We start from the raw sequence: 56954 nt of genomic DNA, 5'->3' as shown, positions 1-56954 counted from the left end.
CCCAGCACCTGCGCCAGCTCGCCGACCGACAGTTCCATCGAGCGCAGTAATTGCAGGATGCGCAAGCGAGTCGCGTCGGCCAGCGCGCGAAAGATGTCGAGAGGCAACGTCATCGCCGAAGACATATAAAGATATCTTTATATCTGGTCAATCGCGGCCTCGGGAGCCGAATTGCGGGTTGGACGTTCGTGGCGGTCGATGCCATGACGGCCGTCGCAATTGTTCCAGGGAGCCTATTTCATGAAGATCGTCCTCTTGCCCGCCATCGCCGCCGCCGCACTCGCGCTCGCCGGTTGCTCGCAGAACGCGCGGAACCAGTCGGCCGAGGCGGGCAACGCCATCGCCGCGGATACCAGCGCGACCACCGAGAACGCCGTGGACGACGTCGATGCGGCGACCGATCGCTCGCTCGACCGCGCAGGCGCCGCGATGGACAATGCGGGCGACCGCGCCGCCACCGGCGCGGATCGCGCAGGCGATTCGATCGGCAACGGCGCCGACCGCGCGGGCGCGGCGATCAGCAACGGGGCCGATCGCGCCGCCGACGCAACCGGCAAGGCGCTGCAGAACGCCGGCAACGCAATCCGCGACTGATGGGCGTGAGGAGCGCCGCATCCCTGTGGGCCGCGGCGCTCCTGCTTGCCGGCTGCTCGGCCGAACCCGAGCCGGCAGGCGGGGTCACCGCCGATGAGGCGCGTCAGTTGAACGAGGCCGCCGCGATGCTCGATGCCAACAGCATGGATGCGAACGCGTTGGCCGCCAATGCGAGCGACACCCGATGACCACCACGACCGGACGCCGCTTGGGTTCGACCGACCTCCACATCGCGCCGCTGGTACTCGGCGGCAACGTGTTCGGCTGGACCGCGGACCGCGCGGCGAGCTTTGCGGTGCTCGACGCGTTCGTGGCGGGCGCAAGCACGCGCGGCGGCGCGATGATCGATACCGCCGATGTCTATTCGGCCTGGGTGCCCGGCCACACCGGCGGCGAGTCGGAGACGACCATCGGCGAATGGCTGCGCACCTCGGGCAAGCGCGATCAGGTGTTGATCGCCACCAAGGTCGGCATGCTGCCGGGAGAAGGCGGCGAGAAGCTGGCGCCCGCGCGCATCGCCGCGGCGTGCGAAGCGTCGCTCAAGCGCCTCGGCACCGACCGGATCGACCTCTATTTCGCGCACCAGGACGACGAAGCGTCGCCGCAGGAGGCCGCGCTCGAAGCGTTCGGCCGCTTGGTCGACGCCGGCAAGATCCGCGTCGTCGGCGCCTCCAACTTCCACGCCGCGCGCCTCAAATCCGCCAACGACGCGGCCAAGGGGGCGGGCCTGCCGCGCTACCACGTCCTCCAGCCCGAATATAATCTCGTCAGCCGCCACCAGTTCGAAGGCGAGCTCCAGGATTATTGCGTCGCCGAGAACATCGGCGTCGTCCCCTATTACGGCCTCGCCTCGGGCTTTCTCACCGGCAAGTACCGCACGCGCGACGACCTGGGCAAAAGCGTCCGCGGCGGCCGCATGGGCGATCTGCTGGAGGGCCGCGGCAAGGCCGTGCTCGACGCGATGGACGCGGTCGCCGCAGACACCGGCGCCACCCTTGCGCAGATCGCGCTGGCCTGGCTCATCGCCCAAGCCGGCGTGTCCGCCCCGATCGCCAGCGCGACGAGCGCCGCCCAGGTCGAGGACCTGCTGCCCGCGCTGGAGCTGGAGCTGACGCGAGACCAACGCGAGCGGCTGGACGCGGCGGGGGCTTAGGTTGTCCAACTAAAGATCCTCCCTCGGAGGGGGAAGGGGACCAGCCGCAGGCTGGTGGAGGGGGCTTTCCGCGAGCGATGCGCCGGTGGCGATCCCCCTCCACCACCGCTTTGCGGCGGTCCCCCTCCCCCTGCGGGGTAGGAATGAGGTCAGTCGGCTCCATCGTCGGAGGCAAATAGCTAACACCGCCACCCTTCGTCCCAACCTGGCACGTGGCACATCCGCCACTGGCGCATCGCCACGACCCGGTGCAACCCGTTGCGCATGGCCCGCCCAAAGACAATTCTGGCCACCCTCGGCCTGCTCCTACCCGCCGCTCTGGCAGGTGCGATCGCGCTGGCCGCCCACCGCGAACCAGCGACGTCGCCGCAAGCCAAGCTCGTCCGCCAAGTCCCGCTGCCGCGCCCGCGCCTCGCTCCGGCTCCCGCTCCGAAGGCGTCCCCCGCTCCCGCCTACGTCGTCCGCCGCGTCCTCGACGTGCCCGGCGTGATGAAGATCGGCGATACCTATTGGGACGAGGCCGGCGTGCCCGCTGGCGCGGTCGTCATCACCGTCGACCTCGAAGCCAAGGTCCTGTCGATCTTCCGCGGCGGTTACGAGATCGGCACCGCCGCGGTCCTTTACGGAGGCGACGACAAGCCGACCCCGCTCGGCATCTTTCCCGTGACGCAGAAGGACGCCCGCCACGTCTCCAACCTCTATCACGCGCCGATGCCGTACATGATGCGCCTCACCAACGACGGCGTATCGATCCACGGCAGCCCGAAGATGGAAGCCGGGCTGATGACCCACGGCTGCGTCGGCGTGCCCGTCGCGTTCGCCGCGAAGCTCTTTCGCGCGACCAAACTCGGCGACAAGGTGATCGTCACCCGCGGCGAACGCCTCGACATCGGCAAGCCGATCACCGCCGCCTGAGGGCTGTCCTACACGGCTTGGGCGTGCTTGATACGCTGTCATGCCGCAAAGCCCCCGCCCCGCCGAACACCGCGCGCACGTCTCGACCTGCATGGAAGATGCAGCCGTTGACGGCGGCGTTCACGTGACAACCAGTGACAACGTCGCTGCGGTTTGCCGCCACGCGCAGGCGTCAACCGGTGACAACGTCATGGCCGTTGAAGGGCGTGCGTACGCGTCAACGAGTGACAACGTTGCGCCCGTTGACGGCCGCGCGCACGTGTCAACCAGTGTCAACGTCGCAGTCCCAGTCGCCGCCCGCGCGCGGTTGATCCCCGCGCCGGCTTCGCGCAGGGACTGCGGCGAACGGGAGACGTAGATGCCTTCAGGACTGGTCGCGCTGCTCGACGACGTGGCGGGCATCGCCAAGCTCGCGGCGGCCTCGCTCGACGACATCGGCGCGGCCGCGGGCAAGGCGGGCAGCAAGGCGGTCGGCGTGGTGATCGACGATACCGCGGTCACCCCGCGCTACGTCGTCGGCCTCAGCCCGCAGCGCGAACTGCCGATCATCGCCAAGATCGCGCTCGGCTCGCTGCGCAACAAGGTGCTGATCCTGCTTCCTGCCGGGCTGGCGATGAGCGCGTTCGCGCCCTGGCTACTGACTCCGCTGCTGATGGCGGGTGGCACCTATCTGTGCTTCGAGGGGGCCGAGAAGGTGATCGAGGCTTTCTCGGGCGGGCACGAAGCCGCAGCGGAGAATGCTGCGCCGGCCGATGCCGCCCAGTTGGAGAAGGAAAAGGTCGCCGGCGCGATCCGCACCGACTTCATCCTGTCGGCCGAGATCATGGCGATTGCGCTCGCCGACGTGGCCGGGCAGCCCTTGCTCAACCAGGCGATCGTGCTGGCCATCGTCGCGCTCGGCATCACCGCGGGAGTTTACGGCGTCGTCGCATTGATCGTGAAGGTCGACGACATCGGCCTCCACCTCGCGCAGCGCGCGTCGGCGGCGGTACGCGCGCTCGGCCGCGGGATGGTCAAGGCGATGCCGCCGGTCCTGCGTACGCTGACCGTCGTCGGCACCGCCGCGATGATCTGGGTCGGCGGCGGCATACTGCTCCACGGCCTGGAGCATTACGGCGTTGCGGCACCCCAGCACGCGCTGAACGACGCCGGTCACGTCGCAGCGCAGGCCCTGCCCGCGATCGGCAGCTTTGTCGCATGGCTCGTCGGCGCCGCGGGTGCCGGCGTCTTCGGTCTCGCGGTCGGCGCCGCAGTCGCCGGGCTGCTCCACCTGCTTCCGCGAAAGGCGCACTGACATGGCCCATTACGGCGATTACCAGAACGCGATCTATGGCGCAGGCCTGAGCGGCGTCATTCCCAAGTTGCCCGTCGATTTCGCCACGCTCGAAGCTCGCGCCACGGCCGCGATGCCGCCATCTGTGCTCGGCTACGTCCAGGGCGGCTGCGGCGACGAGTTCACCCAGCGCGAAAACGCCGACGCTTTCCGGCGTTGGGGCATGGTGCCGAGGATGATGGTCGATTGCACGACCCGCGACCTGGGAATCGAGCTGTTCGGCCAGCGCTACCCGACGCCGCTTTTCATGGCGCCGATCGGCGTCACGGGCATGTGCACGCAGGATGCCCACGGCGACCTCGCCGCCGCGCGTGCCGCTGCGGAAACCGGCGTACCGCTGGTCGCCTCCACCTTGTCGAACGACCCGCTCGAGCAGGTCGCGGGCGAAATGGGCAGAACCCCCGGTTTCTTCCAGCTCTACACGCCGCGCGACCGCGATCTCGCCGCAAGCCTGGTCTCGCGCGCCGAGGCCGCGGGCTATCGGGCGATCGTCGTCACCCTCGACACCTGGGTGACCGGCTGGCGCCCGCGCGACCTGAACGTGTCGAACTTCCCGCAGCTGCGCGGTCATGTGCTGGCCAATTATTTCGCCGATCCCGTGTTTCAGCGTATGCTCGCCAAACCCGTCGCCGAAGACCCCGCCGCTGCGGTCCGGCAATGGGCGGCGACCTTCGGCAAGGTGCTGACCTGGGACGATTTGCCCTGGCTGAAATCGCTGACCAAGCTGCCGATCGTTCTAAAGGGCATCTGCCACCCCGACGACGCACGCCGCGCGATAGACGGCGGCGCGGACGCGATCTATTGCTCCAACCACGGTGGGCGTCAGGCCAACGGCGGCATCGCCGCGATCGACATGCTCCCGGCGGTCGTCGCTGCGGCGGGGGACGTGCCGGTGCTGTTCGACTCGGGCATCCGTTCGGGCACCGACGTGGTCAAGGCGCTGGCGATCGGCGCACGCGCGGTGGGGATCGGCCGCCCCTACGTCTACGGTCTGGCGCTGGACGGAGCCGCGGGCTGCGCGCACGTACTCCGCTGTATCCTGGCGGAGGCCGACCTGATGATGGCGGTCAACGGCTATCCCACGATCGCTGCCGTCCGCGCCGCGGGTGCAGTCCGTCGCTAAGCGCCCGTGCCCGCACGGTAACTCGCCAGCTCGGGGCTGACGAAGGCCAGGTTGCGCTCGCGCAGCTTGGCCCCGTCCTCGTCATAGAAAAACGGCAGAAAGGCATAGCGCTTGCCCCGCGTCACCCGAGTCGCCTCGTGGAGCAGCGAGCACGAGAAGATTACCGCACCCCCGGTCGGCGCGCGATAGGTGCGCGCGCCGAATTCGGGAAAGCGCAGGTCGCCGCCGTCGTAGTCGCCCGCGTTCAGGTTGATCGTGCAAGCGAACTTGCGGTGCGCGGTGCCCTTGGTCGTATTGTCGCGGTGCGCGCGGAAATGCCCGCCACCGCCGGCGTCTTCGCCGTCGTAGCAGGCGACCAACCAGCGCTCGACCCGAGTCGCGTCGAACTGGAACGCGCGCTTGATCTGGGGCTTGAGGAAACGCGTGAGCCGGGCGCGGATGTCGTCCAGCAACGTCTTGTCCTCGACGATGCAATCCGCCCGCCGCTTGTGGTCGTGATCGGTTTTCAGAACGGTGACGCCGTTCTCCTCGCGCATGAACCCCGATTCGACGCCGCCACGCTCCTCGTAATAAGCGATCAGGCGGTCGCACAGCGCCGGCTCGAAGATACGCGGGACGACCAGCACCGGTGCGGCGGGCGGCTCCCCGGGATCGGCGGCCAGCGCTGCCAGCGCGGCAATCGCGGCCTCGCCATCTGCCAGCGGGTGAGTCGACACGACTCGCAGCATCGGATCGAGCACCACCCAATGCGGATGGTACTGGCGGCGCCCCTGCACATCGTCGCTCATCGCGCCGTACAGCGTCGAAACGGCACGGTCGCTATCGACGAACCAGCGAATGCCCGGCAGATCCTGGGCGATTCGCGCCTCGGCCACGTCGGCGGGATCGATGCTGACCCCGAACATGTTTGCAGTCAGGTCGTCGAACAGCGCGCGGTGCCGCGCCACCGTCGCCAGCGCCACGCCGGCCTGCGCCCATGCCGCGCTGCCCAGAAACAGCATCAGGACGGCCCGTCCCGCCGCAATATCAAACGCATACCGCGGATTGCCGCCGAGCGCCTCGGCATGGAAATACGGCGCCGGATCGCCGGGCATCAGCATTTTGGTCATCGTTCGGCTCCTGCACGTTTCCGAAAAACCCGAATCGGACGTTGCAATCAAGTCCATTTCGGACATGATCGAATAGGCGGCGCAACCCGCGGGAACCGTTCGCTCACTCGTACATTCTAGGTTAACTGAGGACAGAAGGCTCGATAGCAGCCTGTATCGGGAGAGTTCGATGGCGAAGGGCGCAAGGTTCATGCGTGGCATCCTCGTCGCCGCCCCGATTTCCGTCGCTTGCTGGGCGACGATCATCATCCCGATCATTGCCGTAAGTTGATCGCAGCAGTGCTTGATGAGCACTAAGTGAATAGTCTGACGGTATTTGGAAGTTTCGGGTTTATCCGGATTGCCATAATCGTCGTGTGAACTTTTAAGCGTGACATCGGACAGTCCACGACTGTGGACTGTCTTTTCGTATATGCGGAGCATGGCGCATGGTTTTCACCTGTCCATTGGCATTTGATCGCGCAAGGCGTGACGAACCGCGCTGTACTGCAGAACGCGAATAAGCTGTACCTTGGACACGAAGCCGAGACATCCTCTCGTTGCTTGCGGGCACTCGTGTTTTCACTTTCACGATTTCAAGTCTTATTGCTTAGTAGGCAAGTTGAGCACCGCTAATGGGCAGGAAGATAGCGCTCGGAGTACTGTCCCGCTCTGGGACGTAAACCGGCGGGGATAGTCCGGTGCCGTTACGGCAACCTGCGTTTGACTGGTAAATGAAGGTGTCGGACAATCGACGAGAAACAGGGTTGACCGCCACGTCGCTCCGACCAAGTCCCGTCTGCCGCGGCACGCTCTTCGCGCCTTGAACCATCACTTTTCGCGTCGGCATACGTTTGCCGTGGTCTTGCGGATGCATCGCCAGGGTCCGTTGTAAAGAATTGAACGGACACGCTTACCATGAACTTCTCTTGACTTCGCGAGTGGTTAGCCGTTGGTGAAGGGATTGGCGTCGCCAGGCAGGCCGTTGAAAGGGGTAGCGGAGAAATCGAGCTTGTCGCCCCCTGCGCCGGTGGCGAAATCCGTGACGACGTCGGCCTCCGCACCCGCAGCGTAGCCCGACCCAGGATAATAAAAGCGATAGGTGTCGCTTCCTGCGCCGCCGGTGATCGTTGCGACGCCGGGGCCGTAGCCTGCGCCGGTGATCAGGTCGTCGCCATCGCCGCCGTAGACCGCGTCGGTATCGCTGTCGCCATAGCCGTTACTAACGTCGACCGTGTCGGCGCCGTCGCCGCCGTAGATGATGTCATTGCCGTCGCCGCCCGGATTGTAATAGCCGCCGCGCAGGTAATCGTCGCCATCGCCGCCGTAGATTGTGTCGTTGCCGCCGATCCCACCGTAATAGCCATCGGCGTAGACGGTATCGTTGCCGCTGCCGCCATAGATCGTGTCGTTGCCCGCTACGCCGCCATAGGCGTTGTCGCCGAGCAGCGTATCGTCGTCGGCGCCGCCCTCGATCGTGTCGTCGCCGCTGCCGCCTTCGACATAGTCGCTGCCCGCGCCCGCGTCGATCGTATCCGCTGCGCCGCCACCATAGATGTTGTCGCCGCCACCGTTGCCGGTGATCGTGTCGCCGTCGGGCGTGCCGGTCAGCGTTTGGCCGGTGTCGTCGTCAACGATCGTCACCCCGATGCCGTCCGGCGAATAGCCCTGGGCGATATTGTCGCGGGTGATCTGCGTGGCGGTGACGTTCTGCAATCGCACGACCGTGGTGAAGTCGTAACCGGCCGCGCCCGCGTCGCGATCGTATTGCACAAGGGTGTCGGCGCCGTCCTGGACCAGGCGCAGGTAGCCGCCGACGAAGGGGTTGCCGTCGCTCGGCAGACCGTCGAACGCTACCGCGGCGAAATCGAGCACGTCGCCGCCCGCGCCCACCACGAAGTCGGTGATGACATCGGTCGAATGTCCGGCATCGAGACCCGACCCGATCCGATAGGTGTCGCTGCCCCCGCCGCCGGTGATCGTCGCGATCCCCTCGCCTTGCCCGACATTGTAGAACAGGTCGTTGCCGGCACCGCCCGCGATGCTGTCGGTGCCGGAATCATAGAGGTAGTTGGTGTAGATCGTGTCGTCGCCGTCGCCGCCGTCGATCGTGTCGTCGCCGTCGCTCGGGTAGCTGTAATAACCGCCGCCGAAGATCGTGTCGTTGCCGTCTCCGCCGAAGATCGCGTCGTTGCCACCGGTGCCACCATAAGCGTCGTCGCCAAAGATCGTGTCGGCGCCATCGCCGGCGTCGATCCGGTCGTCGCCACCGCCGCCATACAACGTCTCGCCGGCGCCGCCGCCGGTCAGCACGTCCGCGCCTGCGCCGCCGTCGAAGTAGCCGCCATCGCCGCCCGTGTCGCTCAGCGTGTCGTCGCCCTCGCCGCCGTAAAGGTAATTGTAGCCCGCGCCGCCATCCAGCCGGTCGGCGCCCGCGTCGCCGAACAGCGTATCGACACCCTCGCCGCCCGTCAGAATGTCCGTACCGGTGCCGCCATAGATCTGGTCGTCGTCGGCGCCCCCGTCGATCGTGTCGGCGCCCGCCGCGCCGTACAACGTGTCGTTGCCGCCGAGACCGGTGATCGTGTCGTCGCCGGCCCCGCCGTACAGTGTCTCGGGGGCGTCGGTGCCGGTGACGATCTGGTTCTCGATCGGAACCGGCGCGAAGCCGCCGAAGTTCGTCGCGGTGAACGCCGTCGCGCTTGTGTTCAGGAATCGCACCACCGTGGTGGCCGCGGCGGCGCCGTCGACGCCGTCATAGTCGCCGACGAGCAGCGTGTCCGCGCCGTCCTGCACCAATCGCAGATGCCCGGAGGCGAACGGATTTTCGTTGCCATTGCGATTCGCCAGCGCGCCGATGTTGGCCAGCCCGAACACGTCGCCCGCGTCGCCGGTCGCGAAGTCGGTGACCGTCACCAGCACCGGCACGGCGCTGTATTGATAGCCGCGATAATCGTAGGTGTCGCGCCCCACGCCGCCGGTATAGGTGTCGGCGCCGTCGCCATAGCCGACATAGAGGAATCGGTCGGCGCCTTCCCCGCCGTCGAACGTATCGGCGCCCTGGCGATCGTCGAACTGGTCGTCGCCGGTGCCACCGTAGAGCCCGTCGTTCCCCGCGCCGCCGTCGATCGTGTCGTTGCCGTCGCCGTGATCGCTGTCGGCGATGATCTGGCCGCCGCGGATCTGGATCGCCCAGACGCCAGGCACGCCGAGATCGCCGACGGTGTTCGCCGGGTCCTGACCCGAGGCGACCGGCAACGCGTAGGTGTTGCCCGCGTAGCTGACCGAAGCGTTGCCGGGAAAGGCGTAGCCGATCGATTCGTAGCGGAACACGACGTCGAAATCGCCGCCGCCCACCGCCCTGATCTGCACCTGGAATGCCGACGGCGACGTGCCATAGGAATATTGACCGACATCGTCGTAGGTCAGCGTGATCGTGTTCGAGGCGGAATCGAAGTCGTACCACAGCAGGTTGCTGCCGGTGCTGTTGCCGCCCGCACTGGGCGTCACCGCACCTGCGCGGGTGTCCAGATCGCGGGGAAAGATGTTGAATTGGAGCCCGCCGAGCGCGCCAAAGCCGTTGTTGCTGACGCCGATGCTGCCGACCGGCTGGCCATCGACCGTCCACGCGTCGCCGCCGAACCCGGCCGGAAAGGTCAGGTTGAAATAGCCGTCGTCGTTGCGGCCGACCGATTCCTCGCCGAACCCGGCGCTGCCGCCCAGGCCGTTGGCCAGAGCAGCATCGAGCGCGCCGAAATAGGCGGGCAGGCCGTTGTCGCTCACCGGCACGTAGACGCCCGCATCGCCGCCGTAGATCGTATCGTCGCCGTCGCCGCCATCGAGCCGGTCGTCACCTACCCCGCCCTCGATGACGTCGCCGCCGGCGCCGCCATAGATCGTATCCCCGCCGGTGCCGCCGTACAGGGCATCCGCCCCGCCCTGCCCGTCCAGCGTATCGCCGCCATCGAAGCCGGAGATCGTGTCGTCGGCGGCCGTCCCGGTCAACGCATCCGGCCCGTCGGTGCCCTCGATCGTTTCGCCGATGCCGGTGGGACTGACGCCGTCGAAATTGGCCGCGGTGAGCGTGGAAACCTCCACGCCGACCAGCCGCACCAGGCTGACGCCGCCAAGCTGCACCAGCGTGTCGCCGCCGTCCTGCACCAGTTGCATGGCGCCGGTGAGAAACGGGCTCTGGTCGCCCGAGAAATAGCCGGCGTTGCGGATGTTGCCGAGGGTGATCACGTCCTCGGCGACATCGAAATCGGCGATCACGTCGACGATCTCGCCGAACTGGCCGGGAGGCGCGAGGTGGTAGACGTCGGCACCGGCGCCGCCATAGATGGTATCGACATCGCCGTCCGCGAAATCGCCGTGCAGGTAGGAGTTGCGGTAGTCCGCCAGCGACACGCCCGTGTCCACCTGCGCGTCGGTGGACGGCGGTCCGGCCGCAAGCGTCGCGCGGGTGTTGGTGCCGTCGCCGTCCGCCGGCTCGTCACCGAAGATGTCGCTCCCCTCGCCGCCGTACAATGTGTCCGCACCGTCGCTGCCGTCGATCCGGTCGGTGCCGTCGCCGCCGTAGACGGTGTCGTTGCCGAACTGCGCGATGACGATGTCGTCACCGCCCGCCACGGTGATCGTGTCGTCCTGCGCGCTGCCGTACACGACGTCGTCGCCGTCGCCGGTGTCGATGCTGGTGGTGATGAAGACATCGTTGCGCGCGAAGTCGGGGAAGAGATTGGACGTCGCGATCGCGTCGATCGACACGCCTTGCAGCCGGACGACGTCCGACCAGTCGCCCGATCCGTCCACGCGCACCTGCAGCGACACGTCGCCGCCGTCCGCCACGAATTGTAGGTGCCCGTCGTGGAACGGATTGTCGCCATACCGGTAGTTCGTGAACTCCTCGAGCATGTCGTGGATGTCGAGGATATCGCCGCCGTCGCCGCTTGCGAAGTCGGTGATCGTGTCGGCGACCATCCCCTCTTGGACATAGGACAGCTCATAGGTATCCCGACCTTCGCCGCCGGTCAGCGTGTCCGCGAAGCCGTCTCCCAATACGTCTTCGAAGCTGTCGTCGCCGCTGCCGCCATCCGCGACGATCGCCGCATCGTCCTTGTCGATGATATCGTCGCCTGCGCCCGCATCGACCGTCGCCGCCGTGCCGTAGACCTGGATGTAATCGTCGCCGTCGCCGCCATAGAAGAAATCGTGGTCGGACGAGGATTGATCCTCCTCGCCGCTCTCCAGATAGTCGTTGCCTGCGCCGCCATAGAGATCGTCCGATCCCGCGCCGCCGTAGACTTCGTCCGCACCGTCGCCCGCCTCGACCAAGTCATCGCCGCCGCCCGCATAGATGCGATCGTCGTTCTCGGTGCCGGTGATGCTCTCGCCGCCGTCGGTGCCGTTCAAGTCCATGTTCTCACCCCCGCCAGGGACGCGCCGCGACGCGCCCGACCTCGAAAGGCAAGTGATGCTGCTCTACGTGCCCGAACAGGCTACCGACCGGTCTTCGCCGGCGCTTACTCGATAGTGCGACCCCACCCGTTCGATCGGGTCCACGTATCGCAGCAACCCCGCCGAATGAACAAAGCGTTACTGGAAGCTGAACGACGTTTCAACGTGAGGTACATTTTAAACGCCCCTGCGAAACGGCTATTCTAAAAAGCGAAGAAATACAGGATCGCCACGTTGACGCCCAGCAATGGCAGGGCGGTCGCTACTTGCGCACGGATGACGGCATTGCGATCGTCGAGTTCCAGCAGCACCGCGGGCACGATGTTGAAGTTCGCCGCCATCGGCGTCATCAACGTGCCGCAAAAGCCGCTGAGCATCCCCAGTGCCGCCACTGCCGCTGGATCGCCGCCGTACCGCCCGATCAGCAGCGGCAGGCCGACCGCTGCCAGCATCACCGGGAACGCCGCGAAGGCATTGCCCATCACGGTCGTGAACAGCGCCATGCCCACCGCATAGACGGCAACCGCGCCGAACACGCTGCCCGCCGGGATCGCGTGGTCGACCAGGCCGCCCACCACCTGCCCGACCCCGGCAAGCGCGAAGATCGCGCCGAGGCTCGCCAGCATCTGCGGCAGGATCGCCGCCCAGCCGATCGAATCGATCAGCCGCAGCCCCTCGCGCACCGGAGTCGCGACCTGCGGACGCAACCACGCGCCCGCGACCGCCAGCGCGATCAGCGTCCCCGCGACGAGCGACACGAGCGTTGCGTTCTTCGGGTCGACCAGCAGGTTGGGTGTGCGAAACGCCAGCGCCCCTGCCAGCGCGATCACCGGCACGATCAGCATGGGCAGGAAGATCGCCTGCCCGCACGCGCGCTCCTCCCCGATCGCGCGCGCGCCGCGCATCCGCCCCGACGCGGCGATCGCCACCAGCGCCAGCACCAGCACGCCGTTGCCGATGTCGCCGATCCGGTCGCCGCCGAGAAAGCTCAGTGCCAGCAATCCCCAGAAGGCGCCGTTCGCCCCGCGCCGATCGTACAGGCTGACCAGCGCGTACGACGCGAACAGCAGCCCCGCGACGGTGTAGACGAAGCCGAGCCCGATCATCGCCGCGACAGCGCCCGGTCGAGCCGCCACAGCCGTGCGCCGTGGATCAGGAACGCCGCGATCGCGGTCGGGATCGCCCAGAGTGAGAATCGCAGCGGCTCGAGCACGATGCCGGCCTGGTCGAGCAATCCCTTCATCAGCAGGATAGACCCGATCGCGAGAAAGATGTCCTCGCCGAAGAACAGCCCGACGTTGTCGGTCGCCGCGGCCAGCGCACGGATGCGCTGGCGCGCCGCGTCGTTGAGCGTGCCTGCCTGGCGCTCGGCGGCGGCCTCCGCCATCGGCGCGAGCAGCGGTCGCACGGTCTGCGGGTGCCCGGCGATCGAGGTGAGCCCGAGCGCCGCGGTCAGCTGGCGGAACAGCAGGTACCCCGCGAGCAGCCGCGCCGCAGTGACGCGCCCGCCGCTCGCGATCAGGCCCTGCGCACGCTCGCGCAGCCCGAAGCGTTCGAGCAGGCCGATCAGCGGCAACACGACCCAAACGACCGAGACGTAGCGCGCGTCGTTGAACGCCTTGCCGAATGCCGCCAGCACGGTCAGCGGCGCGATTCCCGCTGCCAGCCCGGTCACCGCCGCCGACACCGCGATCACCAGCATCGGATTGAACCGCAGCAGAAACCCCGCGACGATCACGACAACGCCGGCCAGAACGATCATGAATGGCGCAGCGGATCGTCGATCATGCGCGGACTATGCGCGAACCGCTGCCTTGGCGCCATCCCGCCGCACCCCGGCGGCATAGATCATCGCATCCTTGCCGACGGCGCAGGCGCTGTTCTTGGCAGGGCTCGCGCAACGTATGTGCCTCGCGCCTCTCGACGATTTCGGGCTGCTGAATCATCCCCTCGGGGGATAACGCAGACAGGTCATGGCGTGCCTAAGCTGGCCGGAGCGAACGCGAACAATTCGGTCTGGATCGACGGCGGCGCGCCCGGTGTGAACCACTGCGTGTCCTGAATGTGGCTCGCGGTCACGTACATCCGCCCGTCGGGCCCTTCGGCGAACGTATCGGGCCAGCGCAGCCGCTTGTCGGTCAGCACCGTCTCGACCGCCGACCCGTTCAGCCGCTTGATCGAATAGTCGGTCGGCGAGGTGAGATAAAGGACGCCCGCCTTGCTCATCCACAGCCCGTCGGCGACGTGGGTGGTCGCGGCCGTCTTCACCGCCGCACCCCGCTCGGCTTCGCTCACGCCGTCGCGCAGCTTGGCGGTATCGATCGAGTACAACGTCTTGCCGGTCAGCGCCTGGTAATAGAGCGTGGCACCGTCGTTGCTGATCGCGATGCCATCTGCGGCAAAGGCGGGCTGGCGGCCGTCGGGGCGGACCAGCGGCTTGCCGTCGATCGTCACCTTCACGCTCTTGTCGACCTGGGTCGAGGCATGCCCGTCGAGCGCGCGCCAGCCGCGCCCGCTCTCCAGGTCGACGACGATGATCGCGCCGCGGGTGCCGCTGTCCGTGATATACCCGGTCTTGCCGTCGGGCGAGAAGCGAATGTCGTTCAGGTACGTGCCCTGCAACGCGACGTCGCCGGGCACATGGATGACCTTGGTCACCTTGTCGGTCGCCAGGTCGATGCGGACGATCTTGGGCGCCCCTTCCAGGATCTTCTCGTTGCCCGGCGCGCCGGGATCGAGCACCCAGAGATGCCCGTGGCCGTCGGGCACGATCGACTGGACGCAGACGAAATAATCGCCGACCGGCATTTCGTTCGCGCGTGCGTTGCGCCAGCTGTTCCACTTGGCGTCGGGATAAGGTTTGAGCGATCCGTCCTTCGCCACCTCGGCGACCGAGATCGGCGCATCGTCGGTCCAGCGCGGAAAGTTGACGAAGCGCCGTCCGTCGCTGGCCACCGCCACCCCGGTGACCTGATGATCGAACCGCGCGACTTGCGTGAGCACGCCGCCGCGCGCCTGCGCGTAGGCCGCCGAGCCTGCCACCGCGAGCGCGCCGGCGACGATCAGCCCCGCGACTATTTGGTCCTTCTTCATGCCTGTCTTCTCCTGAGTGACCGGCGTCCCGCCAAGGAACGCCACGAGCTTGCTTGCAACCACCGCATCCGCCTCGCGCCGCGGGAAATGGCCGACGCCGGGCAGCAGCACGAAGTCGAACGGTCCACCGAAATTGGCCCCCACCTGCTTCGACGCGTTCGGCTGCGCGGATCGGGCGCGGCCTCGTGCCAGCGCGCGCGGCAGCTGTGGAGGGTAACGTCGGGCCGGTCGGGGTTGTCGAAGGATGCCGCCACCTTGCGGAACGTCGCCTCGTCGAACCAGCCCGGCGGCGACCAGTTCACCCAATGGATGTGTGCAAAACCGTGGGGGTCGTCGCGCACCGCCCGCGCCTCGCGCGCCGTCGCCATGAACCCGTGATACCATTGCCGCTGCGCCTGCTCGAACGGCGGCGTCGGCATCCCGCCAAGCCGCGGCGGCAGCCCGGCGTCGGCCAGCACCGGCGCTACCGCGCCCCACGTCGATGCGTCGTCGGGCCAGCCGTGAAGCAGCAGCACGGGCGACGCATCCGCTTCGCCGTGTTCGGCATAGGCAACGGAAAGGTCCCGCGCGACGATGTGCGGCATGAATGTCTCCGTTGGCGCGCTTGCATGATCGAACCCGGCGAGCCTCGATCCGTTCCGCGGGCGGCTGGCTCAGCCGATGGAGATCAAGCGATTATCCGCTCACCCAATCCCGGCGCGCGATCCCTTGCGCGTAGAGCAGCACCGACAGGTCGCCGTGATCGACCCGCGCGGCCGCCGCCGCGGCGACGATCGGCTTGGCGTGGTATGCAACCCCCAGGCCCGCGGCGCGGATCATCGCGAGGTCGTTGGCGCCGTCGCCCACCGCCAGCGTCTGCTCGGGCGCGAGCCCCAGCGCGATCATTGCCTCACGCAACGTCCGCTCCTTGGTGTCCGATCCGACGATGGGCTTGGCCACCTTGCCGGTCAGCCGCCCGTCCGCGATCTCCAGCACGTTGGCGATGGCGCGATCGAAGCCGATCTCGCGCGCGACCGGTTCGGCGAAGCGGGTGAAGCCGCCGGATACCAGGATGGCGGTCGCGCCGCGCGCGCGCATCGTCGCGACGAGCGCCTTCGCGCCCGGCATGATCCGCACCCGCTCGGCCAGGCACCGCTCGATCACCGCCTCGTCCAGCCCGGCAAGCAGCGCCACCCGCGCATCGAGCGCGCCCTCGAAATCGAGCTCGCCGCGCATCGCCGCCTCGGTGATCGCCGCGATCTGCGGCTTGATCCCGGCATAGTCGGCGAGCTCGTCGATGCACTCCACCGTAATCATCGTCGAATCCATGTCAGCGACGAGCAAGCGTTTCTCGCGTGTCGCCTGGCGCTGCACCACGACGTCGGCACCAGAGAATGCGCCCTCCAGCACCCCGCGTGCCGCGTCGGGCGCCATCGCGAAGTGGAGGTCGGCGGCGACCCCTTCCTCGATCCACCCTTGCGCCGCAAGCGCACATCCCGCCTCAGCCAGCCGGTCGGCCGCCGCCGAAAGGTCGCCTGCGGTCAGCGCCGGTGATACGAGCGTCGCGGTGAACACGTCTTCCCCCCTGCCAAGGCTCGCGCTCATCGCAGGGCCGACCGCCAGCGGCAAGTCCGCGCTCGCGCTCGACCTTGCGGAACGCCACAACGGCACGATCGTCAACGCCGACAGCGCGCAGGTCTACCGCGACCTGCGCATCGTCACCGCCCGCCCCTCGCCTGAGGACGAAGCGCGGGTGCCGCACAAACTGTTCGGCCACATCGACGCCGCCGACACCGCCCACAACGTCGCCCGCTGGGCCGCCGACGCGCGCGCCGCGATCGACGAGACGCTGGCGGAGGGCCGCCTGCCGATCCTCGTCGGCGGCACCGGGCTGTATCTTCGCACCCTGCTCGACGGCATCGCCCCCGTCCCCGCGATCGAGCCCGCGATCCGCGACGGCGCGCGCGCGCTCCCGGTCGCCGAAGCCCACCGGGCGCTCGCCGAAGTCGACCCGCAAGCCGCCGCGCGCCTGTCCCCCGCCGACACCACGCGGGTCGCCCGCGCGCTCGAGGTTGTTCGCTCCACTGGTCGCACGCTGGCGGACTGGCAGCAGACCCGCACCGGCGGCATTGCGGACAGGTTCGACCTGCGCGCCGCGGTCCTGCTCCCCGACCGCGACTGGCTCGACGCCCGGATCGACGCGCGTTTCTCCTCCATCGTCGCGCATGGCGAGGGTGAAGTCGCAGCCCTCCTCGCTCGCACCGACGTCCCCGCCGATGCCCCGATCCGCCGGGCGATCGGCGTTCCCGAACTCGCCGCTTTCGTCCGCGGCGAGACCGATCGCGAAACCGCCGCCGCCGCCGGCGCGCTCGCCACGCGGCGCTATGCCAAACGCCAATATACCTGGTTCCGTCACCAGCCGCCTCGGGCTTGGCTGCTCTTATCGGGTAATGACAGCATAGCACGGGTCAATGTAATGGATAGATTATTGCGATGATAACGGTTGACACGCATTTTTCTTATCATTAGCGGCATCACGCCTGACACGCTATGCTGCGCCGCGGCAAAGGAGCACGGACATGCCCGAATTGAGTGGAGCCGATATCCTGATCGAGGCGCTGTGCGATCTCGGCGTGGAGATCGTCTTCGGCTATCCCGGCGGGGCGGTGTTGCCGATCTACGATGCGATGTTCAAGTCGAAGCGGATCAAGCACATCCTGGTCCGCCACGAACAGGCTGCGACCCACGCCGCCGAAGGCTACGCCCGCTCGACCGGCAAGCCCGGCGTCGTCCTCGTCACCAGCGGCCCCGGCGCGACCAATGCCGTGACGGGCATCACCGACGCGCTGATGGACTCGATCCCGATGGTGGTCATCACCGGCCAGGTGCCGACCTCGCTGATCGGCACCGACGCTTTCCAGGAAGCGGATACCGTCGGCATCACCCGCCATTGCTCCAAGCACAATTACCTGGTGAAGGACCCCGCCCGCCTGGGTGAGGTGATCCACGAGGCGTTCTACATCGCCACCAACGGCCGCCCCGGCCCGGTCGTCGTCGACATCCCCAAGGACGTCCAGGTCGCCACCGCGCGCTATGCCAAGCCCGGCCCGATCCGCCACAAGACCTACCGTCCGCAGGTGAAGGCGGACCCGAGCGCGATCGAGCAGGTCGTCGACATGCTCGCCGCCGCCGAACGCCCGGTCCTCTATACCGGCGGCGGCATCATCAATTCGGGCCCCGGCGCAAGCCAGTTGCTCCGCGAGCTGGCGAAGATCACCGGCGCGCCCGTCACCTCGACGCTGATGGGCCTCGGCGCCTTCCCCGCCTCCAACCCGCAGTTTCTCGGCATGCTCGGCATGCACGGGACTTACGAGGCGAATCACGCGATGAACCAAGCCGATTTGGTGGTCGCGCTCGGCTCGCGCTTCGACGACCGCGTCACTGGGCGTCTCGACGCGTTCAGCCCCAACAGCCGCAAGGTCCATGTCGACATCGATCGGTCGAGTATCAACAAGACGGTGCGCGTCGACCTCTCGATCGTCGCCGACGTCGGCCGCGCGATGGAGGACATGGTCCGCATCTGGAAAAGCCGCCAGCACCCCAAGCCCGACATGACCGACTGGTATGCGCGGATCGAGGGATGGCGCGCGAAGAAGTGCCTCGACTTCCCCGAGGACGGTCCGGACCACGACAAGGGCGTCATCATGCCACAGCGCGCGATCCGCGCGTTGTGGGAGGCGACGCATCGCCGCGAGCCGATCATCACCACCGAAGTCGGTCAGCACCAGATGTGGGCCGCGCAGCATTTCGGTTTCGAAAAGCCCAACAAGTGGCTGACCAGCGGCGGGCTCGGTACAATGGGCTACGGCCTGCCCGCCGCAATCGGCGCGCAGCTCGGCAACCCCAATGCGTTGGTCATCGACATCGCGGGCGAAGCCTCGATCCAGATGAACATTCAGGAGTTGGCGACCGCGACCCAATACCGGCTGCCGGTCAAGATCTTCATCCTCAACAACGAATATATGGGCATGGTCCGCCAGTGGCAGGAACTGACCTATTCCAGCCGCTATTCCGAGAGCTACTCGGACTCGCTCCCAGACTTTGTGAAGCTCGGCGAGGCCTACGGTTGGATGGGCATCCGCATATCACAGCGCGACCAGCTGGAGGACGGCATCCGGGCCATGCTCGCCCATGACGGCCCGGTGATCGTCGACTGCCGCGTCGCGCAACTCGCGAACTGCTTCCCGATGATCCCGAGCGGGGCTGCGCACACCGAGATGATCCTCTGGGCCAACGAGGTGTCCGGCGAGATGGACGACGAGGCCAAGGCTTTGGTCTAGTCTCCCCTCCCTGAAAGGGAGGGGCCGGGGGTGGGTATCGGCGCGCCAGCGCCGACGTCAACGCCTGGATCGCTCGCTACGCTCGCGCCCACCCCCAACCCCTCCCATCCAGGGAGGGGAGCCGAGGGTAGAATGCACATCACACCCGAACACGCCGAACGCCACACGCTGGCGGTCATCGTCGACAACGAACCCGGCATCCTCGCACGGATCGCCGGCCTGTTCACCGCGCGCGGCTACAATATCCAGAGCCTGACGGTCAGCGAGATCACCGCCGACAAGACGGTCAGCCGGATCACCATCGTCACCAGCGCCTCGCCGCCGGTGATGGAGCAGATCATCGCCCAGCTCGACCGGCTGGTCCCCGTCCACAAGGTCACCGACCTGACCGTTCAGGGCGCACACGTCGAACGCGAGCTGGCGCTGGTCAAGGTGGCGGGCACCGGCGACCACCGGATCGAGGCGCTCCGCCTCGCCGACGTCTACCGCGCCCGCGTGGTCGACGCGACGACGACCAGCTTCGTGTTCGAGGTGACGGGGGGCATCGAGAAGATCGACACCTTCGTGTCGCTGATGGCCGAAGTCGGCCTGATCGAAGTCGCCCGCACCGGCATCGTCGCCATCGCACGAGGGCGCGAAGCGGCGTAACAATCCCTCTCCCTCCGGGAGAGGGAGGGAGCGGCGCAGCCGCGGAAGGGTGAGGGTGACCACATCCACCCGATCGCCCTCACCAACTCCGACTAGCCAGCAAGCTGGCAAGTCTCCGTATCCTCTCCCGGCGGGAGAGGGAAAAGAAGGAAGCTCCAATGCGTGTCTATTACGATCGCGACGCCGACCTGAACCTGATCTCGGACAAGAATATCGCCATCGTTGGCTACGGGTCGCAGGGCCATGCTCACGCCCAGAACCTGCGCGACTCCGGCGTCAAGAACGTCGCGGTTGCGCTCCGCGAGGATTCGGCCACCCGCACCAAGGCGACCGACGCAGGGTTCCAGGTGATGACCAATCGCGAAGCCGCCGCCTGGGCCGACATCGTCATGATCCTCGCCCCCGACGAGCACCAGGCCGCGATCTGGGACGCCGACCTGAAGGGGAACATGAAGCCCGGCGCGGCGATCGCGTTCGCGCACGGGCTCAACGTCCACTTCGGCCTGATCGAGCCTCCCGCCGACATCGACGTCATCATGATCGCACCCAAGGGCCCCGGCCACACCGTCCGCAGCGAGTACACCAAGGGCGGCGGCGTCCCTTGCCTGATCGCGGTCCACCAGGATGCGAGCGGCAACGCCCACGACGTCGCGCTCGCTTATGCCTCGGGGGTCGGCGGCGGCCGCTCTGGGATCATCGAGACCAACTTCAAGGAGGAATGCGAAACCGACCTGTTCGGCGAGCAGGCGGTGCTGTGCGGCGGCATCACCCACCTCATCCAGGCGGGGTTCGAGACGCTGGTCGAGGCGGGCTACGCGCCCGAAATGGCGTATTTCGAATGCCTGCACGAGACCAAGCTGATCGTCGACCTGCTCTACGAAGGCGGCATCGCCAACATGCGCTACTCGATCTCGAACACCGCCGAATACGGCGACATCAAGACCGGCCCGCGCATCATCACCGACGAGACCAAGGCGGAGATGAAGCGCGTCCTCGCCGACATCCAGGCGGGCCGCTTCGTCAAGGATTTCGTCCTCGACAACCGCGCGGGCCAGCCCGAGCTCAAGGCTTCGCGCAAGGCCGCGGCGGCGCATCCGATCGAGAAGGTCGGCGCGGAACTGCGGGCGATGATGCCCTGGATCGGCGCGAACAAGCTGGTGGACCGCGCGCGCAACTGACCCGCCACGTGGCAAGCGCGTGAGCGCGGACGGCCGGTAAGCCGGCCCTTCGGGCACGGCTTCGCCGGGTCCGACGGGCCGGCGTGTCAAGTACCCGCTGTCCTACAACCTGCGACCTGTGCCAACATTGCCAGATGCTCCAGCCCGTCGCCCGATCATCACCAAAACGGAAACGATCGGCGCCGATTGGCACACGTTCACGCGTCAACCAGTGTCAACGTGTCAACTCGAATCCGGCCGGGCCCAACCCCGATCGCGCTGAGCAAAGTCGAAGCACGTCGGCAAGCGGCCTGCCCTTCGACTTCGCTCGGGGCGACCGGCAGGGGATTTCCGAGCCGCGGTGCGCGGCGGCCACGTTCACGCGTCAACCGGTGTCAACGTCTGTCACCGGCCACACCAGCCAAACCATGCGACCTTTGTGTGACTTTTCAGCGCGCCTGCGAAACGGTCGGTTGCCGACGCGGCGTTTGACGCCCGCCCCGCCACCCGTCAGCATGACGCCACAACCAGGAGACTCCCCATGCGCCTAGCAATCCTAACCACCCTCGCCCTGACCGCCGCGGTCGCCGCACCGATCATCGCGCAACAGCCGCCGATGGCGGTTCCCGGCTCCCCGAACCCAGCGTCGATCACCGGCGGGACGTACACCGCCGATCCCGCCCATTCGATGGTCAAATGGACCGTCAACCACCTCGGCTTCACCCCTTACACCGGCATTTTCGGCGACGTCGCGGGGACGCTGACGCTCGACCCCAAGAACCTGTCGGCTGCCAAGGTCGACGTGACGATCCCGGTATCCAAGGTGACGACCGCGAGCAGCGGCCTGACCGCGCACTTGCTGAAGCCAGCCGCCGGCGGCAAGGCGGATTTCTTCGGCGCGAGCCCCGCCGATGCGCGCTTCGTGTCCACCGGCGTGGTCGCGACCGGCCAGAGCGCCAGGGTTACCGGCAATCTGACGCTCAACGGCGTGACGAAGCCGGTGACGCTCGACGCCAAATTCTTCGGTGCGGGCAAGGCGCCGGCGATGATGGGCGGCAAGGAGAACGTCGGCTTCACCGCGACCGGCACCATCCGCCGTTCCGAGTTCGGCGTCGCCTACGGCATCCCGATCGTTTCGGACGCAGTGCAGCTCGACATCATCGGCGCGTTCCAGAAGTAACCCCGTGGGGGCGGCGCGTGCTCGGGGCACGCGCCGCCCGTTACCGCTGGACAAGTCGGCATCCGCCACGCTACGCCGCAGGAGTGATCCACGCCGCGGCCCTCCTCCTGCGACTTACGCGCCCTTAGGCGCGACCTCGTCCGGCGTGCTCGCCACGCAACCCGCGCCTAAGGGCTGACCCGATCCCCTCGAATACCCGAGAGACTGGCCATGCTGCGCGATCCTTCGACCAAATACCGTCCGTTCCCGCCGATCGACTTGCCCGACCGCCAATGGCCGTCGCGCACGATCACGACGCCGCCGCGCTGGCTGTCCACCGACCTGCGCGACGGCAATCAGGCGCTGATCGACCCAATGGATGCGGAAAAGAAGACGCGGCTGTTCGACCTGCTGGTCAACGTCGGCCTCAAGGAGATCGAGGTTGGCTTCCCCAGCGCCGGAGCGACCGAGTTCGACTTCATCTCCGGGCTGGTGACGAAGGACGCCATCCCCGATGACGTCTGGATCCAGGTGCTGACCCAGTCGCGTCGCGACCTGATCGAGACCAGCTTCGCCAGTCTCCGGGGAGCGAGCCGGGCGATCGTCCACCTCTACAATGCGGTGAGCCCCGCCTGGCGCCGGATCGTCTTCGGCATGACCCGTTCGCAAGTGAAGCAGATCGCCATCGACGGCGCCAAGGTACTCCGCGACGAAGCCGCTAAGCAGCCGAACGTCGCCTGGCAGTTCGAATATTCGCCCGAAACCTTCTCCACCGCCGAGCTCGAATTCTCGGTCGAGGTCTGCGAGGCGGTGATGGACGTGCTCGCCCCCACGCCAGAGCGCCCGATCATCTTCAACCTGCCCGCCACCGTCGAATGCGCCACCCCCAACGTTTACGCCGACCAGATCGAATGGTTCGCGAGGGCGATCCGCAACCGCGATGCCTGCGTCATCTCGCTCCACACTCACAACGACCGCGGCACCGGCGTCGCGGCGGCCGAACTCGGGATGATGGCGGGGGCGGACCGGGTCGAGGGCTGCCTGCTCGGCAACGGCGAGCGCACCGGCAATTGCGACCTCGTGACGGTGGCGCTGAACCTCTACACCCAAGGCGTCGACCCCGGGCTCGACCTGTCGGACATCGACGCGGTGGTGAAGACCGTCACCTATTGCACCAACATCCCCGTCCACCCGCGTACCCCCTATGCGGGCGACCTCGTCTTCACCGCCTTTTCGGGCTCCCACCAAGATGCGATCCGCAAGGGCTTCGCGGCGCGCGAGCAGCAGAACGACGAGACGTGGGAAGTGCCCTATCTGCCCATCGACCCCGCCGACCTCGGGCGCAGCTACGAAGCGGTGATCCGGGTCAATTCGCAGTCGGGCAAGGGCGGCGTCGCCTGGGTAATCGAGCAGGACAAGGGGCTGAAACTCCCCAAGCGCCTTCAAGCCGATTTCAGCCGGCACGTCCAGGCACTGGCGGACGAGACCAGCCGCGAGCTGAACGCCGCCGACATCTGGGCGCGCTTCGAGCAGGTCTATCTCCCGCGGGACGATGACCGCTTCGTCTTGCGCGATTACGAGGAAAGCGGTGTTGCGGGCGCGCGCGTCTTCGTCGGCCGGGTCGCGGTCGGCGGCGAGGAGCGATCGATCTCGGGACGCGGCAACGGCCTGATCTCCGGCGTCGTCGCGGCACTGGCGGACTCGACCGGCCCCGCGCTCGACGTGGTCGATTACAACGAACACGCGATCGGCCACGGCGCCGACGCGCAGGCCGCCGCCTATGTCGAATGCCGCACGCCGGACGGTCGGACGGTGTTCGGCGTCGGCCTCGACACCGACGTCGCAACAGCGAGCGTCCGCGCGGTGCTCAGCGCGGCAAACCGGGCCGGGCGCGGGTGATCTCGCAGCCTACGGCGGCGTCGGGATACACGTCCAGCTTCATCGACTGCACCCACACCTCGCGCACCCTTGCGTCGGAGAAGCAGAGCGCCGCGACCGCCTCGCACAGGGTTTCCTGGAGCGCGAAGCCGGGTCCTTTCGCGAGCGCGTGGACACCCTCGCGGACGAAATCGTAGTCGAGGACCTGGTCGATCGCGTCCTCTCTCAAGGGCGCCGGATAGACTACGGTCATCCGTACCGACAGCCGCACGCGTTGGGGCGCGGCCTCGTGCGCGTGGATGCCCAGGTGCATCATGACCTCGAGACCGTCGAGGACAGTCGTGAACTCAGCCACACGCCACCTCCGGCCGGGCGCGCTCGAACATCACGTCGCGGCCGCGCGGCAGGAATCGCTGGCCGCAATCGACGTACAGGGTCTGTCCGGTCACTCCGCGCGAACCGATCAGGTACGCAACCGCTCCGGCCACCGCGTCGGCGCCGACCGGACGGCGGAGCAGGTTGAGGCTGGCGACGGACGCGAATTCCTCTGCGGTCTGGTCCGCGCTGGCGAGCGTCAGACCCGGCGCCACCGCATTGACCCGCACCCGTGGCGCCAGTGCCTGCGCCTGCATCACGGTTGCCGCAGCCAGTGCCGCCTTGGCGCAGGTATAGGCGAAGAAGTCCGGGTTCAGGTTCGCCAGCTTCTGATCGAGCAGGTTCACCACCGCGCCGTCCGCGACGTCGTCCTGTCGCGCCAGCGCGTCGGCCAGCAGCACGGGGGCGGTGCAGTTGATCGCGTAGAGCCGGGCGGCCAGCGACGCATCGCTGTGCGGCGGGGTATCGAACGCGAACGCCGATGCGCTGTTGACGAGCCCGTCGATCGGGCCCGCGACATCGCGCGCGCGGTCGAACAACGCAATCGGATCGGCCAGGTCGCCCTGCACGGTGCCGGCCGCGCCGACCTCTTGCGCCAGCGCCTCAGCCTCGATGCCCGAAGCGCCGTGGTGGATCACTACCCGGTGCCCCTCCGCCGCTAGCTGCCGAACGATCGCCGCGCCTAGCCGCTTCGCGCCGCCGGTAACCAGAACGGTTCGCGTCAGCATCCCATCAGCGCCAGCACTTCCTTGCGGCTGCGGTCGTCGTCGCGGAACACGCCCATCATCCGGCTGGTCACCATGCCGACGCCGGGCGTCCGCACTCCGCGCGCCGCCATGCAGGCATGCGTCGCCTCGATCACCACCGCGACGCCCAGCGGTTTGAGGTTCTCCCAGATGCAATCGGCGACCTCGGCGGTCAGCCGTTCCTGCACCTGCAACCGCCGCGCGAAGCCGTGGAGCACCCGCGCCAGCTTCGAGATGCCGACGACATGGTTGCGCGGCAGATAGGCGATGTGCGCCTTGCCGATGATCGGCGCCATGTGGTGCTCGCAATGCGACTGGAACGGAATGTCTTTCAGCAGCACGATCTCGTCATAGCCGCCGACCTCCTCGAACACCCGCGACAAGTGGAGCGCGGGATCGTCGCGGTAGCCCGCACAATATTCGCGCCAAGCCTTGGCCACCCGGCGCGGCGTATCGACCAGCCCCTCGCGCGTCGGATCGTCGCCCGCCCAGCGGATCAGCGTCCGGATCGCCTCCTCGACATGCGCGGGCACATCGCCCGGTGGCAGCGCCTCGACCAGGTCGCCGTCGTCGGGAGAAGTAGCGGTCGTGTCGGTCATCCGGTTTCCCTAACGTAAGTTCGATTCTGCAACTGTTTCATTCGAGGAACAACTTGAAAAACCTCCGTCTGCGTTAGCGTAAAAGCATTTGACGGACGAATGTTTTGCACGCAGCCTCCATACCGCAAGCATGAATATCGACGAAACGGCAAGAGACCGTCGCGATGGTGGAGGATGTTGATACCATGAAGAAGATGGAATTGCTCTGTGGCTGCGCACTCGCGCTCGTTGCTGCAGCGCCGCTCGCCGCGCAGACTGCGAACACCACCTCGTCGCAGAATACCGCACCGACCAACGGCCCTGGCCAAGAATCGACCGCCGCGGCGCAAGCACCCGCACAGACCTATGGCGAGGACGTCGTCGTCACCGCCCAACGCCAGTCGCAACGGCTCCAGGACGTGCCGATCGCGGTCAGCGCCTTTACCGCTGAGAATCTGGAAAGGCAGCAGATCGTCAATCCGGTCGCGCTTCAGCAGACTTTGCCCAACGTCACCTTCACGAAAACCAACTTCACCAGTTCGAGCTTTACCATCCGCGGCATCGGCGACCTGTGCGTCGGCGTGACCTGCGACAGCGCGACCGCCATCCACGTCAACGACATGCCGTTGCTGACGACTCGCCTGTTCGAGACCGAATTTTTCGATCTCGAACGAATCGAAGTTCTGCGTGGGCCCCAGGGCACGCTGTTCGGGCGCAACGCGACGTCGGGCGTGGTCAATTTCATCACCGCAAAACCCGACCTGTCGGGCATCCACGCCGCAGGCGAAGCCGAATACGGCAATTACGATTCGAAGCGCGTTCGCGGAATGATCAACCTGCCGCTCACCGAAACGTTCGGGGTGCGCCTTGCGGGCACGTATCTCAAGCGCGACGGCTATACCAAGAACCTGTACGACGATTCGCGGATCGACGACCGCGATCTGTACGCGGTGCGCGGCACCGTGTCGTTCGAGCCGACCAGCGATACCCGGCTCGACCTGATGGCCTATTACTTCCGCGAGGACGACAATCGCAGCCGCATCCAGAAGCAGCTCTGCAATCGCGATGCGACGGGCGTGCTCGGCTGCTCGCCCGATCGCCTGGAATACGAACACCCCAACGGCAATTCGACGCTCGCAGGCGTGCAATCGTCGCGCGAGTTCCTCGGCATCGCGCTCGGCGCGCTGGGGCCGGTCTTCACCAACTTCGGGCTGCAAAGCATCTACGGTGCCGACACCTATACCGGCGTCGTCAACCCTGCCGATAACCGGACCGTGCGGGTCGACTTCACGCCGACCTATTTTGCCGAAGAAGAACAATATATGGGCAAGTTCTTCCACGATTTCGGCCACGTGTCCCTGAACCTGACGGGTGGCTACACGCGCAACGTCGTCCAATCGCGATCGGACTACAATCTCGCGGTCGAGAACAGCTATCTCAACAATCCTGGGCTCGTCGCGCTGAACGCAGTCGCGGGTCTGACGGCGGCGCAGGCGGCGGCCACGTTCGGCGCGGCGGGCCCGGCGATTCCCGGCCCGATCGCGGCGGTGCGTAACACCCTTATCCCGAACGGTCCCGCCGGCGGCATCTGCCAGTCGAGCAACGATCCGAACAACGTCGGCGTCTACGGCGGCAACACGATCGGCTGCCGCAGCACCAGCATCGACTTCGACGAATCGAGTGAGACCAACAAGCAATATTCGCTGGAAGGCCATATCGACAGCAGCTTCGACGGTCCGTTCAATTTCTTGGTAGGCGGCATCTATGTCGACAAGCGCACCTACAACAACAGCTATTACGTCAACGCCTTCGGGCTCGATTATGCCGCGGGCCTGCTCGGCGCGGCGCAGACGATCGGGGCCCGGTTGGCGGGGGCTACCACCTATCCCAACACGTTCCGCGCCTCGCCATTCTACCGCAATAACACCGATTTCTATCGGCTGAAATCCTACGGCATCTTCGGTGAGGCCTATCTCGACCTTGGCGACTGGATCAAGTTCACGGCCGGATTGCGCTACAACAACGACAAGAAGTTCGTCCGCGCGCGCACGACGTACCTGCAGGATGCGAACGGACTGGCGGTCGTGGTTCCATACGGTTCGACGAACATCGCCCAGGCGATCGGCTATTCCGGCCTCGATTTCGACGCGAACACGCCCGGCAACCAGCTTTTCGCGGAAGGCGGCGTCGGCTTCGACCGGATCACCGGGCGCGGCGTGGTGGACTTCAAGATCACCCCCGACAATCTTCTGTATGCCTCCTACTCGCGCGGCTACAAATCGGGCGGCGTCAATCCGCCGCTGTCGGCGGTGTTCTCCGTCCCGACGACCTTTGTGCCGGAAAAGGTCGACTCGTTCGAGATCGGATCGAAGAACACGTTCGGCAACGGGCGGTTACGGCTCAACCTGACCGGCTTCTATTACAAGTACCAGGGGCTCCAGCTCAGCCGGATCGTCGCGCGCACCGCAGTCAACGACAACGTCAATGCCGACATCTACGGCGTCGAGATCGAGTCGGTCGTCAGTCCCATTCCGGCGTTCGTCGTCAACATGAACGCGAGCTACCTGAAGACGAAGGTCTCGGCCGACAAGTTCCTCGCCAATCCGCGCGACCCGTCAGGTGGCCGATCGGACGCGGTGATCATCAAGGACCTCACCAACGCATCGAACTGCGCGGTGGTCCCGACCGTCGCCGGCAATGCGGCGGGCGCCAATGCTTTCGTCACCGCGATCAACGGCGCGGTCGGGCTGCGCGCGCCGACCGCGGTGGCCGGCACCAACACCACCGGTGCTTTCGGAATCTGCTCCGCCTTGCAGGCGCAGGCCGCAGCCATCGGCGCCGCGTTCGGCGGGATTTCGGTTCTGGGTTCGGGTGTCGAAGTGAACATCCGCGGCAACCGCCTGCCGCAAGCGCCGACCTACAAGGCGTCGGTGGGCGCGCAATATACGATCGACATCGGATCGAGCGGCTGGACGGTCGTTCCACGCGCCGACCTGAACTATACCGGCGGCTTCAGCGCCTCGATCTTCAACGACACCATCGACCGGGTGCAGGGTTACGAGATCGTCAACGCCCAGCTTCAGATCAACGGGCCGAACGAGCGTTTCTACGCCCGGGCGTTCGTATCCAATCTGACCGAGAACGATGCGATCACCGGTCAATATGTCACCGACCAGTCGTCCGGGCTGTTCACCAACGTCTTCACGGTCGAACCGCGCCGCTACGGCATCGCGGCCGGGTTCAAGTTCTGAGCGCGGGTCCTGCCACGGCGGTCACAGGGGGCAGGACTCGCAACCCGAAGTCCCCTCGTCCGTTACCCGGCGAGAGGAGACGGACATGACGGATTTGAAGAAGGGCGACGAAGTGACCTGGAACTCGCACGGCGGCACCGCGCATGGCCATGTCGAGAAGAAGATCACCACGACCACGCACATCAAGGGTCATACGGCCAAGGCGACCAAGGACGAGCCGCAGTACGTCGTAGAGAGTGACAACGGCGGCAAGGCGGCGCACAAGGCGGACGCGCTCAAGAAGGCGTGATCCCTCGGGTGACGCCCGGGGGCTGAACGAACGCAAACGGGAAGGAACGACATGGCTACCGCGAAGACGACCGAAAAGAAGCCTGCGGCCGAAAAGAAGCCTGTGGCCAAGAAGCCGGCGGGCGAGAAGGCCGCCGCGACGCAGACCAAGGAGGGCACGGGAATCCATGCCCCCGTCCAGCCCTCGCCCGAACTCGGCGCGATCGTCGGCAACGACAAGCTGCCGCGCAGCCAGGTGATCAGCAAGGTCTGGGAATATATCAAGGCGAACAATCTCCAGAACCCCGAGAACAAGCGCGAGATCCTCGCCGACGACAAGCTCCAGAAGGTGTTCGGGCGCGACAAGTGCACGATGTTCGAGATGAACAAGTACATCTCGCAGCATCTGAAAGCCTGATCCGGTATGGAGGGCGGGCACACCGCGCCGCCCTCCGCCGATTGACCCCGCCGTCGGCGCCGCGTAATCGCCGCCACCGTGCCCCCGTAGCTCAGCCGGATAGAGCGACGGTTTCCTAAACCGTAGGCCGCGTGTTCGAATCTCGCCGGGGGCACCACCGGCGGCGGCGGATCAGTTGAGCGTTTCCGGTGGCACGACCCGCAGCGGCAACGGCGCCACTGCGACCCCGTCGTCGATCAGTGCCTTGGCTTCCGCCAGACTGGCGCTGCCGTGGATGGTGGCATGCGCTTCCTCCCCCGCGTGCATGGCGCGCGCGCGTTCGGGAAAGGCGCCGCCGACCCATTTCGATCCTTCGAGCATCTTCGCCTGCGCAGCGGCGATCGCCTGCATGGCCGCGTTCGCGCCGCCGACGACGCCGCCGCGCTGGCTGCCCTTTGCCGCGATATTTGGCGCCATCGCCGCCTTGACGACCGCTGCATCATCGCAGACCGGGCAGCGCACCTGCCCGGCCGCCGCCTGCGCATCGAAGGCCGCACCCGAAGCGAACCATGCCTCGAACACATGACCGCCGCCGCATTTCAGATCGAAGACGATCACCGCGCCAACACCGGGGCCACCACCGGGATCGCGCGGCGATGCGCCAGCACCGGTATCCGCGCCCGCACGTCCACGGTTCGCGCGTCGTCGATGTCGACGAAAGCCAGACCCGGTGCCCCGCCCATATCGAGCACCACTTCGCCCCAGGGATCGACGACCAGCGAATGGCCATAGGTCGCGCGACCGTCGGCATGGACGCCGGTCTGCGCCGCCGCGATCACCCACGCCGCCGATTCGATCGCCCGTGCGCGCAGCAGCACCTGCCAATGCGCCGCGCCGGTCGGTCGAGTGAACGCCGCGGGCACCGCCAGCACCTGTGCCCCGGCCTCGCTCAGCGCTGCATACAGCGCGGCGAAGCGCAGATCGTAGCAGATCGACAGGCCCAGCACGCCCATCGGGGTCGCGACAACCTGCGCGGTCTCGCCGGGTGCGTAGGCCGCCGACTCGCGCCAGCTCTCGCCGCTCGGCAGGTCGACATCGAACAGGTGGAGCTTGTCGTAACGGGCGACCAACTCGCCGGCCGCATCGATGACGAACCCCCGGTTGGCGAGCCGCCCGTCGCCGCGTCGCACCGCGAGCGAGCCGATGTGGACCCAGAGCCCTGCCGCCCTCGCAGCCTCGCGGACCGCGGCGAGGACCGGATCCGCCTGCTCCGCCACGATCGCCTCGCCCGCGCGGGCGCGATCGCGGTCGATCAGGTTCGACATCTCGGGCGTGAACAGCATTCGGGCGCCGGCTGCGGCAGCGTCATGGACAGCGGCGACCAGGGTTTGGGCATTGGCGGCGGGATCGATCCCGCCGGTCATCTGGAGGACCGCTGCCTTCACGATCCCAGGAGCGGATCGAGCTTGCCCGCCCGGTCGAGCGCGGCCAGATCGTCCGACCCGCCGATATGCCGTCCGTCGATGAAGATCTGCGGCACGGTGGTGCGTCCGTTCGCGCGCTGGATCATCTCGGCGCGTCCAGGCCCGCCCATGGTGATGTCCTTTTCCTCGGGCTGGATGCCCTTGGATGCGAGGAGCGCCTGGGCGCGGGTGCAATAAGGGCAGAATGCCTTGGTGTAGATTTCGACGATTGCCATGCCCGACAGGTGCGATTCCGCACCCCAATTGTCAATCGTCGCTGCCCAAAACACGCGCCCAGCACAACACCGACACGGATCGCGCACCCGCCTTCAGCAACGCCGCAGTACAGGCCTCCGCTGTCGCGCCGCTGGTGTGGACGTCGTCGACCAGCACCACCGCCGCCCCCGCCACGTCCGCGCGAACCACGAACGCCCGCGCCACCGCAGCGCGGCGCTCGCGCCCGCTCAAACCTCGAAGCACGGGCGTGTGGCGGGTCCGCGCCAAGACGTCGACGCTGACCGGCACGTCCGCGATCCTCCCGACCGCGCGCGCGATCAGCGCGGCTTGGTTGTAGCCGCGCCGCCACAACCGCCAGCGATGGAGCGGCACCGGCACCAGCCAGTCGACCCCATCGGGCAGCAATCGCGCCATCGGCCGCGCCATCGTCTCGGCGACCCCCGCTCTGCCGCCGTATTTCAGCCCAAGCGCCAGCTTTCGCGCAACATCGCCGTAAGCCACCGCCGCACGCACCCCCGCATGCGCAGGCGGTGCCGCCATACACGCCGCGCAGATCGTGCCAGCGCCGCGGTCATAGGAAAATGGCGTACAGCACCGCGCGCACCACGGCGGCCCCAGAAAGCGGAGCTGGTCCCAGCATTCGGCGCAGAAGCGATGATCTTCGGCCACCGGCACGCCGCAAGCCGGGCAGCGCGGGGGCAGCGCGGTCCTCACGATCGTGCGGAATGGCGCGCTGAGCGGAGCGATCAGGGTCACGCCCTCTTGTCGCGCAACCCCCGCGCGCCCACAAGTCGTGGCGTGAACCACGACATCTTCGATCGCACCGCGCGCCGTCACCGTCGCGACCGCGCCGTGCCGGGCTATCGCGCGCACGATTTCCTGCGCGCAGCGATGCTCGACGGCATCGCCGACCGGCTGGCAATCGTGACCCGCGGGTTCGACGCAATTCTCGATCTCGGCTGTTTCGACAGCGGGTTCGCAGCGCCGCCGGACGCGCGCGTCGTGCGCTGCGACGCCGGGCTCGGCTTTGCCCGGGCGGCGGGCGGCGTGCAGGCGGACGAGGACCGCCTGCCCTTTGCCGATGGCGCGTTCGATCTCGTGGTCAGCGCGGGCGTGCTCGACCAGGTCAACGACCTTCCGGGTGCGCTGGCGCTGGCCCGTCGCGCGCTGAAGCCTGACGGATTGTTCCTGGCCGCGTTCGTCGGCGCGGGATCGCTGCCCCGCCTGCGCGCGGCGTTGCGCGAGGCCGAGCCGGAGCCCCCCACGGCGCGGATCCATCCGCAGATCGACGTGCGATCGGCGGGCGACCTGCTGGTCCGCGCCGGCTTCGCGCTGCCGGTGGCGGACGTCGAGACGCTCGACGTCGGCTATTCCGATCTCGGACGGCTGCTGGGCGACCTGCGCGGCATGGCGGCGACCAACCTGCTTCGCAACCGCGCGCCGCTGAGCGCCACTACGCTCGCCGCAGCCGCCGCCGCTTTTGCAGCGCAGGCTGACCGGGACGGCCGAATCCGCGAGCGTTTCGACATCGTCTTCCTGACCGGCTGGGCCCCCGACCCTTCGCAACCCAAGCCCGCCAAGCGCGGTAGCGCAGGCGCGTCGCTGGCCGCGGCGCTCGGCAAGCGCGAATAGCTCAGCCGAGCAGCGGCGCCGATGGTTCGAGCGCCACCCCGGCGTTGACGGCGACGGCCTCGGCCCACACCACAACCTTGTCGACCTCGTCGGCATGCAGCTTGGCGCCGTCGTCCTGCTCGCGCACGCGGTCGGTTGCAGCATAGGCCGAGCCGTCCTTGGCGTTGCGCGCGAACTCGCCGCCGCGCGCGATCGCCTCGACATCACGGGCCATAAGAGGCAGCTTATAAAGCGCAGTCAGCGCCGCCACCGCGACGGCGGGCTCGGCGAGCAGCGTCTCGCTGTTGAGTGTCCGCACGCGTTCGGGGAACTGCCCGACAAGGCGCGCAAACAGGTCGGCCTGCGCGATCCACCCGACGGCGGCCGCCTGGATGTCGGTCAGCCGAAGATAATCGGTGGGTTCGAATCCGAGATCGACCATGCCGTCCGCCAGCTGCTTGGTGAGCAGATCGCGCACCCACAACCGTCCCCACATTCCCTTCCGCGCGATCGACGTCAGGAACACCCGAAGCGGCGCATAGAGCAACACCGCCTTTGCGTCCGGACGCAGCGCCAGCATCGCAGGTGCCAGCGCATTGACGACGTTGGACGGCTTGATGATCGTCGCTTCACCCGCCTCGAACGGCCGGGTCAGCAGGTGCAACGTACTGTCGAGCACCTCGCCGATGCGCGCCGGGGCACCGCCGCGGTGCCGCCATCCGACCAGGTCGTTGAGAATGACCGGCTCTTTTAGCGTGGATGCTACTCCCGGACGGTCCAAGACGCGCGCCAGCAACGTCGAACAGCAATAGGCCGAGTGGAAGATGAAATGGACTGCGTTCCCGCTCGCGGCCTGGGGCAAAGCGTCGCTGCGCGGTATGACGATCGGTTCGGCGGCACCGGGAAGGAATTCGTCGGTCAGGAAAGTCGCGCTGCTGCGTGCGGCCCGATCCGCCGACACGAAGTGGACGGCATCGGCCTGAGCATCGTATCGGTGCGCGAGCCATCGTGGGTCGGTCAGCGGCGCGGTCAAGGGCATCCGGATCGGGGACATGCGCGGACCATGCCATAACATGGGGCATCCCGTCACGGGCGGTCCGATCCAGATTCTGCTTGGCTCGGCGGACCTGAACGTCGTAGCAAACATGAGTAGCTATTCGCCGTGGAGTCCTCCGATGCGTACCCTGTTCGCCTTGACCCTGGTCGGTGTCGCCAGCGCAGCGGTTGCCCAGCAGCCGCAGCCGCCCTCGGCACCCAAGCCCGACAAGATGATTTGCAAGCGCTCGGCCGAGATCGGCTCGATGATCCCCACGCGTAAGGAGTGCCATACGCGCAGCGAGTGGAACGCTATGGCGCAGTCCGCTCGCATCGCGGGGCAGGAAATGATGGACCGACGGGTCAGTTCGACGCCGCAGGGTCAATAGGCGTAACTGCCGTGAGCGCGTCGCTCCAGCACCTGCTTCAGGCCGCCGATACGGCGCAGCGTAGTGGCGACGTCAGGCGCGCGGGCACGCTGTTCGAGCAGATACTTGCGATCGCCCCCGATCACCCCGGAGCGCTGAACGCGCTCGGTATGCTGCATCTGGGACACGACGATGTGCGGTCGGCCGATCTGTTCGCCCGCGCTGCCGCTGCCGATCCGAACGGCGTACCGCTATGGATGAATCTCGCTTCGGCTCACCGCAATCTTGGCGAAGTCGAAGCGGAACGCGCCGCGCTCAACCGAGTGCTGGCGATCGATCAGCGCGACGTGATGGCCAACGTCCGGATCGCCGAACTCCACGAGCGATTGGGCGAAGACGAAGCGGCGGGGTTCCGCTGGGGCGGGGTCGCCACGGTGATCGGATCGATTCCCAACCGTCCGGCCGCGCTCGACCAATTGTTCGAGCGCGCAACACAGCGCGTCGCGGCACGCGGCGCCAAATTGGCCGAGGACATCGATCGCGCGCTCGGGCCGGCGCGCGCCGCGACCGACGGGGCGCAGCGACGGCGATTCGAAGCATGCATCGATGTCATGCTTGGGCGTCGCGCGGTCTATGCGCCCGCGCCGCATGGCCTCCATTTCCCGTTCCTGCCCGCCGATGAGTTCTTTCCGCGCGCGCACTTTGCATGGATGGAGGCGTTCGAGGCAGCAACGCCTGCCATTCTCGCCGAACTGGAGAAACTGCTGCGCGAGACGGATTCAGGCTTCGCACCCTATGTCGCGCTCACGCCCGGAACACCGCAGAACCTGTGGAGCGCACTCGATCGGTCGGACAGTTGGAGCGCGCGCTATCTGTGGCGCCACGGTGTCCGCGACGACGCGCTCTGCCTGCGGTGCCCGGCCACGGCGGCGGCGATCGAAGCGGTGCCCAAGGCCGAGGTGCCGGGCCGCGCACCGACGGTGTTCTTCTCCGTGCTGAAACCGGGCGTGCATCTTCCGCCGCATACCGGCATCAGCAACATCCGTTCGGTCGTTCACCTGCCGCTGATCGTGCCTGAAGGCTGCGGCTTTCGCGTCGGTGGGGAGACGCGGGCGTGGCGGGTGGGCGAAGCGTTTGTGTTCGACGATACGATCGAGCACGAAGCATGGAACCGGGGCGATTCGCTGCGTGCGGTGCTGATCCTGGATGTATGGAACCCGCATCTGGTGGCGGCGGAGCGGGACATGGTGCAGACGTTGTTTGCGGCGCTCGGCTCGCAGATGGATGCCGGGGGGGCGTTGGCGGATTAGCGAACAAGGGGAGGCGCAGTGATGACGATCCGGTGCGTGATGATGGCTACAGCATTGGCGGGAACGGTACAGGCGGTGCCGCTTGCAGCACAGGATGCTGCGGAGATCGCGGCGATGCGGGAGCGCAACGATCGCATTCAGTTCGCCAACTATCCGCGCGACGCATTGCGGCGCGGTGAGGAAGGCGTGGTCGGCATCAGCGTCACCACGGACAAGCAGGGCCGGCTGCGCGATTGCGTGGTCAGCGTGAGCAGCGGCTTTCCGACGCTCGACCGCGCCAGCTGCGACTTCCTCATCGATCACGCCAGGATGCGGCCTTACCTGGCACCTAACGGCGGCGGTATCGTCCGGCATCAGCAGGGCCGAGTGGTTTGGAAGCTACCGCCCGGCGGACCGCGCGCAGTGGCCGTTCCGGCGGCCGCCAACAACACTGCCGCTCTCGGCGAAAAGAAGATCTGCCGGGTCCAGACAAAGACCGGGTCGCTGGTTTCCAGTCAGCGCATCTGCCTAAGCCGCAACGAATGGCGCCGACAGTACCTTTACGCGCAGGAAGAGACTCAGGATATGAAGCCGCACTTTCTCCCGGGCGAATGATCGGCGCGTCGGCGACCAGCGTCATCCTGCGTCTGTGACGGCACCCTGATAGCTGTCGATTGTGGTGAATATTTCCATCAGCGCTGCGCGCTCAACGTCGCTGAGTTCGGGCCGCCAGATCTCAAACAGGAGGACGACGCGGGTGCGCGTTCCCCGGTTCCACGCCTCGTGCTCGATCGAGTCGTCGAACACCAGCGCCTCCCCCTCCTGCCACGTCCGCGTCTCGGCACCGACCCGCAACCCGCAGCCCTCGGGCGCGATCAACGGCACGTGGCAGATCAAACGCGTGTTGAGCATGCCGTGGTGCGGGCGGATGTGGGTGCCGGGTTCCAGCCTGGAAAAGATCGCCATCGGCGACCGGCCGGCGATCACCGGCATCGGTGCGAGGCCCAGCGCCGCCATCGTCGCCGGGCAGCGCGCGGCGTTCTCCGGCACGATTTCGCCCGCGCGCCACAGATGGAACGCGCTCCACCGCGGATCGTCGAGCAACGGATTGGCCGGAAGCGCCCGGCCGGGCGTCGCCTGGACATAAGGCGCGAAGCCGACGGATTCAGCGATAACCGCCTCCAGTTCGGCGCGCATCGCGGGAATCGCGCGCTCCACTCCGGCCAACCACGCGAATTCGTTCCGCTCGAAGAACGCTCGCTGCGCCAATCCCGGAAAGTAGAACATCGACGGCTGCTGCAGGTACACCTCGCTGCGCCCCAGCAGCAGGTCGAGCGACTGGCGTATGCGCGCGCCGCCTGCACCCGCACCCAGCCCCAAATCGGCAATCGCCTGTTCCAGATGCGCTGCGAACCGCTTTTCGACCTCAACCAGCAATGTCTCGCCTAGGCGCAGCAGCGGCACCAGCCCCGGTGCGACCTGCGCACCCGGCTGCGTGGCGATGTTCAGCGCGGTTCGATATAGCGACTGCGCCGCGCGATCGTCGCCGCCGCTCGCTTTCGACGCCGCAAGGAGCAGCAAGCCCGCCAGATTGCGCGGTTCGATCCGCAGCAGCGCCTCCAGCGCAGCCTCCGCTTCGGCGATATCACCAAGGCCCTGCGCCGTTTGCGCGATCAGCAGCCACGGCGCGATACCGCCCGCGTCCGATTTCAACGGCCATAGCCGCGCACGGGCGGTGGCCAAATCGCCGCGCCGCAATGCCGCAGCGCCTTCGCGCAGCATCGCATCGACCCGTCCGCGCGTCGGCATCGTCATCGGCCTGCCCTCAGTTACTGAACACGTCTGATGAGGAACGGGCGCCCCTTGCCAACCGTCGCGCGGAACCCGCCGAAGCCTGCTCGCACGATGCGGATCGCCGCGCCCTTGGGCGGCGGCGATCCCAGAGGTTCGGCGTTCTTCCAAACGCCGTTGCCGGTCAGCGCGATGAGGAACCGACCGTATTCGGCGGGGCGAACCGCAGCGACGATGCCGTCGATTTGCTGCACCGCGGCCAGTGCGTCGCTGCTATCGGTGGCGGCCCGGCCCGGTCGCGCCGCGGGCAAGCCGAAGACCTTGCGCTTGGCGGTCACCACCTTGCTGCGATCGAGCGTAACCAGTTCCCCCGAACTGCGCGCCGCAGCGACATCGGCAATCGCACGGTCGAAGCAGCGCAGCCGCTCGGCATCGTCCCCCGTCGCCCGGCACGCGAGCATCGCCGCTATGCTGCGCGTCCCCTCCTCGGCTGCGGTGGCGACCGATGGAATGACGAGGACCAATCCAAGCACGCATCCCAAAACCAAACTGTTCCGCACAATCAGCCTCCCTGGCTCGGCGCCGACCCGCCGTCTTGCGGTCCGCTCACTAGCATGCCAGCGCAATGCCATGGTGTGGCATTATGGTCACGCTGGACAAGTGTTGTCGCTCCGACGTCACAAAGCGTCAATCGGCCGTTGCATCGTGGCGACCGGTGCAGATAAACAATGTCCAATCCGGGAATGACCTGGGCAAGCTCATTGCCATTGAGCTGACCACAAGGGGGTTATATGACGTCTTCTGCTGCTCGCGCACGCCTACTCGCCTCGACGCTTCTCGTCGGTGCCGCATCGCTTTCCACATCCGCCTTCGCGCAGGCCGCCCAGTCCACCGACGGTGCCTCCGGCATCCGTGCGGGCGGTGCCGCCGCGACCCAGTCCAACACGCCGGGCGCCAATGCGCAGGGTGAGACCGGGATGACGACCTCCGAAGCCGCTCCGAACACGGAGACGAGCTCGGGCGACATCGTCGTCACCGGCTCGCTGATCAAGAACCCCGCGCTGATCGCGTCGGCGCCCGTTCAGGTCATCGGTCAGGAAGAAATCAAGCTTCGCCAGTCGAACACGGCGGAAGAAATCCTGCGCAACCTGCCCGGCGCGGTGCCCAGCATCGGCTCGGCGGTCAACAACGGCAATGGCGGCGCTTCGTACGTCGATCTTCGCGGCCTCGGCTCGTTCCGCAACGTCGTCCTGCTCGACGGCAACCGGATCGCGCCGTCGGGCTTGGTCGGCCGCGTCGACCTGAACAACATCCCGTTGGCGCTGGTCGAGCGCGTCGACACGCTGACGGGCGGCGCGGCGACCACCTACGGCGCGGACGCGGTGTCGGGCGTCGTCAACTTTATCACCCGTTCGGACTTCTCGGGCGTCGATGCGTCGATCTCGAACCAGCTGACCGAGCGCGGCGATGGCAATTACGTCCGTGCCGACGTCACCATCGGCGCGAACTTCGACGACGGCCGCGGCAATGCGGTGTTCTCGATTGGCTATCAGCAGGCCGATCCAGTCTATCAGGGCGCACGCGACCAATCGTTCTTCGGGCTCAACTCGCTCGATCCGAACAACCTGGCGCTCGCCGGTTCGGGAACGGCGGTTCCTGCCACCTTCTCCGGCACCCGTCCGCTGGTCGGCGGCGTTCCCAGCACGACTCCTGCGTTCATGCAGACTGGGACGACCACGGTCATGGGTGTGGTCACCCCGGTGCTGGCACCGGTGACCGGCGGCTTGGCGAACGGCGGCAACCGCCAGCTCAATGCGGCCGGGCAGGCTGTCGCGGCCTATGCGCCGTTCAACTTCAATCCCTACAACATCTTCCAGACGCCGTTCCAGCGCTTCAACATGTATGGGGCCGGCCATTACCAGGTCTCCGATACCGTCGAGTTCTACACCCGCGGCCTGTTCTCGAAGAACACCGTCCAGACGATCGTCGCACCGTCGGGGGCGTTTACCGCCTCCGTCACAGTGCCGCTGAGCAATCCATATCTGCCGGCAGCCCTGCGCTCGCAGATCTGCGCCTTCAACGTCGCGCCGGCGGTGAACGGTGTCACCGCGGCTGGGATGGCAGCGTCGGGTCAGATCGCGTACACACCGCGGTTCACGCCCGCCGAGTGCGCCGCCGCAGCGACCGCAGTCAGTCCAACGGACCCCAATTTCCGTACCGCAACGGTCAACGTGTCCCGGCGCACCACCGAAGTCGGTCCGCGCATTTCCGATTTCCAGACCACGATCTTCGATTATCGGGCGGGCATGAAGATCGGCATCACCGAGGGGCTTAACCTCGACGTGTCGGGCGGTTACGGCGAGTCCGAGAACACGCAGACGCTGCAAGGGTACGTGCTGACGTCGCGACTGCGCTCGGCGGTGTACGCGACCAACACCACGACGTGTCTGACCGGCGCTCCCGGCGGCGCGGCTTTGGGTGCGGCCACGGGCTGCGTTCCGGCGAACGTCTTCGGTGCGGAAGGCACGCTGCTGGCCAATCAAATCCCGTATCTGACCGGCGAGAGCACGACCACGACCCGCACCTCGCTGGCTCAGGCCCGCGCAGTGCTCAATGGCGACTTCGGCTTCGCTTCGCCGTTCGCCAACGACTCGATCGGCTTCGCGGCCGGCGCCGAATATCGCAAGTATAATGCCTCGCAGCGTTCGGACACGCTGGCGCAGACCGCTGGCGAGCTCGGCGGCGCGGGCGGCGCGGCACCGAACGTCACCGGCGGGTACGAGGTCAGCGAAGGCTTCGGCGAGTTGATTGCACCGCTGATCCAGGATCGCGCTTTCTTCCAGAGCCTGACGCTGGAAGCAGGCATCCGCTACTCGCACTACAAGGTGGATGCACCGACCTCGCCGACCTACAACACCACCACCTACAAGGCAGGGGGCAGCTGGGAGCCGGTGTTGGGCCTGAAGGTTCGCGGCAATTATCAGCGCGCGGTCCGCGCGCCGAACATCAGCGAGCTGTTCTCGCCGGTGAACACGGGTCTGACCAACCTTTCGACCGATCCGTGCGCGGGCGCCAACCCGGTCGGCAGCGCTACCCTGCGCGCGGTTTGCATCGCGCAGGGCGCACCGGCCGGAACCATCGGCTCGATCGACAATCCCACCGCCGCCCAGGCCAATGTCACCAGCGGCGGCAACCTGAACCTGCGGCCGGAAAAGTCGGACAGCTACACGGCGGGCCTGGTAATCCAGCCACAGCAGTTCCTGCCCGGCTTTTCGGTCACGGTCGATTACTACAACATCAAGGTGAAGGGTGCGGTATCGTCGTTCACGCCGGGCGACATCATCACCCAGTGCTTCGGTGCTGCGCCGTACACGACCGCTTCGGTTGCGAACCCCGCCTGCGCGCAGATCGGGCGTAGCCCGATCACGGGCCAGCTTTCCGGCGATCCGTCGAACACGCCGGGCCTGCTGACCGCGATCTCCAACCTGGGCACGATCAAGACCGACGGTATCGATCTGGGGATCAACTACCGCCGCGACCTCGGCAGCTTCGCCAAGCTGGCGCTGTCGTTCGCGGGCAATTGGACGCACGATTCGAAATTCCAGGCGGCGCCTGGCCTGATCAATCGCGAGTGCACCGGCTATTATTCGGTGAACTGCGCATCGATCCAGCCGGAGTTCTACTGGAACACGCGTGCGACGTTGTCCTTCACCGACAACATCGACGTGTCGGTCCTGTGGCGTCACATCGACGGCGTGAAGCAGGAGCCGGAGGATGCGCTCAATGGCAACGGTCCGCTGTACTCGGGTGTTGTTACTCCTCTCGGGGGAGGCACCTACAACCTCGCCAGGATCCCGGCGTACAACTACATCGACCTGTCGACCCGCTTCAACGTGGCCGATCACTTCGACCTGACCTTCACGGTGCAGAACCTGTTCGACAAGAGCCCGCCGTTCGTCGGCGCGACCGCCGGAGCGACCTCGTACAACAGCGGGAACACCTATCCGTCGACCTATGACGCGCTGGGTCGCCGCTACGCAATCGGTGCGCGCATCCATTTCTAGAGCGCGTTTGGGGGCGGCTTGAGCAGCCGTCCCCCGATCGTCCAAGCATGGGTACGAAAAGACCGGCCCGAGCGATCTGCTCGGGCCGGTCTTTTGCTGTCATCTGCAATGCGGTGAGGATAAGCTACCGCTGCATCTTCATCAGTTCGTCCATCGGCATGATGGCGTGGCTCAGGTTCGCCATGATCCACAAGGTACCGACCAGCACCAGCGCGACGATCAGCGTTCCGAACGCCAGCGCCAGGACGTTGTTGGTGTTGTCCGGCCCGCTCGTCACGTGCAGGAAGAACACCAGGTGCACTCCCATCTGTCCCACCGCCAGCGCGATCAGCGCCACCGGGATGCCCGGCCCCCAGATCAGTCCGCTGCCCGCCACGTAGAACGATCCGGCCGTCAACAGCGCGGCAGCGCCGAGCCCGACCACATAGCCGCGCACGTCCTGGGCGACCGACAGGTTCTCGGGGCTGTCGCCGGGCGCCCGATCCTCGCCGATGCCGGCGCCCTCCTCGCTTTCCTCGCTCATACGCTTGCTCCCGCACCCAGCAGATAGACAACGGTGAACAGCGCCACCCAGATGATGTCGAGCGCGTGCCAGAACAGCGCAAAGCAGGTGATCCGCCTGATGATGTCGTCGCGAAACCCCTTGGCCCAGACCTGCGCCATCATCGTCGACAGCCACAGCAGCCCGAGCGTGACGTGCAGGCCATGGCAGCCGACCAACGCGAAGAACGACGATAGGAACGCGCTGCGCCCCGGCCCCGCGCCTTCGCCGATCAAGTGGACGAATTCGTACAGCTCGATAGTGAGGAACCCGGCACCCAGCAGCGCGGTGACCGCCATCGCGACCTGGAACCAGAACGTATTGCGCGCCGCCGCCGCGATCCCCGCCATCCCGCAGGCGAAGGACGACATCAGCAGCAGCGCGGTCTCGGCGGCGACCAGCGGCAGCTCGAACAGCTGGCGCCCGCCGGGGCCGCCAGCGGTTTCGCCGACCAGCACCGCATAGGCCGCGAAGAACCCGGAAAACATGATGAAGTCGGAGAGCAGGAATATCCAGAAGCCATAGGACACGACGATCCGCTTGGGCGCAGGGCCGCGCTCGCTGATCGGCACCTCGCCATGCCTCAGCTTGTGCGGATCGGCGTTGGCGGCGGCGCTCATGCGTGCGCTTCCGGCGGCAGGTCGAGCAGCTTCGCCTTGCCATCGCGGCGCACGCGGTCGCGGCGCTCGACCTCGTCGGCGTGGATCTCGTATTCCGCCTCGTCGCGCCACGCGAACGCCACGAAGGTCGCCCAAGCACCGAAAAAGCCGACGATCACCAGCCACCAGATATGCCAGACCAACGCAAAGCCCATCGCGCTTGAGAAGAACGCCGAGACGATGCCGGTCGGCGAGTTCTTGGGCATTTCGACGTCGACATAGTCGGGGCGCTCGCTCAGGCGCCGATTTCCGCGCGCCTTGGCCTTCAGCTGCCAATACGCCTCCTCGCCCTCGACATTGGGCAGCACCGCAAAGTTGAACACCGGCGGCGGCGAGGCGGTAATCCATTCCAGCGTACGCCCGTCCCACGGATCGCCGCTGGTATCGCGCAGCCGCTCCCGGTCGCGGATGCTGACCCAGAGCATGACGATCTGGCACAGGATGCCGCCGAAGATCATCAGCGCACCGACGCCGGCGACGATCAGCCACGGCTGCCACGCGGGCACGTCGTAGCGCGCCAGCCGGCGGGTCATTCCCATCAGCCCGAGGACGTAGAGTGGCATGAAGGCGACGTAGAAACCGGTGATCCACAGCCAGAAGCCGCGCTTCGCCCAGGTCTCGTCGAGTTGGAAGCCGAACATCTTGGGAAACCAGTAGGTGAAGCCCGCGAACGCGCCGAACAGCACGCCGCCGATGATGACGTTGTGGAAGTGCGCGACCAGAAACACCGAATTGTGGAGCTGGAAATCGGCGGGCGGCACCGCCAGCAGCACGCCGGTCATGCCGCCGATCACGAAGGTGCACATGAACCCGATCGACCACAGCATCGGCGACGTGAAACGGATGCGCCCGCCGTACATCGTGAACAGCCAGTTGAAGATCTTCACCCCCGTCGGCACCGCGATGATCATCGTCGTCACGCCGAAGAAACCGTTGACGTCGGCGCCCGCCCCCATCGTGAAGAAATGATGGAGCCAGACCATGAACGACAGAATGCAGATGACCATCGTCGCGACGATCATCGAACGGTAGCCGAACAGCGGCTTGCCCGAGAAGGTCGAGACGACTTCGGAGAAGATGCCGAACGCGGGCAGGATCAATATGTAGACCTCGGGGTGCCCCCATGCCCAGATGAGGTTGACGAACATCATCTGGTTGCCACCGGCGTCGTTGGTGAAGAAGTGGAAGCCGAGATAGCGATCGAGAATCAGCATCGCGAGCGTCGCGGTCAGGATCGGGAACGCCGCGACGATCAGCAGGTTGGTCGCGAGGCTCGTCCAGCAGAACATCGGCATCCGGGTATAGCCCATCCCCGGCGCGCGCATCTTGAGGATGGTGGTGACCAGATTGACCCCGCTCAGCAGCGTCCCCACCCCCGATACCTGAATGCCCCAAAGGTAGTAATCGACCCCGACCCCGGGCGAGAACGGCAGTTCGGAGAGCGGCGGATAGACCACCCATCCGGTCTTGGCGAACTCGCCGATGACCAGCGACATGTTGATCAGCAGCACGCCGCTCGCAGTCAGCCAGAAGCTCACCGAATTGAGGGTCGGGAAGGCGACGTCACGCACCCCCAATTGCAGCGGCAGCGCGAAGTTCATCAGCCCGATCATGAACGGCATCGCCACGAAAAAGATCATGATCGTGCCGTGCGCGCTGAACACCTGGTCGTAATGGTCGCTCGGCAGATAGCCGGGATTGCCCATCGCCAGCGCCTGTTGCGACCGCATCAGCAGCGCATCCGAGAAACCGCGGAGCAGCATCACGCCCGCGAGCAGGCAGTACATGACACCGATCCGCTTGTGGTCGACCGAGGTGATCCACTCGCGCCACAGATAAGGAAAATGCCCGGCCTTCCACACCCAGCCGAGCACACCGAGAATGACGATCGCGACCACACCCGAGGCGACGAGCGGGATCGGCTCGTGGAAGGGGATCGCGTCGAGGGTCAGCTTGCCGAACATCTATTGCTCCCGCCCGCCGACCGCCTTGTGCGCCGACAGCGTTCCCGATTGCCGCACCACCTCGTCGAACAACCCCGGCGCGACCGTGCGGTAGGTATAGGGCTTCACGTTCTCGCTCTCGTCGAGCAACTTGAGATACCCGCGCGCGTCGAGCACCGGTCCGCCCGCCTTCGCGCCCGCGACCCAGCCCGCGAACTGCGCCGGGCTCACCGCATCGGCCGGGAACGCCATGCCCGGGAAGCCCTTGCCGCTGTAATGCGCCGACAGCCCGCGATAGCGCCCCGGCTTGTCGGCCATCAGGTTCAGCCGCGTCGTCATCCCCGACATCGCATAGATCTGGCTCCCCAGCCGCGGCACGAAGAAACTGTTCATCACGGTCGCCGAGGTGATGCGGAAGCTGACCGGCGTGCCGACCGGGATCACCAGCCGGTTGATGCTGGCGACGCCCTGATCGGGGTAGATGAACAGCCACTTCCAATCGAGCGCGACCACCTCGACCCGGACCGGCCTGACCTTCGACGCCAGCGGCTTGGGTGGGTCGAGGTCGTGGCTGCCGATCCAGGCGATACCGGCCAGGAAGATCACGACCAGAGTCGGGATCGACCAGACGAGCAGCTCCAGACGCCCCGAATAGGTCCAGTCGGGGCGATACTTCGCCTTCGCGTTGCCCGCGCGAAACCACCAGGCGAACGACAGCGTCAGCATGATCGTGGGCACGACGATCGCGAGCATGATGCCGAGCGAATTGAGCAGGATCGTCCGCTCCCCCGCCGCGACCGGCCCCGCAGGCGACAGCACGCCGGGCTCGCACGCGGTAAGCAGTGCGCAAGCGGCAGCGGTGGCGAGAGCCCGCAGGCGCGGACGGGTAGACGACGCGGGGATGAAGCGGTCGGTCACGCCGCTGCCCTACGCCTCGCGCTCCACGCCGAACAGGGGCAAGGCCCGGGCACACGCAATTTATTTACCTTCCCGGCGCGACGCCGAGCGGGATGACCGTCGCGATGCCGCCAACCTGGCCAATCCAGGCGGTGACGCCATAGACTTCGGCGATCCGATCGGCGGTCAGGACCGTGACGGGCGGGCCATCGGCGACCAGGCGCCCACCATCCATCAGCAGGATGCGGTCGCAGAAGCGCGCCGCCAGCGCCAGATCGTGGAGCACCGCCACCACCAACGTGCCGCCGACGGCGGTCGCGCGCAGCAAGGCCATCACCGCCAGCGCGTGCGCCGGATCGAGCGCGGCGAGCGGCTCGTCGGCGATCAGCGCGCGCGCTTCCGCCGCCAGGGCGCGCGCCAGCAGCACGCGTGCGCGCTCACCGCCCGACAGCGTCGTCGCGTCGCGTTCCGCCAGATGCGCGACGTCGGCTGCCGCCATCGCGCGCGCGACCGCCGCCTCGTCGCCCCAGCCCATCCGCGCGAGCGGCGCGACATGCGGCAGCCGCCCGAGCGCGACCAGCCGGCGCACGGAGAGCGGCCAGTGAATGGCGCCGCCCTGCGGCAGATAGGCGACCGTCCGGGCGACCGAATCGCCCTCGATCGCGATCGCGCCCGTGGCGGGCACCAGCCCGAACGCCGCACGCACCAGCGTCGACTTGCCCGCGCCATTGGGGCCGAGGATGCCGATCAACCCGCGGTCGAGCGTCGCGCTGACCCCGTCGACCACCGTGCGCCCGCCCAGCCGCACCGATACGTCGCGCAGGTCGATCACGACCACGCCCCCCGCTCGCGCCGCAATTGCACCAGGAACACCGGCACCCCGAGCAGCGCGGTGACCACGCCCAGCCGCAACTCGCTCGACGTCGGCACCAGCCGCACCGCGACATCGGCCAGCGTCAGCAGCGCCGCCCCGCCGATCGCCGACGGCAGCAGCACGGCCGACGGCGACCGGTCGGTCAGCGGCCGCACCAGATGCGGCACGATCAGTCCCACGAACCCGATGGCTCCGGACACCGCCACCGCGCCGCCGACCCCGATCGCGGTGCCGATCAGCAGCCGCACGCGCAACCGCCCGAGATCGAACCCCATCGAGCGCGCCGCATCCTCGCCCAGCGTCAACGCATCGAGCGCGCGCGCGTCCCATGCCAGCAGCGCCAGCCCGGTCGCGATGCATGGCAGCGCTAGCGCGACATGCGCCATCGAACGGTCCTCCAGCGACCCCATGAGCCAGGTCATGATCTCCATCGCCGCAAACGGATTGGGCGAAAGGTTGAGGGCCAGCGCGATCCCCGCGCCGCTGAGCGTACCCACCGCGATCCCCGCAAGAATGAGCGACAGCGAGCCCGCGCCGCGTCCGGCGAGCCCGACGAGCAGCAGCAACGCCAGCAACGCCCCCGCCACCGCCATCGCGGGTAGCGCGACCGGATGCAGCGCCGCGAAACCGAAGTAGAGCGCGACTACCGCGCCGAGCGCCGCCCCGTTGGAAGCGCCGAGCACCGACGGTTCGGCAAGCGGGTTGCGCAAGAATCCCTGGAGCGCCGCCCCCGTCATCCCGAGCATCGCCCCGACCGCCAGCCCGAGGATCGCCCGCGGCAGGCGGAGGTCGAGGACGATGATGCGGGCGATCGGATCGCCGGTGCCGGTGAGCGCGGCGACGACCCTCGCGGGCGCGAGCGGAACCGCGCCGATGGCGAGCGACAGGATGGCGGCGAGCAGAGCGAGCGCGGTAAGTGACGCAAGGAGAATGGAACGGTGCAACCTCACCACACCGCTTTCGTCACCCCGGACTTGTTCCGGGGTCCAGCGCGCCTCCGGCGAGACGGATCATGAGGCGCCCTGGACCCCGGAACAAGGCTCTCCTGAGCGAAGACGAAGGGTCCGGGGTGACGGTTGGCATCGGTGCACTGGCGTCCCCCACGACAAACCGGCAGGGCCCACCGATGCGTCGTCTCCTTCCGCTCCTGCCGCTTCTTGCCGTTGCAGCCACGCCCTCGCCCGCGCCCAAACGCATCGTCTCCCTCCACCTCTGCGCCGACCAATACCTTCTCGCCCTCGCGGACCGCAGCCAGGTCGCAGGCCTCACCCGCTACGCCCGCGACCCAGCCATGTCGCCGCAGGCCGCGCAGGCACGCAGCTGGCCGGTCACCGGCACCTCCGCGGAGGAAGTCCTCGCGCTCGACCCCGACCTGGCGATCGTCTCGCCGGGCCGCACCTTCCTCAACCGTCCCCGCGCCGTGCTCGAACTCGCCGACACGCACGATTACCCCGGCATCGTCGCGCAGACCCGCCTCGTCGCCCGCGCGATCGGCCACCCCGAGCGCGGCGAGGCGCTGATCCGCCGGATGAACGCCGCGCTCGCCCGCGTGCCCCGCGATGCCGGCCGCCAGAGGGTCGCCGCCGAATACCAGCGCCGCGGGTTCCTGACAGGTACCGGCACGCTGATCGACGACCTGATGCGCCGGGTCGGGCTGGTCAACCTCGCCGCGCGGCTCGGCCGTTCGCCGCTGGCGCAGGTGCCGATCGAGGCGATCGTCGCCGCGCGCCCCGACTTCCTGCTGGTCGAGGAAGGCGATACCGCCGTCGTCGATCAGGGCACCGCGATGCGCGCGCATCCGGCGCTCGCGCACATTCCGCGCCTCGTGCTGCCACGCGCGTCGACGACCTGCGGCGGCCCCGCCTACGTCCTCGCCGCCGCGAGCCTGGCGCGCCAGCTCCGTCAGAACCGCGCCCTGACGCCGCCGTAAGCCCCGCGCCCGGCGGTGGCATAGCTGAACACCTCTTCGTAATGCTCGTCGAACAGGTTCTCGACTCGCCCGAACACCGCGATCGCCGGGGTCAGCTTGTACTCGACGTTGAGATTGACCAGCACATACTCCTGCAGGCTGACCCGCACCGGCGCGAAGCTCGGGTCGGTGAATGCGTCGTCTTGCTGCCGCCCGTTGTAGCGCACGCTCAGTGTTCCCGCGAACCGCGCGTCGCGGCTGGTGCCGGTCACGTTGACACTGCCCACATGCCGCGGCCGCCGCACCTCCTGTACGCCGTTCTCGCGCGAGCGCGTATAGGTATAGGCGAGATCGAAGCGCAGCTGGTCGATCGGCCTTGCCGACACGAACGCCTCGACCCCGTGCTGGCGCGACAAGGTCGTGCGGTTGCCGGGTGTCGCGACGAAGTTGGCATCATAGGCCGTGAACACCTCGTTCTCCAGCTTGCTGTCGAAATACGTCGCGCCGATCGTGGACCGCCCGAAGGTTTGGTCGAGCCCCGCTTCCCAACCTTTCGACGTCTCGGGCTTCAAGTCCGGATTGCCGATGTAGCGCCCATCGTCAAAGCCGTAGAGTTCGTAATAGCCCGGGTTCTTCACCCCTGTCCCGTAGGCCCCACGCAAGCGGGTGCCTTCGGCCAGCCTGTAGCCACCCTGCACCCGCCATGTCGTCGTATCTGCAAAGCGCGTATTGCCGTCGTGCCGCACCGACCCGCCCAGCGCCAGTCCGCCCGCATTCAGCTCATACTGGCCGACGATGCCGACGTTGCCGGTATGCCGATACCCCTGGAATACGAAGTTCGACGGCGTCGTGTTGCGGAACCGCTCGCGCTCCACATCGACCGCGCCGGTGATGCGGTGGGTCGCCGCACCGGTATCGAAGCGGAACGCCGATTCGAACGACCCTTTGTAGCGCTGCCCGCGGTCGCCGAAATCGTAGCCGAACGCAGTGTACTGATCGCGCGCGGTGCTCGCGACCTGCCCGGTCAGCGCGTTGGTCCAGCGCCCGTCGGCCAGCGCCAGCTCGGCGCGAACCAGCCCGTAGATCGCTTCGGTCTTGAAGCGCGATCCGGGTAAGTCGATGACCGTCCCGAACCGTGGGCTCGCCGGGTCGAACTCGGTGCCATTGGTGTCGGCCGCCAAGTTGGAATAGCGCGCCACGCCGGTCAGCTTGAACGTGTCGGAAGGCGCCCACGTCACCTTGGCGCTGGCGTTGTAACTGTCCGATCCGACGTCGCGCGTGCCGCCGCGCGCGGTCGGGACGCCGCTGGTGAGATAAGCCGCACCCGACACCGCATAGTCGAGCGCGCCCGCGACCCCGCCGCCCCGCGCCGCGCCGGTGACGGTGCCGAACGACCCGCCCTCGATGCGGGCGCTGACTCCGGGCACGTCGCGGCCCGTCGCGGTGATGTACTGGATGACCCCGCCGATCGCGTCGGAGCCGTAGAGCGCGGACTGCTGCCCGCGCAGCACCTCGATCCGCGCGGAAGGATCGGCGAGCAGCCCGGCGAAGTCGAACTCGCCCTGGAACGGATCGGCGACCTCGATCCCGTCGACAAGCACGAGGACGTGGTTCGCCTCGGTCCCGCGAACACGGACCTGGGTCAGCCCGCCCGCCGTGCCCGCGCGGTTGACCGACAGGCCGGGCACGTCGCGCAACACGTCGGAGACGACACGTGTCTGGCGCTGCTCGATCGCGGCGGCATCGAGGACGGTGATCGACGCGGGCACGTCGGCGGCGGCGACCGCGTCGCCCGATCGCGACGCGGTGACGACGACGGTGTCGCCCGCGGCATCGGTGGCGGCCTGGGCAGGATCGCTCTGCGCAAGCGCAGGCGTGGCAAAGGCTGCGGCGAACGCCGTCAGCGAAATGGTATAGCGGTTCATCTCGATATAACCCCGGCGTCGTGCGACTGCGCGGACGCGGGGCGGACGCCGTGAGTACGACGACCGGTCGGGCATGGGTGCGAACGGACGCGTGATCGCCCACCCCCAAGCGCGACCCTTGCGGCCCCGGCCGCATGGGCGTCGCTCGGACGGACAGAGCCGCGCCCCGGCCACCCCCTGGACCGCGGACATGAGCGACAGCGCAGGCAGGTCTCCTGGCTCGCGGGTCATAACCCGGTGCGCTCGCCTTCCCAGAGCTTACGCCCCAGTGGCTGTCCCGCCCGAAGGCCGGACGACGCGCATCGCGCTCGCCGCTTACAGTTGCAGGGACAGCCGCGGATTTGGGGTCACCCCCTCACCGCATTCCCTTTGAAGCCCTTTCGGGCACCTGCGCGATCGTCGGAATCAAGCTCGCGCCCGCTTCCGGCACCGCTCTTAGGCGAAGACGCGGCGGTCAGTCTACCCAGTCGAGCCCGATGTCGCGGTAGACCGATCGGTCCTCGTCCCAGCCGGGCTTCACCTTGACGTGGAGGTACAGATGGACCGGACAGCCGGTGATGCGAGTCAACTCCGCCCGCGCGCGCGCGCCGATCGCCTTGATCCGCTCGCCGCCCTTGCCCAGCACGATCGCGCGCTGGGTAGGACGTTCGACCAGGATCTGCTGGTGGATCTCGACCGATCCGTCGGCGCGCTCGGCGTAGGTCTCGGTTTCGACCGTGCTGGCGTAAGGCAGTTCGGCGTGAAGCTGGAGAAACAGCTGCTCGCGCGTCACTTCGCTGGCCAGCGCGCGCTCGGTCGCGTCGGACACCTGGTCCTCGGGATAATGCCACGGTCCCTCCGGCATCAGCCCGGCGAGCGCGCGCTTCAACTCGGACACGCCGTCGCCAGTCTGCGCGCTGACGAACCACGTTTCCGCGAAATCCACCATAGTGTGCAGCCGCTCGGCATGGAGCAGCAGCTTGGCCTTGTCCGCCAGATCGACCTTGTTGAGGATAAGGTGCTTGGGCTCTGCGCGGTCCTTCAGCGCTTCGGCGATCGCGGTCACCTTGCCGCCGATCCCGCCCTTGGCGTCCACCACCAGCGCCAGCACGTCGGCGCCCTCCGCCCCGCCCCACGCCGCCGCGACCATCGCCCGGTCGAGCCGGCGCTTGGGTTCGAAGATGCCCGGGGTGTCGACCAGCAGCAGCTGCGTTTCACCTTCGATCGCCACGCCGAGCAGCTTGGCGCGGGTCGTCTGCGCCTTGGGGCTGACGATCGCCACCTTCTGGCCGACCAGCGCATTGACCAGCGTCGACTTGCCCGCGTTGGGCGCGCCGACCACCGCCACGAGTCCGCATCTGGTCATGTCAGTTTGTCCAACAGCGCCCGCGCCGCGGCGGTTTCCGCCTCCTGCTTGCTGCTCCCGCTCGCGCTCGCATCCGCATAAGCACCGATCGTCACCGCGACGGTGAAGCGCGGCGCGTGGCCCGGGCCGGAGCGATCGACGACGGTATATTCGGGCGCCTTGCGGTTGTGCGCCGCGGCCCATTCCTGCAGCTGGGACTTGGGGTGCTGCGGCGCGCGCAGATGCGCGGTCGCCCGGTCGCCCCACGCCTGTCGCACGAACGCGCGCGCGGCGTCGTACCCGGCGTCGAGGTACCACGCCCCGATCAGCGCTTCGGTCGCATCGCCGAGCACGTTGTCGCTGTCGAACGCCCCATCGTCGCGTGCCTGCTTGCCGAGCTTCAGGTAGGTCCGCACCCCCAGCGCCCGCGCGACGTCCGCGCACACCGCGCCGGTCACCAGCGCGTTCAGCCGCTTCGACAATTGCCCCTCGGCTTCTTGCGGGAACAGCTCGAACAACCATTCCGCCATGGCCAGCCCCAGCACCCGGTCGCCGAGGAACTCCAGCCGCTCGTAATTGGCCGCAGCCTGGCTGCCGTGGGTCAGCGCGCGCTCGAACGGCGCGGGGTCGGTCGGCGCACGCCCGAAGGTCGCGGCGAGCCAGGCGTGCAGTCCCTCGCTCAACCGCCGATCCGCTGCCAGCGCGCCGCCGTCAGCCACGTCCACGGCTTGAAGAGCTGCGCATTGCCGTCGGTCGAGAAGAAGGTGACCAGCACCCGCCCCTCCAAATTCTCCAGCGGCACATACCCCATGCCGCCCGGCGGTGCGAAGCGGCTGTCTCCCGAATCGTCGCGGTTGTCGCCCATCAGGAATACGTGCCCCGCGGGCACGGTATAGACGTCGGTATCGTCGCGGTCGGGCATCTGCCCCTGATCGAGCACGGTGTACGTCGCGCCGCCGGGCAGCGTCTCGCGATATTGCGGATAGCGGCAGACGGGCTTGCCGGCCTCGGTGTCCTGAAACGCGGCGTCGCACTTGTCCGTGCCGAAATTCGGGGTCAGCGGCAGGACGAAGTCGGCCACCCGCTGTTTGGGTACCGCAACGCCGTTGAGAATGAGCTGCCCGCGCCGCATCTGGATCGTGTCGCCGGGCAGGCCGATGGTGCGCTTGACGACGTCGTGGTCGAGCACTTCCGGCGCGCGGAACACCACGACGTCGCCGCGCGCGGGCATGCGGCTGAACAGCTTGCCCGAAACCGGCGGCACCCCGAACGGCATCGACCACCGCGAATAGCCGTAGTTCCATTTCGACACGAACAGATAGTCGCCGATGAACAGCCGCGGCAGCATCGATTCCGAGGGGATCGAGAAGGACGTGATGAAGACGCTGCGAAAGATCAGCACGAACAGCGCGAGCTTCAGCAGGAAGCGGATCGTCTCGCCCGTTTCGGAACGGAGCTCGGAACGGGCGGATTTGGCGGCCATGGACGGACCCTTACCCGCGTCCGTGCGTCGTGAGTAGCCATTGTCGCAGCGAGCCGGTACGGGCGCCTGCGAAGCCACGAGGACGCAAGCCATGACCGACTGGTCGACGATCGAAGCCTTTCCCAAGCGCACCCTGGTCGAACTGTTCGCCGACGACCCCGAGCGGCTCGGCAAACTCAGCCTCGACGTCGCGGGCATCCATTTCGACTGGGCCAAGACCCACCTGACGCTGCAGACGATCGAGGCGTTCGCCGCGCTCGCCAAGTCGTGCGATCTCGCGGGCAAGCGCCAGGCGATGTTCGGCGGCGAAATCGTCAACGTCACCGAAGGCCGCGCGGTCGAGCACACCGCCGAGCGCGGCGAAGGAAAAGCCGAGAGCGTGGCCATCGCCCAGGCGAGCCACAGCCGCATGCGCACCTTGATCGATGCGATCGAGGCCGACGCGCTCGGCCCCGTCCGCCACATCCTCCACGTCGGCATCGGCGGCTCGGCGCTCGGCCCCCATTTGCTGGTCGACGCGCTCGGGCGCGAGGAGAAGCGCTACGACGTCGCGATCGTCGCCAATGTCGACGGCACCGCGCTGGAGGACGTGTTCGACCGCTTCGATCCTGCCGCAACGTTGCTGGTCGTCGCATCCAAGACCTTCACCACGACCGAGACGATGATGAACGCGTCCTCGGTCCTCGCGTGGATGGAAGAACACGGCGTCGAGGACCCCTATGGCCGCGTCGTCGCGCTCACCGCCGCGCCCGACAAGGCGGTCGAATGGGGCGTCGACGAGACCCGCGTGCTGCCGTTCTCGGAGTCGGTCGGCGGCCGCTATTCGCTGTGGTCGACGATCGGCTTCCCCGCGGCGCTCGCGCTAGGCTGGGACCAGTTCGAGGAGCTGCTCGAAGGCGCCGCCGAGATGGACCGTCACTTTCGCCTGTCCGCACTGCACGAGAACGCCCCCGCGCTCGCCGCCTTCGCCGACCTCTATTATACTCAGGTCCGCGGCGCCGAGACCCGCGCGCCCTTCGCCTATGACGAGCGCCTGCGCCTGCTGCCGAGCTACCTCCAGCAGCTCGAGATGGAGTCGAACGGCAAGGGCGTGACGGTCGACGGCAAGCCGGTCGGCCGCCCGACCGCGGCGATCACCTGGGGCGGGGTCGGCACCGAAGCGCAGCATGCGGTATTCCAGTTGCTCCACCAAGGCACGCATCTGGTGCCCGTCGAGTTCCTGGCGGTCATCGAGCCCTACGATACGCTGCCCGAAGAACACCACCGTGCCCTCCTCCTGAACGCCTTCGCGCAAGGCGCCGCGCTGATGAAGGGCAAGCCCGCCGACGATCCCGCCCGCAGCTATTCGGGCGACCGGCCGTCGTCGACCCTGCTCCTCGACCAGCTCGACGCCCGCACGCTGGGGGCGCTGATCGCTTTCTACGAACACCGCGTCTTCGTGAACGGCGTCCTGCTCGGCATCAACAGCTTCGACCAGTTCGGCGTCGAGCTCGGCAAGGAAATGGCCAAGGCCGCTGAGAACGGCGGCGGCGACTTCGACGCCTCGACGACCGATCTGATCCGGCGTGCCGGGCTGGACTGACGCAGGCTGCGGCCTTATGTGTATCCGTGACCGGAGTCTTGCACATGCGTACGAATATCGAGATCGACGACGGGCTCATGGCGGAAGCGATGAAGGCCATCGGCTCGCAGACCAAGCGTGAGACAGTGGAGGCAGCGCTCCGTCGTCTGATCCAGACACAGAACCAGCGCCAAGCCCTTAAACTGCGCGGCAAGATCAACTGGGATGGCGATTTGAACGAGATGCGCCGCGATTGATCGTCGCCGATAGCAGCGTCTGGATCGATTTCTTCCGCAACACGCCGACGGCGCCCGTGCGGCGGTTGGAAGCGGCTATCGAGCGCGACGAAGTGCTGATTGGTGATCTGATCCGTGCGGAGGTGTTGCAGGGTTGTAGAACGGACCGTGAGTTCGAGCATGTGCTGAATGTGACCGGTTCCTTTCCGGCGCTGCTTATCTCGGATGAGCAGGTCGCTGTTCAATCGGCTCGCAACTACCGTACGCTGCGCGCTCGCGGCATCACTATCCGAAAAACCATCGATGCGCTTATCGCGACCCGCTGCATCCTGGACGACACTCCACTCCTTTACACGGACCGCGATTTCGATCCATTCGTCCAGCACCTCGGCCTTCGGTCGGCGCTCGACCCGCCTGGAGTAACCTGATGCCCGACTTCGACTACGACCTGTTCGTCATCGGTGCAGGCTCCGGCGGCACCCGCGCGGCGCGCGTGTCCGCGGCACACGGCGCAAAGGTTGCGGTAGCGGAGGAGTACCGGGTCGGCGGCACCTGCGTCATCCGCGGCTGCGTGCCCAAGAAACTGCTCGTCTACGGTGCGCATTTCGCCGAGGACCTGAAGGATGCGAAGCGCTTCGGCTGGGACGTGCCCGACGATTGCGCCTTTTCCTGGGCTACGCTGCGCGACAACGTCATGGCGGAGGTCGACCGGATCAACGGCGCGTACACGACGACCTTGCAGAACAACGATGTCGAGATCATCCACGCGCGCGCCGTCGTCACCGGACCCAACAGCCTCAAGCTCGACGACGGACGCGAGGTCACGGCCAAGACGATCCTGGTCGCGGTCGGCGCGCATCCCGCCATTCCCGAGTGCACCGGTCACGAACACGGCATCACCTCCAACGAGGTGTTCCACCTCCCCGACGTGCCCAAGCGCGTGCTGATCGCGGGCGCGGGCTATATCGCCAACGAGTTCGCCGGCATCTTCCATCAGTTCGGCGCGCACGTGACGCTGATCAATCGTACCAAGGAGATACTGCGCGGCTACGACCTGTCGATCCGCGACCGGCTGCTGCAGATCTCGCTGATGAAGGGCATCGACTTCCGCTTCGATGCGACCTTTCAGGGGGTCGAGAAGCACGAAGACGGCTGTCTGACCGTCACCATGTCGGGACACGAACCCATCACGGTAGATCTCGTGCTGTTCGCCACCGGTCGCGTACCCAATACGCGAGGCCTCGGGCTGGAGAGCGCAGGCGTCACGATCAACGACCGGGGCGCGATCGCGGTCGATGACGACAATCGCTCGACCTGTCCGTCGATCTACGCGGTCGGCGACGTCACAGACCGCATCCAGCTCACCCCCATCGCGATCCGCGAGGGACAGGCGTTCGCCGATACGCTGTTCGGCGGCAAGCCGACTCGCGTCGACTATGATTGCGTGCCCTCGGCGGTCTTCAGCCATCCGCCGATGGCGGGTGTCGGCATGACCGAGAGCGAGGCCAAGCAGAAGCTCGGCACCGTCCGCGTCTACACCGCCGATTTTCGTCCGATGAAGAACGTGCTGGCGAACCGCGACGAACGCGCGCTCTACAAGATGGTGTGCCACGGCGAGACCGACCGGATCGTCGGCATCCACATGATCGGCCCCGACGTCGCCGAGATGATGCAGGTCGCCGCGGTCGCGGTGAAGGCAGGGCTGACCAAGGCGGACTTCGACTCGACGGTGGCGTTGCATCCGACGATGGCCGAAGAGCTCGTGTTGATGAAGTGACGCTCAGGCGCAGGTGCGGCACGCCCGCACCGGTGCGGGCCAGCGCAGCGCCAAGCGCGGCCGACGGGTCGGTGCAAGCCGAACCCGTTTCGACGTCGCGACAGCGGCCTTGCCGTCGTGCCCTCGGGAACTACTCCCCCGTAAACCGTCCCGGACGTCGCTCGGCCACCGCGCGCACCCCTTCCGCAAAGTCGCTGGTCCGCTGCAACCACGCCTGCTCCGCCAGCTCAAGATCGGTCTGCGCCTCCACCAGCCGCGCCAGGTCCCCGCGCATCGTCTTGCGGGTCGAAGCAACCGCCAACGGCGCCCCAGCGGCGATCTCCTGCGCCAGCGCCAGCGCCGCCGCGTCGAGGTCGCCCGCCTCGACCAGCACGTCGACCAACCCCCAGCGTGCCGCGTCCTCGCCCTTGATCCGCCGCCCGGTCAGCGCCATCAGCAA

Annotated in this window: 54 protein-coding genes, 1 tRNA gene and 1 riboswitch (2 of these 56 only partly in view); of the genes, 26 read left to right on the top strand and 29 right to left on the bottom strand. The window is 67.2% G+C overall.

Features of this window, described 5'->3' with window-relative positions; genetic code table 11:
- A protein-coding gene (locus tag ACE5C1_RS02705) for a metalloregulator ArsR/SmtB family transcription factor (RefSeq protein WP_374942512.1) crosses the window boundary here: on the bottom strand, positions 1 to 113 show its 5' end (the start). Its footprint begins 862 nt before the window's first position; the window shows 113 of its 975 coding nt (coding positions 1-113); its start codon is at positions 111 to 113; its stop codon lies beyond the left edge, outside the window.
- Positions 114 to 240: 127 nt separating this feature from the next.
- Between ACE5C1_RS02705 and ACE5C1_RS02700 the strand changes: the two genes are divergently transcribed.
- The 6 genes from ACE5C1_RS02700 (at position 241) to ACE5C1_RS02675 (ending at position 5118) form a co-directional block, all read left to right on the top strand.
- Positions 241 to 594, top strand: a complete 354-nt coding sequence (locus ACE5C1_RS02700; RefSeq protein WP_374942511.1) for a hypothetical protein — start codon at positions 241 to 243, stop codon at positions 592 to 594.
- Positions 594 to 782 (top strand): hypothetical protein, encoded by a 189-nt coding sequence (locus ACE5C1_RS02695; RefSeq protein WP_374942510.1) that lies wholly within the window; start codon positions 594 to 596, stop codon positions 780 to 782. Before ACE5C1_RS02700 ends, ACE5C1_RS02695 begins: the two co-directional genes overlap by 1 nt.
- Positions 779 to 1747 (top strand): aldo/keto reductase, encoded by a 969-nt coding sequence (locus ACE5C1_RS02690; protein WP_374942509.1) that lies wholly within the window; start codon positions 779 to 781, stop codon positions 1745 to 1747. The genes ACE5C1_RS02695 and ACE5C1_RS02690 overlap by 4 nt, the downstream gene beginning before the upstream one ends.
- A 264-nt stretch (positions 1748 to 2011) precedes the next feature.
- Complete coding sequence (locus ACE5C1_RS02685; protein WP_374942508.1) at positions 2012 to 2662, top strand: L,D-transpeptidase family protein; 651 nt, start codon at positions 2012 to 2014, stop codon at positions 2660 to 2662.
- Between the two features lie 358 nt (positions 2663 to 3020).
- Positions 3021 to 3956: a DUF808 domain-containing protein gene (locus tag ACE5C1_RS02680; RefSeq protein WP_374942507.1), complete on the top strand. Its 936-nt coding sequence runs from the start codon at positions 3021 to 3023 to the stop codon at positions 3954 to 3956.
- Between the two features lies 1 nt (position 3957).
- Positions 3958 to 5118: an alpha-hydroxy-acid oxidizing protein gene (locus tag ACE5C1_RS02675; RefSeq protein WP_374942506.1), complete on the top strand. Its 1161-nt coding sequence runs from the start codon at positions 3958 to 3960 to the stop codon at positions 5116 to 5118.
- On the opposite strand, the gene ACE5C1_RS02670 is transcribed toward ACE5C1_RS02675, so the two are convergent.
- From ACE5C1_RS02670 to serB, 7 genes are all read right to left on the bottom strand, one after another.
- A complete protein-coding gene (locus ACE5C1_RS02670; RefSeq protein WP_374942505.1) occupies positions 5115 to 6227 on the bottom strand; it encodes a 2OG-Fe(II) oxygenase in 1113 nt (370 codons plus the stop codon). The two genes, ACE5C1_RS02675 and ACE5C1_RS02670, sit on opposite strands and share 4 nt — an antisense overlap.
- A gap of 924 nt (positions 6228 to 7151) precedes the next feature.
- Complete coding sequence (locus tag ACE5C1_RS02665; protein ID WP_374942504.1) at positions 7152 to 11621, bottom strand: beta strand repeat-containing protein; 4470 nt, start codon at positions 11619 to 11621, stop codon at positions 7152 to 7154.
- A gap of 242 nt (positions 11622 to 11863) precedes the next feature.
- Entirely contained in the window at positions 11864 to 12766 is a 903-nt protein-coding gene (locus tag ACE5C1_RS02660; RefSeq protein WP_374942503.1) for a DUF979 domain-containing protein, read from the bottom strand.
- Positions 12763 to 13422, bottom strand: coding sequence for a DUF969 domain-containing protein (locus ACE5C1_RS02655; RefSeq protein WP_374942502.1), 660 nt, complete (start codon positions 13420 to 13422; stop codon positions 12763 to 12765). Before ACE5C1_RS02655 ends, ACE5C1_RS02660 begins: the two co-directional genes overlap by 4 nt.
- A gap of 209 nt (positions 13423 to 13631) precedes the next feature.
- On the bottom strand, positions 13632 to 14753 hold the full coding sequence (locus ACE5C1_RS02650; protein ID WP_374942501.1) for an L-dopachrome tautomerase-related protein: 1122 nt from the start codon (positions 14751 to 14753) through the stop codon (positions 13632 to 13634).
- The gene (locus tag ACE5C1_RS02645) at positions 14750 to 15337 is read right to left on the bottom strand and encodes a hypothetical protein (protein WP_374942500.1); all 588 of its coding nucleotides are present in this window, start codon (positions 15335 to 15337) and stop codon (positions 14750 to 14752) included. The genes ACE5C1_RS02650 and ACE5C1_RS02645 overlap by 4 nt, the downstream gene beginning before the upstream one ends.
- A 91-nt stretch (positions 15338 to 15428) precedes the next feature.
- The gene (gene serB / locus ACE5C1_RS02640; RefSeq protein ID WP_374942499.1) at positions 15429 to 16307 is read right to left on the bottom strand and encodes a phosphoserine phosphatase SerB; all 879 of its coding nucleotides are present in this window, start codon (positions 16305 to 16307) and stop codon (positions 15429 to 15431) included.
- Between serB and miaA the strand changes: the two genes are divergently transcribed.
- The 6 genes from miaA (at position 16300) to leuA (ending at position 23935) form a co-directional block, all read left to right on the top strand.
- A complete protein-coding gene (gene miaA, locus ACE5C1_RS02635; RefSeq protein WP_374942498.1) occupies positions 16300 to 17229 on the top strand; it encodes a tRNA (adenosine(37)-N6)-dimethylallyltransferase MiaA in 930 nt (309 codons plus the stop codon). The two genes, serB and miaA, sit on opposite strands and share 8 nt — an antisense overlap.
- Positions 17230 to 17311: 82 nt before the next feature.
- Positions 17312 to 19072 carry a biosynthetic-type acetolactate synthase large subunit gene (gene ilvB / locus ACE5C1_RS02630; RefSeq protein ID WP_374942497.1) on the top strand — a complete coding sequence of 587 codons (1761 nt, stop codon included), beginning with the start codon at positions 17312 to 17314 and terminating at the stop codon, positions 19070 to 19072.
- Positions 19073 to 19204: 132 nt separating this feature from the next.
- Positions 19205 to 19720 carry an acetolactate synthase small subunit gene (gene ilvN / locus ACE5C1_RS02625; protein ID WP_374942496.1) on the top strand — a complete coding sequence of 172 codons (516 nt, stop codon included), beginning with the start codon at positions 19205 to 19207 and terminating at the stop codon, positions 19718 to 19720.
- A 119-nt stretch (positions 19721 to 19839) separates the two neighbouring features.
- A complete protein-coding gene (ilvC, locus tag ACE5C1_RS02620) occupies positions 19840 to 20898 on the top strand; it encodes a ketol-acid reductoisomerase (protein ID WP_374942549.1) in 1059 nt (352 codons plus the stop codon).
- A 520-nt stretch (positions 20899 to 21418) separates the two neighbouring features.
- Entirely contained in the window at positions 21419 to 22057 is a 639-nt protein-coding gene (locus ACE5C1_RS02615; protein ID WP_374942495.1) for a YceI family protein, read from the top strand.
- Positions 22058 to 22267: 210 nt separating this feature from the next.
- Positions 22268 to 23935, top strand: a complete 1668-nt coding sequence (gene leuA / locus ACE5C1_RS02610) for a 2-isopropylmalate synthase (RefSeq protein WP_374942494.1) — start codon at positions 22268 to 22270, stop codon at positions 23933 to 23935.
- On the opposite strand, the gene ACE5C1_RS02605 is transcribed toward leuA, so the two are convergent.
- From ACE5C1_RS02605 to folE, 3 genes are read right to left on the bottom strand one after another with little or no spacing between them, the layout of a single operon-like run.
- Positions 23904 to 24230, bottom strand: a complete 327-nt coding sequence (locus ACE5C1_RS02605) for a dihydroneopterin aldolase (RefSeq protein WP_374942548.1) — start codon at positions 24228 to 24230, stop codon at positions 23904 to 23906. The genes leuA and ACE5C1_RS02605 overlap by 32 nt on opposite strands.
- A gap of 31 nt (positions 24231 to 24261) precedes the next feature.
- Positions 24262 to 25017, bottom strand: a complete 756-nt coding sequence (locus ACE5C1_RS02600; RefSeq protein WP_374942493.1) for an SDR family oxidoreductase — start codon at positions 25015 to 25017, stop codon at positions 24262 to 24264.
- Entirely contained in the window at positions 25011 to 25634 is a 624-nt protein-coding gene (gene folE / locus ACE5C1_RS02595; protein ID WP_374942492.1) for a GTP cyclohydrolase I FolE, read from the bottom strand. Before folE ends, ACE5C1_RS02600 begins: the two co-directional genes overlap by 7 nt.
- Positions 25635 to 25819: 185 nt before the next feature.
- Here folE and ACE5C1_RS02590 point away from each other — a divergent pair, with 185 nt between their 5' ends.
- The 4 genes from ACE5C1_RS02590 (at position 25820) to ACE5C1_RS02575 (ending at position 29706) form a co-directional block, all read left to right on the top strand.
- Positions 25820 to 28864: a TonB-dependent receptor gene (locus ACE5C1_RS02590; RefSeq protein ID WP_374942491.1), complete on the top strand. Its 3045-nt coding sequence runs from the start codon at positions 25820 to 25822 to the stop codon at positions 28862 to 28864.
- 85 nt (positions 28865 to 28949) lie between these two features.
- Positions 28950 to 29153 carry a DUF2945 domain-containing protein gene (locus ACE5C1_RS02585; RefSeq protein WP_374942490.1) on the top strand — a complete coding sequence of 68 codons (204 nt, stop codon included), beginning with the start codon at positions 28950 to 28952 and terminating at the stop codon, positions 29151 to 29153.
- Between the two features lie 102 nt (positions 29154 to 29255).
- A complete protein-coding gene (locus ACE5C1_RS02580) occupies positions 29256 to 29549 on the top strand; it encodes an SWIB/MDM2 domain-containing protein (RefSeq protein ID WP_374942547.1) in 294 nt (97 codons plus the stop codon).
- A gap of 80 nt (positions 29550 to 29629) precedes the next feature.
- Positions 29630 to 29706, top strand: a tRNA-Arg gene (locus ACE5C1_RS02575).
- A gap of 14 nt (positions 29707 to 29720) precedes the next feature.
- On the opposite strand, the gene ACE5C1_RS02570 is transcribed toward ACE5C1_RS02575, so the two are convergent.
- From ACE5C1_RS02570 to ACE5C1_RS02555, 4 genes are read right to left on the bottom strand one after another with little or no spacing between them, the layout of a single operon-like run.
- Positions 29721 to 30146: a DUF1178 family protein gene (locus tag ACE5C1_RS02570; protein ID WP_374942489.1), complete on the bottom strand. Its 426-nt coding sequence runs from the start codon at positions 30144 to 30146 to the stop codon at positions 29721 to 29723.
- Positions 30143 to 30973: a carbon-nitrogen hydrolase family protein gene (locus tag ACE5C1_RS02565; RefSeq protein WP_374942488.1), complete on the bottom strand. Its 831-nt coding sequence runs from the start codon at positions 30971 to 30973 to the stop codon at positions 30143 to 30145. The genes ACE5C1_RS02570 and ACE5C1_RS02565 overlap by 4 nt, the downstream gene beginning before the upstream one ends.
- Positions 30970 to 31227 (bottom strand): glutaredoxin 3, encoded by a 258-nt coding sequence (gene grxC, locus ACE5C1_RS02560; RefSeq protein WP_374942487.1) that lies wholly within the window; start codon positions 31225 to 31227, stop codon positions 30970 to 30972. Before grxC ends, ACE5C1_RS02565 begins: the two co-directional genes overlap by 4 nt.
- A 31-nt stretch (positions 31228 to 31258) precedes the next feature.
- On the bottom strand, positions 31259 to 31975 hold the full coding sequence (locus ACE5C1_RS02555) for a ComF family protein (protein ID WP_374942546.1): 717 nt from the start codon (positions 31973 to 31975) through the stop codon (positions 31259 to 31261).
- A 15-nt stretch (positions 31976 to 31990) separates the two neighbouring features.
- Between ACE5C1_RS02555 and ACE5C1_RS02550 the strand changes: the two genes are divergently transcribed.
- A complete protein-coding gene (locus ACE5C1_RS02550; RefSeq protein WP_374942486.1) occupies positions 31991 to 32860 on the top strand; it encodes a class I SAM-dependent methyltransferase in 870 nt (289 codons plus the stop codon).
- 1 nt (position 32861) lies between these two features.
- On the opposite strand, the gene ACE5C1_RS02545 is transcribed toward ACE5C1_RS02550, so the two are convergent.
- A complete protein-coding gene (locus tag ACE5C1_RS02545) occupies positions 32862 to 33878 on the bottom strand; it encodes a hypothetical protein (protein ID WP_374942545.1) in 1017 nt (338 codons plus the stop codon).
- Positions 33879 to 34014: 136 nt separating this feature from the next.
- Here ACE5C1_RS02545 and ACE5C1_RS02540 point away from each other — a divergent pair, with 136 nt between their 5' ends.
- From ACE5C1_RS02540 to ACE5C1_RS02530, 3 genes are read left to right on the top strand one after another with little or no spacing between them, the layout of a single operon-like run.
- Positions 34015 to 34263 carry a hypothetical protein gene (locus ACE5C1_RS02540; RefSeq protein WP_374942485.1) on the top strand — a complete coding sequence of 83 codons (249 nt, stop codon included), beginning with the start codon at positions 34015 to 34017 and terminating at the stop codon, positions 34261 to 34263.
- An 11-nt stretch (positions 34264 to 34274) separates the two neighbouring features.
- The gene (locus ACE5C1_RS02535) at positions 34275 to 35552 is read left to right on the top strand and encodes an aspartyl/asparaginyl beta-hydroxylase domain-containing protein (RefSeq protein WP_374942484.1); all 1278 of its coding nucleotides are present in this window, start codon (positions 34275 to 34277) and stop codon (positions 35550 to 35552) included.
- A gap of 21 nt (positions 35553 to 35573) precedes the next feature.
- The gene (locus tag ACE5C1_RS02530) at positions 35574 to 36146 is read left to right on the top strand and encodes an energy transducer TonB (protein WP_374942544.1); all 573 of its coding nucleotides are present in this window, start codon (positions 35574 to 35576) and stop codon (positions 36144 to 36146) included.
- Positions 36147 to 36167: 21 nt separating this feature from the next.
- Here ACE5C1_RS02530 and ACE5C1_RS02525 read toward each other — a convergent pair whose 3' ends face one another.
- Together ACE5C1_RS02525 and ACE5C1_RS02520 are read right to left on the bottom strand one after the other, a co-directional pair.
- Positions 36168 to 37346: an aspartyl/asparaginyl beta-hydroxylase domain-containing protein gene (locus ACE5C1_RS02525; RefSeq protein ID WP_374942483.1), complete on the bottom strand. Its 1179-nt coding sequence runs from the start codon at positions 37344 to 37346 to the stop codon at positions 36168 to 36170.
- 14 nt (positions 37347 to 37360) lie between these two features.
- Positions 37361 to 37855: a hypothetical protein gene (locus tag ACE5C1_RS02520; protein ID WP_374942482.1), complete on the bottom strand. Its 495-nt coding sequence runs from the start codon at positions 37853 to 37855 to the stop codon at positions 37361 to 37363.
- Positions 37856 to 38113: 258 nt separating this feature from the next.
- Between ACE5C1_RS02520 and ACE5C1_RS02515 the strand changes: the two genes are divergently transcribed.
- The gene (locus tag ACE5C1_RS02515; protein ID WP_374942481.1) at positions 38114 to 41386 is read left to right on the top strand and encodes a TonB-dependent receptor domain-containing protein; all 3273 of its coding nucleotides are present in this window, start codon (positions 38114 to 38116) and stop codon (positions 41384 to 41386) included.
- A gap of 124 nt (positions 41387 to 41510) precedes the next feature.
- Here the strand turns inward: ACE5C1_RS02515 and cyoD are convergent, their stop codons facing one another.
- From cyoD to ACE5C1_RS02485, 6 genes are all read right to left on the bottom strand, one after another.
- Positions 41511 to 41909, bottom strand: a complete 399-nt coding sequence (gene cyoD, locus ACE5C1_RS02510; RefSeq protein ID WP_374942480.1) for a cytochrome o ubiquinol oxidase subunit IV — start codon at positions 41907 to 41909, stop codon at positions 41511 to 41513.
- Positions 41906 to 42547: a cytochrome (ubi)quinol oxidase subunit III gene (locus tag ACE5C1_RS02505; protein ID WP_374942479.1), complete on the bottom strand. Its 642-nt coding sequence runs from the start codon at positions 42545 to 42547 to the stop codon at positions 41906 to 41908. Before ACE5C1_RS02505 ends, cyoD begins: the two co-directional genes overlap by 4 nt.
- Positions 42544 to 44550 carry a cytochrome o ubiquinol oxidase subunit I gene (gene cyoB / locus ACE5C1_RS02500; protein ID WP_374942478.1) on the bottom strand — a complete coding sequence of 669 codons (2007 nt, stop codon included), beginning with the start codon at positions 44548 to 44550 and terminating at the stop codon, positions 42544 to 42546. Before cyoB ends, ACE5C1_RS02505 begins: the two co-directional genes overlap by 4 nt.
- The gene (gene cyoA, locus ACE5C1_RS02495) at positions 44551 to 45447 is read right to left on the bottom strand and encodes a ubiquinol oxidase subunit II (protein WP_374942477.1); all 897 of its coding nucleotides are present in this window, start codon (positions 45445 to 45447) and stop codon (positions 44551 to 44553) included.
- Between the two features lie 64 nt (positions 45448 to 45511).
- Positions 45512 to 46264 (bottom strand): ABC transporter ATP-binding protein, encoded by a 753-nt coding sequence (locus ACE5C1_RS02490; protein WP_374942476.1) that lies wholly within the window; start codon positions 46262 to 46264, stop codon positions 45512 to 45514.
- The gene (locus ACE5C1_RS02485) at positions 46255 to 47250 is read right to left on the bottom strand and encodes a FecCD family ABC transporter permease (RefSeq protein WP_374942475.1); all 996 of its coding nucleotides are present in this window, start codon (positions 47248 to 47250) and stop codon (positions 46255 to 46257) included. Before ACE5C1_RS02485 ends, ACE5C1_RS02490 begins: the two co-directional genes overlap by 10 nt.
- 176 nt (positions 47251 to 47426) lie before the next feature.
- Between ACE5C1_RS02485 and ACE5C1_RS02480 the strand changes: the two genes are divergently transcribed.
- Positions 47427 to 48230 carry an ABC transporter substrate-binding protein gene (locus ACE5C1_RS02480; protein WP_374942474.1) on the top strand — a complete coding sequence of 268 codons (804 nt, stop codon included), beginning with the start codon at positions 47427 to 47429 and terminating at the stop codon, positions 48228 to 48230.
- Here the strand turns inward: ACE5C1_RS02480 and ACE5C1_RS02475 are convergent.
- The 4 genes from ACE5C1_RS02475 to lepB form a co-directional block, all read right to left on the bottom strand.
- The gene (locus tag ACE5C1_RS02475; protein WP_374942473.1) at positions 48203 to 50134 is read right to left on the bottom strand and encodes a TonB-dependent receptor plug domain-containing protein; all 1932 of its coding nucleotides are present in this window, start codon (positions 50132 to 50134) and stop codon (positions 48203 to 48205) included. The two genes, ACE5C1_RS02480 and ACE5C1_RS02475, sit on opposite strands and share 28 nt — an antisense overlap.
- Before the next feature lie 187 nt (positions 50135 to 50321).
- Positions 50322 to 50541: riboswitch (cobalamin riboswitch) on the bottom strand.
- A gap of 47 nt (positions 50542 to 50588) precedes the next feature.
- Positions 50589 to 51479 (bottom strand): GTPase Era, encoded by an 891-nt coding sequence (era, locus tag ACE5C1_RS02470; protein ID WP_374942472.1) that lies wholly within the window; start codon positions 51477 to 51479, stop codon positions 50589 to 50591.
- Positions 51476 to 52141: a ribonuclease III gene (rnc, locus tag ACE5C1_RS02465; RefSeq protein ID WP_374942543.1), complete on the bottom strand. Its 666-nt coding sequence runs from the start codon at positions 52139 to 52141 to the stop codon at positions 51476 to 51478. Before rnc ends, era begins: the two co-directional genes overlap by 4 nt.
- Positions 52138 to 52941: a signal peptidase I gene (gene lepB / locus ACE5C1_RS02460; RefSeq protein ID WP_374942471.1), complete on the bottom strand. Its 804-nt coding sequence runs from the start codon at positions 52939 to 52941 to the stop codon at positions 52138 to 52140. Before lepB ends, rnc begins: the two co-directional genes overlap by 4 nt.
- A 91-nt stretch (positions 52942 to 53032) precedes the next feature.
- On the opposite strand from lepB, the gene pgi reads away from it, so the two are divergent.
- Genes pgi through gorA form a run of 4 tightly spaced genes read left to right on the top strand, consistent with a single transcriptional unit; the run spans position 53033 to position 56515 of the window.
- Positions 53033 to 54523 carry a glucose-6-phosphate isomerase gene (gene pgi, locus ACE5C1_RS02455; RefSeq protein WP_374942470.1) on the top strand — a complete coding sequence of 497 codons (1491 nt, stop codon included), beginning with the start codon at positions 53033 to 53035 and terminating at the stop codon, positions 54521 to 54523.
- A gap of 44 nt (positions 54524 to 54567) precedes the next feature.
- Positions 54568 to 54759: a type II toxin-antitoxin system VapB family antitoxin gene (locus tag ACE5C1_RS02450; RefSeq protein ID WP_374942469.1), complete on the top strand. Its 192-nt coding sequence runs from the start codon at positions 54568 to 54570 to the stop codon at positions 54757 to 54759.
- On the top strand, positions 54756 to 55166 hold the full coding sequence (locus ACE5C1_RS02445) for a PIN domain nuclease (protein ID WP_374942468.1): 411 nt from the start codon (positions 54756 to 54758) through the stop codon (positions 55164 to 55166). The genes ACE5C1_RS02450 and ACE5C1_RS02445 overlap by 4 nt, the downstream gene beginning before the upstream one ends.
- Entirely contained in the window at positions 55166 to 56515 is a 1350-nt protein-coding gene (gene gorA / locus ACE5C1_RS02440; protein WP_374942467.1) for a glutathione-disulfide reductase, read from the top strand. The genes ACE5C1_RS02445 and gorA overlap by 1 nt, the downstream gene beginning before the upstream one ends.
- A gap of 130 nt (positions 56516 to 56645) precedes the next feature.
- Here the strand turns inward: gorA and ACE5C1_RS02435 are convergent, their stop codons facing one another.
- Positions 56646 to 56954, bottom strand: the 3' portion of a protein-coding gene (locus tag ACE5C1_RS02435) for an enoyl-CoA hydratase/isomerase family protein (protein ID WP_374942466.1). Its footprint extends 459 nt past the window's final position; only the last 309 of its 768 coding nucleotides appear in the window; its start codon lies beyond the right edge, outside the window — the gene reads right to left on this strand; its stop codon occupies positions 56646 to 56648.

Origin of the sequence: Sphingomonas sp. (assembly GCF_964263785.1) — a bacterium.
Taxonomy (GTDB): Bacteria; Pseudomonadota; Alphaproteobacteria; order Sphingomonadales; family Sphingomonadaceae; genus Sphingomonas.
This window is presented reverse-complemented; position numbering and strand designations above follow the sequence as displayed.

Bases quoted from the DNA above. Each gene is read 5' to 3' on its own strand.
- ACE5C1_RS02530 (WP_374942544.1), top strand. From the start codon at position 35,574: ATGACGATCCGGTGCGTGATGATGGCTACAGCATTGGCGGGAACGGTA.
- ilvN (WP_374942496.1), top strand. From the start codon at position 19,205: ATGCACATCACACCCGAACACGCCGAACGCCACACGCTGGCGGTCATC.
- ACE5C1_RS02480 (WP_374942474.1), top strand. From the start codon at position 47,427: ATGCGTCGTCTCCTTCCGCTCCTGCCGCTTCTTGCCGTTGCAGCCACG.
- gorA (WP_374942467.1), top strand. From the start codon at position 55,166: ATGCCCGACTTCGACTACGACCTGTTCGTCATCGGTGCAGGCTCCGGC.
- ACE5C1_RS02685 (WP_374942508.1), top strand. From the start codon at position 2,012: ATGGCCCGCCCAAAGACAATTCTGGCCACCCTCGGCCTGCTCCTACCC.
- ACE5C1_RS02475 (WP_374942473.1), bottom strand. From the start codon at position 50,134: ATGAACCGCTATACCATTTCGCTGACGGCGTTCGCCGCAGCCTTTGCC.
- ACE5C1_RS02660 (WP_374942503.1), bottom strand. From the start codon at position 12,766: ATGATCGGGCTCGGCTTCGTCTACACCGTCGCGGGGCTGCTGTTCGCG.
- ACE5C1_RS02665 (WP_374942504.1), bottom strand. From the start codon at position 11,621: ATGGACTTGAACGGCACCGACGGCGGCGAGAGCATCACCGGCACCGAG.
- ACE5C1_RS02515 (WP_374942481.1), top strand. From the start codon at position 38,114: ATGACGTCTTCTGCTGCTCGCGCACGCCTACTCGCCTCGACGCTTCTC.
- ACE5C1_RS02680 (WP_374942507.1), top strand. From the start codon at position 3,021: ATGCCTTCAGGACTGGTCGCGCTGCTCGACGACGTGGCGGGCATCGCC.
- ACE5C1_RS02650 (WP_374942501.1), bottom strand. From the start codon at position 14,753: ATGAAGAAGGACCAAATAGTCGCGGGGCTGATCGTCGCCGGCGCGCTC.
- ACE5C1_RS02525 (WP_374942483.1), bottom strand. From the start codon at position 37,346: ATGACGATGCCGACGCGCGGACGGGTCGATGCGATGCTGCGCGAAGGC.
- ACE5C1_RS02540 (WP_374942485.1), top strand. From the start codon at position 34,015: ATGCGTACCCTGTTCGCCTTGACCCTGGTCGGTGTCGCCAGCGCAGCG.
- leuA (WP_374942494.1), top strand. From the start codon at position 22,268: ATGCTGCGCGATCCTTCGACCAAATACCGTCCGTTCCCGCCGATCGAC.
- ACE5C1_RS02675 (WP_374942506.1), top strand. From the start codon at position 3,958: ATGGCCCATTACGGCGATTACCAGAACGCGATCTATGGCGCAGGCCTG.
- ACE5C1_RS02690 (WP_374942509.1), top strand. From the start codon at position 779: ATGACCACCACGACCGGACGCCGCTTGGGTTCGACCGACCTCCACATC.
- ACE5C1_RS02505 (WP_374942479.1), bottom strand. From the start codon at position 42,547: ATGAGCGCCGCCGCCAACGCCGATCCGCACAAGCTGAGGCATGGCGAG.
- folE (WP_374942492.1), bottom strand. From the start codon at position 25,634: ATGACCGACACGACCGCTACTTCTCCCGACGACGGCGACCTGGTCGAG.
- era (WP_374942472.1), bottom strand. From the start codon at position 51,479: ATGACCAGATGCGGACTCGTGGCGGTGGTCGGCGCGCCCAACGCGGGC.
- grxC (WP_374942487.1), bottom strand. From the start codon at position 31,227: ATGGCAATCGTCGAAATCTACACCAAGGCATTCTGCCCTTATTGCACC.
- ilvB (WP_374942497.1), top strand. From the start codon at position 17,312: ATGCCCGAATTGAGTGGAGCCGATATCCTGATCGAGGCGCTGTGCGAT.
- ACE5C1_RS02700 (WP_374942511.1), top strand. From the start codon at position 241: ATGAAGATCGTCCTCTTGCCCGCCATCGCCGCCGCCGCACTCGCGCTC.
- ACE5C1_RS02695 (WP_374942510.1), top strand. From the start codon at position 594: ATGGGCGTGAGGAGCGCCGCATCCCTGTGGGCCGCGGCGCTCCTGCTT.
- ACE5C1_RS02590 (WP_374942491.1), top strand. From the start codon at position 25,820: ATGAAGAAGATGGAATTGCTCTGTGGCTGCGCACTCGCGCTCGTTGCT.
- ACE5C1_RS02670 (WP_374942505.1), bottom strand. From the start codon at position 6,227: ATGACCAAAATGCTGATGCCCGGCGATCCGGCGCCGTATTTCCATGCC.
- pgi (WP_374942470.1), top strand. From the start codon at position 53,033: ATGACCGACTGGTCGACGATCGAAGCCTTTCCCAAGCGCACCCTGGTC.
- ACE5C1_RS02585 (WP_374942490.1), top strand. From the start codon at position 28,950: ATGACGGATTTGAAGAAGGGCGACGAAGTGACCTGGAACTCGCACGGC.
- ACE5C1_RS02545 (WP_374942545.1), bottom strand. From the start codon at position 33,878: ATGCCCTTGACCGCGCCGCTGACCGACCCACGATGGCTCGCGCACCGA.
- ACE5C1_RS02655 (WP_374942502.1), bottom strand. From the start codon at position 13,422: ATGATCGTTCTGGCCGGCGTTGTCGTGATCGTCGCGGGGTTTCTGCTG.
- cyoD (WP_374942480.1), bottom strand. From the start codon at position 41,909: ATGAGCGAGGAAAGCGAGGAGGGCGCCGGCATCGGCGAGGATCGGGCG.
- ACE5C1_RS02600 (WP_374942493.1), bottom strand. From the start codon at position 25,017: ATGCTGACGCGAACCGTTCTGGTTACCGGCGGCGCGAAGCGGCTAGGC.
- ACE5C1_RS02450 (WP_374942469.1), top strand. From the start codon at position 54,568: ATGCGTACGAATATCGAGATCGACGACGGGCTCATGGCGGAAGCGATG.
- ACE5C1_RS02605 (WP_374942548.1), bottom strand. From the start codon at position 24,230: ATGATGCACCTGGGCATCCACGCGCACGAGGCCGCGCCCCAACGCGTG.
- ACE5C1_RS02645 (WP_374942500.1), bottom strand. From the start codon at position 15,337: ATGCCGCACATCGTCGCGCGGGACCTTTCCGTTGCCTATGCCGAACAC.
- ACE5C1_RS02615 (WP_374942495.1), top strand. From the start codon at position 21,419: ATGCGCCTAGCAATCCTAACCACCCTCGCCCTGACCGCCGCGGTCGCC.
- cyoB (WP_374942478.1), bottom strand. From the start codon at position 44,550: ATGTTCGGCAAGCTGACCCTCGACGCGATCCCCTTCCACGAGCCGATC.
- lepB (WP_374942471.1), bottom strand. From the start codon at position 52,941: ATGGCCGCCAAATCCGCCCGTTCCGAGCTCCGTTCCGAAACGGGCGAG.